The 56,541-nt window shown below is 66.1% G+C and carries 53 protein-coding genes (1 of these 53 cut by a window edge); 35 read left to right on the forward strand and 18 right to left on the reverse strand.

The window, feature by feature from the left end:
• Window positions 1-59 precede the first annotated feature (59 nt).
• Window positions 60-1,127, forward strand: a complete 1,068-nt coding sequence (locus tag Q0330_RS08785) for a DUF2235 domain-containing protein (RefSeq protein ID WP_299477446.1) — start codon at window positions 60-62, stop codon at window positions 1,125-1,127.
• Window positions 1,128-1,142: 15 nt separating this feature from the next.
• Here the strand turns inward: Q0330_RS08785 and metF are convergent, their stop codons facing one another.
• Window positions 1,143-1,997: a methylenetetrahydrofolate reductase [NAD(P)H] gene (gene metF / locus Q0330_RS08790; protein ID WP_299477448.1), complete on the reverse strand. Its 855-nt coding sequence runs from the start codon at window positions 1,995-1,997 to the stop codon at window positions 1,143-1,145.
• A gap of 84 nt (window positions 1,998-2,081) precedes the next feature.
• Here metF and Q0330_RS08795 point away from each other — a divergent pair, with 84 nt between their 5' ends.
• From Q0330_RS08795 to folD, 13 genes are all read left to right on the forward strand, one after another.
• Window positions 2,082-2,993, forward strand: a complete 912-nt coding sequence (locus Q0330_RS08795) for a LysR family transcriptional regulator (RefSeq protein ID WP_299477450.1) — start codon at window positions 2,082-2,084, stop codon at window positions 2,991-2,993.
• A 107-nt stretch (window positions 2,994-3,100) separates the two neighbouring features.
• Complete coding sequence (locus Q0330_RS08800; protein ID WP_299477452.1) at window positions 3,101-3,889, forward strand: inositol monophosphatase family protein; 789 nt, start codon at window positions 3,101-3,103, stop codon at window positions 3,887-3,889.
• Window positions 3,886-4,278 (forward strand): tol-pal system-associated acyl-CoA thioesterase, encoded by a 393-nt coding sequence (gene ybgC / locus Q0330_RS08805; RefSeq protein ID WP_299477629.1) that lies wholly within the window; start codon window positions 3,886-3,888, stop codon window positions 4,276-4,278. Before Q0330_RS08800 ends, ybgC begins: the two co-directional genes overlap by 4 nt.
• An 85-nt stretch (window positions 4,279-4,363) precedes the next feature.
• A complete protein-coding gene (tolQ, locus tag Q0330_RS08810) occupies window positions 4,364-5,035 on the forward strand; it encodes a protein TolQ (protein WP_299477454.1) in 672 nt (223 codons plus the stop codon).
• 3 nt (window positions 5,036-5,038) lie between these two features.
• Entirely contained in the window at window positions 5,039-5,488 is a 450-nt protein-coding gene (locus Q0330_RS08815; RefSeq protein ID WP_299477456.1) for an ExbD/TolR family protein, read from the forward strand.
• Between the two features lie 4 nt (window positions 5,489-5,492).
• Entirely contained in the window at window positions 5,493-7,214 is a 1,722-nt protein-coding gene (locus Q0330_RS08820; protein ID WP_299477459.1) for a hypothetical protein, read from the forward strand.
• A complete protein-coding gene (gene tolB, locus Q0330_RS08825; protein WP_299477462.1) occupies window positions 7,211-8,524 on the forward strand; it encodes a Tol-Pal system beta propeller repeat protein TolB in 1,314 nt (437 codons plus the stop codon). Before Q0330_RS08820 ends, tolB begins: the two co-directional genes overlap by 4 nt.
• A 21-nt stretch (window positions 8,525-8,545) precedes the next feature.
• On the forward strand, window positions 8,546-9,106 hold the full coding sequence (locus Q0330_RS08830; RefSeq protein ID WP_299477465.1) for an OmpA family protein: 561 nt from the start codon (window positions 8,546-8,548) through the stop codon (window positions 9,104-9,106).
• Complete coding sequence (locus tag Q0330_RS08835) at window positions 9,106-10,128, forward strand: tol-pal system protein (RefSeq protein ID WP_299477468.1); 1,023 nt, start codon at window positions 9,106-9,108, stop codon at window positions 10,126-10,128. The genes Q0330_RS08830 and Q0330_RS08835 overlap by 1 nt, the downstream gene beginning before the upstream one ends.
• A complete protein-coding gene (gene tilS, locus Q0330_RS08840; protein ID WP_299477471.1) occupies window positions 10,118-11,356 on the forward strand; it encodes a tRNA lysidine(34) synthetase TilS in 1,239 nt (412 codons plus the stop codon). The genes Q0330_RS08835 and tilS overlap by 11 nt, the downstream gene beginning before the upstream one ends.
• Window positions 11,357-11,399: 43 nt before the next feature.
• The gene (ftsH, locus tag Q0330_RS08845) at window positions 11,400-13,295 is read left to right on the forward strand and encodes an ATP-dependent zinc metalloprotease FtsH (RefSeq protein WP_299477474.1); all 1,896 of its coding nucleotides are present in this window, start codon (window positions 11,400-11,402) and stop codon (window positions 13,293-13,295) included.
• 301 nt (window positions 13,296-13,596) lie between these two features.
• Window positions 13,597-13,926, forward strand: a complete 330-nt coding sequence (locus Q0330_RS08850) for a chorismate mutase (protein ID WP_299477477.1) — start codon at window positions 13,597-13,599, stop codon at window positions 13,924-13,926.
• Entirely contained in the window at window positions 13,901-14,779 is an 879-nt protein-coding gene (gene folD / locus Q0330_RS08855; RefSeq protein WP_299477480.1) for a bifunctional methylenetetrahydrofolate dehydrogenase/methenyltetrahydrofolate cyclohydrolase FolD, read from the forward strand. Before Q0330_RS08850 ends, folD begins: the two co-directional genes overlap by 26 nt.
• Window positions 14,780-14,882: 103 nt before the next feature.
• Here folD and Q0330_RS08860 read toward each other — a convergent pair whose 3' ends face one another.
• From Q0330_RS08860 to Q0330_RS08875, 4 genes are all read right to left on the reverse strand, one after another.
• Complete coding sequence (locus Q0330_RS08860) at window positions 14,883-16,007, reverse strand: alkane 1-monooxygenase (protein ID WP_299477483.1); 1,125 nt, start codon at window positions 16,005-16,007, stop codon at window positions 14,883-14,885.
• Window positions 16,008-16,159: 152 nt separating this feature from the next.
• The gene (argF, locus tag Q0330_RS08865) at window positions 16,160-17,086 is read right to left on the reverse strand and encodes an ornithine carbamoyltransferase (RefSeq protein WP_299477486.1); all 927 of its coding nucleotides are present in this window, start codon (window positions 17,084-17,086) and stop codon (window positions 16,160-16,162) included.
• Window positions 17,087-17,173: 87 nt separating this feature from the next.
• The gene (locus Q0330_RS08870) at window positions 17,174-18,352 is read right to left on the reverse strand and encodes an aspartate aminotransferase family protein (protein WP_299477489.1); all 1,179 of its coding nucleotides are present in this window, start codon (window positions 18,350-18,352) and stop codon (window positions 17,174-17,176) included.
• 200 nt (window positions 18,353-18,552) lie between these two features.
• Window positions 18,553-19,371: an ABC transporter permease gene (locus tag Q0330_RS08875; protein WP_299477492.1), complete on the reverse strand. Its 819-nt coding sequence runs from the start codon at window positions 19,369-19,371 to the stop codon at window positions 18,553-18,555.
• A 120-nt stretch (window positions 19,372-19,491) separates the two neighbouring features.
• Between Q0330_RS08875 and Q0330_RS08880 the strand changes: the two genes are divergently transcribed.
• The 3 genes from Q0330_RS08880 to Q0330_RS08890 are packed head-to-tail and all read left to right on the forward strand — an operon-like array spanning window position 19,492 to window position 20,860.
• On the forward strand, window positions 19,492-20,106 hold the full coding sequence (locus Q0330_RS08880; protein WP_299477495.1) for a GcrA family cell cycle regulator: 615 nt from the start codon (window positions 19,492-19,494) through the stop codon (window positions 20,104-20,106).
• Window positions 20,106-20,618: a DUF2478 domain-containing protein gene (locus tag Q0330_RS08885; protein WP_299477498.1), complete on the forward strand. Its 513-nt coding sequence runs from the start codon at window positions 20,106-20,108 to the stop codon at window positions 20,616-20,618. The genes Q0330_RS08880 and Q0330_RS08885 overlap by 1 nt, the downstream gene beginning before the upstream one ends.
• Window positions 20,615-20,860: a sulfurtransferase TusA family protein gene (locus Q0330_RS08890; protein ID WP_299477501.1), complete on the forward strand. Its 246-nt coding sequence runs from the start codon at window positions 20,615-20,617 to the stop codon at window positions 20,858-20,860. The genes Q0330_RS08885 and Q0330_RS08890 overlap by 4 nt, the downstream gene beginning before the upstream one ends.
• Here the strand turns inward: Q0330_RS08890 and Q0330_RS08895 are convergent.
• From Q0330_RS08895 to Q0330_RS08910, 4 genes are read right to left on the reverse strand one after another with little or no spacing between them, the layout of a single operon-like run.
• Window positions 20,857-23,136: an NADP-dependent malic enzyme gene (locus Q0330_RS08895; protein WP_299477504.1), complete on the reverse strand. Its 2,280-nt coding sequence runs from the start codon at window positions 23,134-23,136 to the stop codon at window positions 20,857-20,859. The genes Q0330_RS08890 and Q0330_RS08895 overlap by 4 nt on opposite strands.
• A gap of 52 nt (window positions 23,137-23,188) precedes the next feature.
• Entirely contained in the window at window positions 23,189-26,251 is a 3,063-nt protein-coding gene (locus tag Q0330_RS08900) for an efflux RND transporter permease subunit (protein WP_299477507.1), read from the reverse strand.
• Window positions 26,248-27,321, reverse strand: a complete 1,074-nt coding sequence (locus Q0330_RS08905) for an efflux RND transporter periplasmic adaptor subunit (RefSeq protein ID WP_299477511.1) — start codon at window positions 27,319-27,321, stop codon at window positions 26,248-26,250. Before Q0330_RS08905 ends, Q0330_RS08900 begins: the two co-directional genes overlap by 4 nt.
• A gap of 20 nt (window positions 27,322-27,341) precedes the next feature.
• Window positions 27,342-28,373 carry an efflux RND transporter periplasmic adaptor subunit gene (locus Q0330_RS08910; RefSeq protein WP_299477514.1) on the reverse strand — a complete coding sequence of 344 codons (1,032 nt, stop codon included), beginning with the start codon at window positions 28,371-28,373 and terminating at the stop codon, window positions 27,342-27,344.
• A gap of 227 nt (window positions 28,374-28,600) precedes the next feature.
• Between Q0330_RS08910 and arfB the strand changes: the two genes are divergently transcribed.
• The 11 genes from arfB to Q0330_RS08965 all read left to right on the forward strand — a co-directional run bounded on the left by arfB (window position 28,601) and on the right by Q0330_RS08965 (window position 40,039).
• Window positions 28,601-29,026, forward strand: a complete 426-nt coding sequence (gene arfB / locus Q0330_RS08915; RefSeq protein ID WP_299477517.1) for an alternative ribosome rescue aminoacyl-tRNA hydrolase ArfB — start codon at window positions 28,601-28,603, stop codon at window positions 29,024-29,026.
• Between the two features lie 4 nt (window positions 29,027-29,030).
• On the forward strand, window positions 29,031-29,465 hold the full coding sequence (locus Q0330_RS08920; RefSeq protein WP_299477520.1) for an NUDIX hydrolase: 435 nt from the start codon (window positions 29,031-29,033) through the stop codon (window positions 29,463-29,465).
• A 50-nt stretch (window positions 29,466-29,515) separates the two neighbouring features.
• Window positions 29,516-30,937 (forward strand): inorganic phosphate transporter, encoded by a 1,422-nt coding sequence (locus Q0330_RS08925; RefSeq protein ID WP_299477523.1) that lies wholly within the window; start codon window positions 29,516-29,518, stop codon window positions 30,935-30,937.
• Between the two features lie 82 nt (window positions 30,938-31,019).
• Window positions 31,020-31,559, forward strand: a complete 540-nt coding sequence (locus Q0330_RS08930; protein WP_299477526.1) for a L,D-transpeptidase family protein — start codon at window positions 31,020-31,022, stop codon at window positions 31,557-31,559.
• A gap of 131 nt (window positions 31,560-31,690) precedes the next feature.
• Window positions 31,691-33,073 (forward strand): bifunctional enoyl-CoA hydratase/phosphate acetyltransferase, encoded by a 1,383-nt coding sequence (locus tag Q0330_RS08935; RefSeq protein ID WP_299477529.1) that lies wholly within the window; start codon window positions 31,691-31,693, stop codon window positions 33,071-33,073.
• Between the two features lie 168 nt (window positions 33,074-33,241).
• Complete coding sequence (gene ilvA, locus Q0330_RS08940; protein WP_299477532.1) at window positions 33,242-34,492, forward strand: threonine ammonia-lyase IlvA; 1,251 nt, start codon at window positions 33,242-33,244, stop codon at window positions 34,490-34,492.
• A gap of 92 nt (window positions 34,493-34,584) precedes the next feature.
• Window positions 34,585-35,808, forward strand: coding sequence for an argininosuccinate synthase (locus Q0330_RS08945; RefSeq protein WP_299477535.1), 1,224 nt, complete (start codon window positions 34,585-34,587; stop codon window positions 35,806-35,808).
• Between the two features lie 146 nt (window positions 35,809-35,954).
• Window positions 35,955-36,812, forward strand: a complete 858-nt coding sequence (locus Q0330_RS08950; RefSeq protein ID WP_299477538.1) for a putative selenate ABC transporter substrate-binding protein — start codon at window positions 35,955-35,957, stop codon at window positions 36,810-36,812.
• Window positions 36,809-37,468, forward strand: a complete 660-nt coding sequence (locus Q0330_RS08955) for an ATP-binding cassette domain-containing protein (RefSeq protein WP_299477541.1) — start codon at window positions 36,809-36,811, stop codon at window positions 37,466-37,468. The genes Q0330_RS08950 and Q0330_RS08955 overlap by 4 nt, the downstream gene beginning before the upstream one ends.
• Window positions 37,461-38,993 carry an ABC transporter permease gene (locus Q0330_RS08960; protein ID WP_299477544.1) on the forward strand — a complete coding sequence of 511 codons (1,533 nt, stop codon included), beginning with the start codon at window positions 37,461-37,463 and terminating at the stop codon, window positions 38,991-38,993. Before Q0330_RS08955 ends, Q0330_RS08960 begins: the two co-directional genes overlap by 8 nt.
• Window positions 38,994-39,106: 113 nt before the next feature.
• Window positions 39,107-40,039 (forward strand): DMT family transporter, encoded by a 933-nt coding sequence (locus tag Q0330_RS08965; protein ID WP_299477547.1) that lies wholly within the window; start codon window positions 39,107-39,109, stop codon window positions 40,037-40,039.
• 4 nt (window positions 40,040-40,043) lie between these two features.
• Here the strand turns inward: Q0330_RS08965 and Q0330_RS08970 are convergent, their stop codons facing one another.
• The 9 genes from Q0330_RS08970 to Q0330_RS09010 form a co-directional block, all read right to left on the reverse strand.
• Complete coding sequence (locus tag Q0330_RS08970) at window positions 40,044-40,649, reverse strand: 2-dehydro-3-deoxy-6-phosphogalactonate aldolase (protein ID WP_299477550.1); 606 nt, start codon at window positions 40,647-40,649, stop codon at window positions 40,044-40,046.
• On the reverse strand, window positions 40,646-41,548 hold the full coding sequence (locus Q0330_RS08975; RefSeq protein WP_299477553.1) for a 2-dehydro-3-deoxygalactonokinase: 903 nt from the start codon (window positions 41,546-41,548) through the stop codon (window positions 40,646-40,648). The genes Q0330_RS08970 and Q0330_RS08975 overlap by 4 nt, the downstream gene beginning before the upstream one ends.
• 88 nt (window positions 41,549-41,636) lie before the next feature.
• Window positions 41,637-42,281: a CDP-alcohol phosphatidyltransferase family protein gene (locus tag Q0330_RS08980; protein WP_299477556.1), complete on the reverse strand. Its 645-nt coding sequence runs from the start codon at window positions 42,279-42,281 to the stop codon at window positions 41,637-41,639.
• On the reverse strand, window positions 42,274-42,645 hold the full coding sequence (locus tag Q0330_RS08985; RefSeq protein ID WP_299477559.1) for a hypothetical protein: 372 nt from the start codon (window positions 42,643-42,645) through the stop codon (window positions 42,274-42,276). The genes Q0330_RS08980 and Q0330_RS08985 overlap by 8 nt, the downstream gene beginning before the upstream one ends.
• Window positions 42,645-43,595 carry a phosphatidate cytidylyltransferase gene (locus Q0330_RS08990; protein WP_366518325.1) on the reverse strand — a complete coding sequence of 317 codons (951 nt, stop codon included), beginning with the start codon at window positions 43,593-43,595 and terminating at the stop codon, window positions 42,645-42,647. The genes Q0330_RS08985 and Q0330_RS08990 overlap by 1 nt, the downstream gene beginning before the upstream one ends.
• Entirely contained in the window at window positions 43,592-44,245 is a 654-nt protein-coding gene (locus tag Q0330_RS08995; RefSeq protein ID WP_299477562.1) for a lysophospholipid acyltransferase family protein, read from the reverse strand. Before Q0330_RS08995 ends, Q0330_RS08990 begins: the two co-directional genes overlap by 4 nt.
• Window positions 44,246-44,388: 143 nt before the next feature.
• A complete protein-coding gene (locus Q0330_RS09000) occupies window positions 44,389-47,508 on the reverse strand; it encodes an efflux RND transporter permease subunit (protein WP_299477565.1) in 3,120 nt (1,039 codons plus the stop codon).
• A 33-nt stretch (window positions 47,509-47,541) separates the two neighbouring features.
• Entirely contained in the window at window positions 47,542-48,729 is a 1,188-nt protein-coding gene (locus Q0330_RS09005) for an efflux RND transporter periplasmic adaptor subunit (RefSeq protein ID WP_299477568.1), read from the reverse strand.
• A 140-nt stretch (window positions 48,730-48,869) separates the two neighbouring features.
• Complete coding sequence (locus Q0330_RS09010) at window positions 48,870-49,892, reverse strand: Ldh family oxidoreductase (RefSeq protein ID WP_299477571.1); 1,023 nt, start codon at window positions 49,890-49,892, stop codon at window positions 48,870-48,872.
• Window positions 49,893-50,154: 262 nt separating this feature from the next.
• Here Q0330_RS09010 and Q0330_RS09015 point away from each other — a divergent pair, with 262 nt between their 5' ends.
• From Q0330_RS09015 to Q0330_RS09045, 7 genes are all read left to right on the forward strand, one after another.
• On the forward strand, window positions 50,155-50,964 hold the full coding sequence (locus tag Q0330_RS09015; protein ID WP_299477574.1) for a transporter substrate-binding domain-containing protein: 810 nt from the start codon (window positions 50,155-50,157) through the stop codon (window positions 50,962-50,964).
• A 65-nt stretch (window positions 50,965-51,029) separates the two neighbouring features.
• Entirely contained in the window at window positions 51,030-51,695 is a 666-nt protein-coding gene (locus Q0330_RS09020) for an amino acid ABC transporter permease (protein ID WP_299477577.1), read from the forward strand.
• Between the two features lie 12 nt (window positions 51,696-51,707).
• A complete protein-coding gene (locus tag Q0330_RS09025; RefSeq protein ID WP_299477580.1) occupies window positions 51,708-52,361 on the forward strand; it encodes an amino acid ABC transporter permease in 654 nt (217 codons plus the stop codon).
• Entirely contained in the window at window positions 52,354-53,076 is a 723-nt protein-coding gene (locus Q0330_RS09030; RefSeq protein WP_299477583.1) for an amino acid ABC transporter ATP-binding protein, read from the forward strand. The genes Q0330_RS09025 and Q0330_RS09030 overlap by 8 nt, the downstream gene beginning before the upstream one ends.
• A gap of 1 nt (window position 53,077) precedes the next feature.
• A complete protein-coding gene (locus tag Q0330_RS09035; protein ID WP_299477586.1) occupies window positions 53,078-54,304 on the forward strand; it encodes an FAD-binding oxidoreductase in 1,227 nt (408 codons plus the stop codon).
• 4 nt (window positions 54,305-54,308) lie between these two features.
• Entirely contained in the window at window positions 54,309-55,310 is a 1,002-nt protein-coding gene (locus tag Q0330_RS09040) for a 4-hydroxyproline epimerase (protein ID WP_299477589.1), read from the forward strand.
• Window positions 55,307-56,541: the 5' portion of an aconitase X gene (locus Q0330_RS09045; RefSeq protein ID WP_299477592.1), read on the forward strand. The gene runs 463 nt beyond the window's last position; only the first 1,235 of its 1,698 coding nucleotides appear in the window; the start codon lies at window positions 55,307-55,309; its stop codon lies beyond the right edge, outside the window. Before Q0330_RS09040 ends, Q0330_RS09045 begins: the two co-directional genes overlap by 4 nt.

Below are 56,541 nucleotides of genomic sequence, written 5' to 3' on the forward strand. Positions count from 1 at the left end.
ACGAAAACGTCAGACCGGCGATTCATTCTCAAGCAGGAAATTGATGATAGGCTGAGCGGATGAATCGCCCGTCCGTTACCCATGTCGTGCTGGTTGATGGCACCTTCGCCTCGCTGATGGAGGGGCGCTCTTCCAATATCGGCCAGATCTACCGCCTGCTGCGCCCCCTTCGCGGGCGCTCTCTGCGTGTCCGCTATGCCGCCGGCCAACAGTGGGAGGCATGGAACAGCCTGCCCGATGTGGTCATGGGAAATGGCCTTGGCGGGCGCATCCGCGACGCCTATGGCTGGCTCGCCTCGGGCTATCGGCCCGGCGACCGGATCTACCTTCTGGGCTATTCCCGCGGTGCCTTCGCCATCCGCTCATTGGCAGCAATGATTGGCCGGATCGGCCTTCTGCGCCCGGAAGAAGCCACCGAACGCAATATCCGCCTGATCTGGCGCGCCTATCGCGATCAGGACGGCGCCGAGCAACTGGCCGAGATCCGCAGCCGCCTGTGTCACGCGCGCGCGCCGATCGAATTTCTGGGCGTTTTCGATACCGTCATGGCCCTTGGCATCCGCCTGCCGGTGCTGTGGATGCTGACCGAGCCGCGCTTCCGCTTCCATGACCAGCATCTCGGCCTCGACGTGCGGCGCGGCGTGCAGGCGCTGGCACTCAGCGAGACGCGGGCGGCCTTCCAGCCGATCCTCTGGGACAGCGCCGGCCACGATCCGGCGGCGATCACGCAGATGTGGTTCAGGGGCGCACATGCCGATATCGGCGGGCAATTGCTGGGCATGGACGCGGCGCGACCGCTGGCCAATATCCCGCTGGTCTGGATGCTCGACCAGGCCGAGGAGATGGGCCTGCCGCTGCCACGCGGCTGGCGCGCGCGCTTCCCGCGCGATGTCGAGGCACCCTCGGTCGGGAACTGGCGCGGCTGGGGCAAGGCCTTCCTGGCACGCTCGCCCCGCGTGGCCGGGATCGACATCAGCGAGGCGCTTCACCCCAGCGTGCCGCGCCCCTATGACGGCCCGGCGATCCTCGCCGGTCATCTGGCGTCAGACTCGGCCGAAGCGCAGCAATTTGGCACCGAAATGCTGCGCAAGCGCCGTCTGCGCCGCGCCGATCAGAGCTATCGTTAAAGCGAGCGGCCAGCCTCAGGCGGCCAGCCCGCTTTCCCGCAGACCCAGTTCGCGACAAACGGCCAGCGTCAGCTCGGGCTTGTTCAGCGTATAGAAATGCAGGTGCCCGACACCCCCCGCCTGCAATTCGCGGCAGAGCTTCACGCAAAGGTCCTGCGCCAGTTCGGCCTCGCCGTCCTTGCCGGCGGCCTCGAAGGCTTCGATGGCCCAGCCGGGAACCGAAGTGCCGCAGCGCGCGGCGAATTTGCGGGTGCCGGCCCAGCTTTGCACCGGCAGGATACCGGGCAGGATCGGCACGTCGATCCCCGCCGCCACGCAGGCATCGCGGAAGCGGAAGAAGGTGTCGGCGTCGAAGAAGAACTGCGTGATCGCCGAAGTCGCGCCGGCATCGACCTTGCGCTTCAGGAAGGCCACATCGGCGGGCGTGCCAGTCGAATCGGGGTGCGGCTCGGGATAGGCCCCGACGCGAATGGCGATGCCGCCACGCTTCGCAATCGCCCCGATCAGCTCAACTGACGAAGCAAACCCCTCGGGATGCGCGGTCCATTCGGCCTGTCCCTGCGGGGCATCGCCGCGCAGCGCCACGATCTCGCGCACGCCGGCGGCGGCATATTCCTCGACGATCTGCATGGTTTCCTCGCGGCTGGCATCGACGCAGGTCAGATGCGCGGCCACGTTCAGCCCATAGTGATTCGACAGCGCCGTGACCGCCTCATGGGTCAACTGCCGGGTGGTGCCGCCCGCGCCATAGGTGACCGAGACGAAATCCGGCCCCAGCGGCGCCAGCGCCCGCGCTGTTTCCCACAGCCGGAAGGACGCATCCAGATTGCGCGGCGGGAAGAATTCAAAGCTGACGGCAGGCGTGGACATGACGGGGTTCCTTTCGATCGCGCCCTTGTGCCAGATCGTGCGGCGTGAGACAAATTCATATTCCGCATGATTTTCATGAGAGCCATGCATCTAGAACTGCGCCATCTTCGCACCGTAAGGGCGATTCACCAACAGGGCGGGCTGGCCCGCGCCGCCGAGGTGCTCAACATCACCCAGTCGGCGCTGTCCCATCAGGTCAAGGCGCTGGAAGACCAGGTCGGGGTCGAGCTTTTCGTCCGCCGCTCGCGCCCGATGCGGCTCTCGGCGGCAGGAATGCGGCTGCTGCGTCTGGCCGAACAGGTGCTGCCGCTGATCGAGGCCGCCGAATCGGAGCTGAAGGGGGTCGAGGCAGGCCGCGTCGGCCAGCTTCACATCGCGCTCGAATGCCATGCCTGTTTCGACTGGCTGCTGCCGGTGCTGGACCAGTTCCGCCGGTCTTTCCCCGAGGTCGATCTGGACATCCGCCAACGCCTCGCCTTCACCGCCCTGCCGGCATTGCAGCGCGAAGAGGTCGATCTGGTCATCTCGATGGACCCCGACCCGCTGCCCGGCATCCATTTCGAACCGCTTTTCGACTACGCCCCGACGCTGGTCGTCCCCGCCGCTCATCCGCTGGCGGCGCGCGGCTTCGCCCGGCCCGAGGATCTGGCAGCGGAAAACCTGATCGTCTATCCGATGGATCGCGAAAGGCTGGATGTCTTTTCCGAATTCCTGATCCCGGCAGGGGTGGAACCCGCCCATGTCCGTCAGGTCGAACTGACCGATGTGACCCTGATGCTGGTCGCCGCCGGGCGCGGGGTCGCGGTCATGCCCGACTGGGTGCTGCGCCGCCATGCCGCGAACCCGGAACTGGCGCTTGTCCGGCTGACCGAAAAGGGCCTGCGCCGCCGCGCCTATGCCGCCATGCGCGAGGCCGACCGGCAATTGCCCTATATGGAGCTTTTCCTGCGCCTCGCCCGGACCGAGGGCGTGCGCGCCGGCCGGCCACTGTCGTAACGCAGCGGATTCGCCGGCGCGAATGCCTGCTATGGCTTCCCTTCGCGCGCCATTGGCCCTAAACGGCAGGCAAAGCCCAAAGCCAGACAGAATTGCAGGAGCGCCGGATGCAAAGCGCCAATATGAACGTGATGATCAAGGCCGCCCGCAAGGCCGGGCGCAGCCTCGTCAAGGATTTCCGCGAGGTCGAGAACCTGCAGGTCTCGGTCAAGGGGGCCGGCGATTTCGTCAGCCGCGCCGACAAGGAAGCCGAACGGATCATCAAGGAAGAACTGCGCACCGCCCGCCCCACCTATGGCTGGCTGGGCGAGGAAACCGGGACCGAGGCGGGCGAGGACCCGACCCGGCGCTGGATCGTCGATCCGCTGGACGGGACCACGAACTTCCTGCACGGGCTGCCGCATTGGGCGGTCTCGATCGCGCTGGAACACAAGGGCGAAGTCGTGGCCGGCGTCATCTTCGACGCTGCCAAGGACGAACTTTACCATGCCGAGAAGGGCAATGGCGCCTGGATGAACGGTCAGCGGCTGCGCGTCTCGGGCAGGCGGCAGATGATCGAATCGATCTTCGCCACCGGCATTCCCTTCGGCGCGCGCAAGACCCTGCCGGCGACGCTGAAGGATTTCGCCCGCATCTCGCCGCTGACCGCCGGCATTCGCAGCTATGGCTCGGCGGCGCTCGATCTGGCCTATGTCGCGGCGGGCCGCTTCGACGGTTACTGGGAGCGTTACGTGAACGCCTGGGACGTGGCCGCGGGCATCGTTCTGGTCAAGGAGGCCGGCGGCTTCATCGAGGCGATCCGCGGCGAAGGCCCCATCGCCGATGCCGGCAACCTCGTCTGCGCCAACCCGCAGCTTTTCCCCGAACTCGCCTCCATCGTGCGGACCTGGGACTGATGCATCGCTGGCCGGTCCGCGTCTATTATGAAGACACCGATCTCGCGGGGATCGTCTATTACGCCAATTACCTGAAATTCATCGAGCGCGCGCGCACCGAATGGACCCGCGCCATCGGCATCGACCAGACCCGCCTGAAGGTCGAGGAAGGCGCCGTCTTCGCCGTCCGCCGGGTCGAGGCCGATTACCTGCAATCCGCCGTCTTCGACGATGAACTCATCGTGACCACCGAACTGGCCCGCCTGACCCCGGCCCGGATCGAGCTTGACCAGAAGGTTCTGCGCGGCGACGCGGTGCTGTTTGCCGCTCGCGTGACGCTGGCCTGCCTTGGCCCGGACATGCGCCCGCGCCGGCTGCCCGCCGCTCTCGCCGCACTCATGCGAAGTTGAACGCCATTTCGTTGGTCGCCGGTCGCAACTTCTGCTAGAACGGCCGGCAAAGGCCGGAAATGGCCGCATCGTTACGGGCAGATTCATGGAACTCGACTTTTCGCTGATCGCGCTTTTCATGCGCGCCTCGCTGATCGTGAAGATCGTGATGGTGGTGCTGATCCTCGCCTCCTTCTGGTCCTGGGCGATCATCATCCAGAAGCTGCTGAAATTCGGCACCGCCCGGGCCGAAGCGTCGAAATTCGACCGCGCCTTCTGGTCGGGCGAACCGCTGGACGACCTTTACGACCGGATCGGGGAAAACCCGCGCGGCTCGGCAGAACGCATCTTCGCCGCCGGCATGGGCGAATGGCGCAAGTCGCAGGACGACCGGGGCGGGATGATCCCCGGCACCCAGCAACGCATCGACCGGGCCATGAACGTCGCCATCGGACGTGAAGAAGCGCGGCTGACGCGCGGGCTGTCCTTCCTGGCCACCATCGGCTCGACCGCGCCCTTCATCGGGCTTTTCGGCACCGTCTGGGGCATCAAGACCGCGTTCGAGCAGATCGCGATTGCACAGGATACCTCGCTGGCCGTGGTGGCACCCGGTATTGCCGAGGCGCTTCTGGCCACCGCGCTCGGCCTTCTGGCGGCGATCCCGGCGGTCATCTTCTACAACAAGTTCATCGCCGATGCCGACCGTCTGGGCGCGAATTACGAGAATTTCGCCGATGAATTCTCGACCATCCTGTCGCGCCAGCTGAACGAGGGCTGAGCCATGCAGGTCCAGTCCCGCAACCGGCCCGGACGACGCGGCCGCAGCCGCCGTCAGCCGATGGCGGAAATCAACGTCACCCCCTTTGTCGACGTGATGCTGGTGCTGCTGGTGATCTTCATGGTGGCCGCACCCCTGCTGACCGTGGGCGTGCCGCTGCAACTGCCGGAAACCGCCGCCAATGCCGTCGCCGCCGAGCCGCAGGAGCCGCTGACCATCTCGGTCCCGGCCACCGGTCCGCTCATGCTCATGGACGACAGCGTGGAGGAGGAAGAACTGGTCACCCGCCTGCGCGATCTGGCCGAAATTCGGCAATCGACGAAGATCTTCCTGCGCGCCGATGGCGGCATTCCCTACGGTCGCGTGGTGCAGGTGATGGGCGCGCTCAACGCCGCCGGCTTCAACGACATCGTGCTGGTGACCGACACCGGCGGGCCGCGGATGGACGGCTGATCCGATGCTGGATCCGCTTGAGGTTCAACATCAGGGGCAGGGCCGGGACCGCGCCGAACGGATCGGCATCTGGATCTCGGGGATGGCCCATACCGGACTGGTACTCTGGGCCATTGTCGGCGGGGCGCTGTTTGCGGCGCGCGAGAACCCGCCCCAGCAGATCGCCGATGTGACCACGATCTCGGCACAGGAATTCGACGAGTTGGCGGCGCGCTCTCGCGGGGCCGGGCCGGTCGGTCAGGCCGACGGTCAGGCACCGGAGCAGCCGCAGATGCCGGGCGATACCACCGCGCCCGAGGGGCCGGATCTGGCGCTGGAGGCCCCCCAGCCCGACAGCAATGCCGTGGCCCTGCCGCCGCCCGACCCGCAATCCGAGAACCGCCCCGATCTGAGCGATGTCGAAGCGCCGAACCCGCCGGTCGATGTCGCGACCATCGCCCCCGATCCCACCACCCCGCCCCGGGCCGAGCCTGTCCCCGACATGCCCGCCGCAGACAGCACCCCGGTGACCGAGACGCCAAGCCGCCCCGATGCGCCGCCGACGCCGGAACCGCCGCGTTCGGCACTGGCACTCGACGCCTCGCCACCACCGCCGGACCGGCCCGAAGGGCTGCGCGAAGCCGTGCTCGCCGCCCGTCGCGAGGCCGATGCCCAGACCGCCGCCGCCGCCGCGCAGGCCGAGGAGGAACGCCTTGCCGCACTGGCCCGCGAAGAAGCCGACCGCCAGATCGAGGCCGAAGCCGCCGCCGCCGCAGAACGCGACCGCATCGCCCGAGAGGCTGCGGCAGCCGAACAGGACCGCATCGCCCGCGAACAGGCCGAGGCGGAACGGCAGGAGCAGGAACGTCTGGCCGAAGCCGCCCGCCGCGCCGAAGAGGAACGACTGGCGGAGGAAGCCCGGCAGGAGCAGGAGCGTCTGGAACGCGAGCGCCTCGAACAGGAGCGGCTCGAACAGGAGCGGCTCGAACAGGAGCGTCTGGCCGAAGAAGCCCGACAGCGCGAAGCCGAGCGGCTGGCGGACGAAGCCCGCCGGGCCGAAGCAGCCCGCCGCGCCGAACAGCAGCGGCTGGAGCGCGAGGCAGCCGAGCGTGCCGAACAGGAACGTCAGGCCGCCGCCGAGGCCGAGCTCGCCCTTCGGGACGCTCTGGCCGAGCAACTGGCCGAGGAAGCGCGCCTGCAACGCGAGGCCGCACTGGCCGAGGAAGCCACCCCCAGCCCCGTCGATGGCAATGCGCCCGAGGGGACGGGCGAAGGCGGCGGCTCGGACATTCTGACCGATGCGCTGAACGAGGCCGGCGCCTCCGCCATCGACCCCGACCAGTTGGACGACGCGCTTGCCGATGCCATGGGCGTGACCCGCCCGTCCGAAATCGTGCGCGACCTGTCGGTCGAAATCGCCTCGGTCCCGATGACCGAGGCCGAGAAGGACGGGTTCCGCAGCGCCGTTCAGGAATGCTGGAGCGCCTCGACCCTGTCTCTGGTCGCGATGGACACCCGCGTCGTCGTCGGCTTCGCCATGGATCGCGCCGGCCTGCCCGACCCGGACAGTTTCCGCATCGTCGGCGCCCCCGATGCCGACCCGGCCCGCCAGCAGCTCTATGAGGTCGCGCGCCGCAACCTGATCCGCTGCGCCAAGGGCGGCTATCTGCTGCCGCCCGAGAAATACAACGAATGGGACGATATCGAGATGACCTTCTCCCCCTCCGGTGTGGAGCGGATCGAATGAGGGCGCATCTGGCCCTGATCCTGGCGGCGCTGCTGCTGGCACCCGCAGGCGCGGCGCTGGCGCAGGACGAACCGCTGCGCATCGAGATCACCGAAGGTACGATGGCACCCATGCCCATCGCCCTGCGGATCGAGGCCGAGGGCGAGGCCGTGGCACTGGCCGCCGAAATCACCGGCGTGATCGAGGCGGACCTGACCGGCACCGGCCTGTTCACCCTGGCCGAGATCCGGGACCTGCCCGACACCCGCTTCGACCGGGCGGTCGATTATGTCGGCTGGAAGGCGACCGATACCGAGGCTCTGGTGACCGGCTCGGTCAGTGCCGAGGGCGACAAGATCGTGGTCCGCTTCCGGCTTTTCGACATCTTCGCCGGCCAGCCGCTTGGCGACGGGATGCAACTCGACGCCCCGCGCGCCGGCTGGCGGCGGGCGGCACACAAGATCGCCGATCAGATCTATGCCCGAATCACCGGCGAAGCGCCCTATTTCGACAGCCGCATCGCCTTTATCGGCGAAAGCGGTCCGGCAACGGCGCGCATCAAGCGCGTCGGCGTGATGGACGCGGACGGGGCCGATGTGAAATGGCTGACCGCCGGCGGCGAGCTGGCGCTGTCGCCGCGCTTTTCGCCGGACGGGCGGACGGTGCTCTATACCAGCTTCGCCAGCGGGATGCCGCAGATCATGGCGATGGACGTGGAATCGGTGCGGGCGCTGCCGCTCACTTCGGACCCGCGCGCCATGAGCTTCGCGCCGCGCTATTCGCCCGATGGCCAATGGATCGCCTTTTCGCGCGAAACCGCCGGCAATACCGATATCTGGATCATGCAGGTCGGAAATCCGCGCTTTTCCAAGCCGTTGACGCAAGGCCCCTCGATCGACACGGCACCGTCATGGTCGCCCGATGGCCGCCAGATCGTCTTCGAAAGCGACCGTTCCGGCAATTCGCAGCTTTACATCATGCGCGCCGATGGCAGCGATCCGGTGCGGATCTCGTTCGGCGAGGGCGGCGGCTATGGCGAACCGGCATGGTCGCCGCGCGGCGACCGCATCGCCTTCACCCGGCATGGCCGGCAGGGCTCTGCCATCGGGATCATGCGCCCCGACGGCTCGGACGAGCGGCTCCTGACCGAGGGGCCGGGCGATGCCGGGCCAAGCTGGGCGCCGAATGGCCGTGTGCTCATCTTCACACGCCAGCCGGATGAAGAAGGGTCGGCACAATTGCATTCAGTGGACATCACCGGGCGAAACATGCGACCTGTAGCGCTGAATGATGCGGCATCCGACCCCGCCTGGGGGCCGTTGCTGCCGTGAGACTGGTCGAGGGAAAGAGTGATGCGCCTCAAACTTGCACTCGTTGCCGCCGTTCTGGCGCTGGCGGCCTGTAACATGCCGGCGGATCCGCCAGTGGTTTCCGCCCCGGTGACCGATCCCTATGTCACCGATGCCGGCGGCAATGCCGTCTATCTGGGCGATGTGAACAAGCCCGGATCGCGCCTGCCGGGCGATCCCGCCGCCGATACCGCGCCCGACGCGCAATTCGCCGCTGTCGGCAACACCGTCTATTTCGCCGAGAACGAGGCGACGCTGTCCGACGATGCCCGCCAGACCCTGACCCGTCAGGCCGCCTGGCTGGTCCAGAATGCCGGCGCCACCGCCATGGTCGAAGGCCATGCGGATGAACCCGGAACGCGCGAATTCAACCTCGCCCTCGGCGCGCGCCGGGCGACCTCGGTCCGCGAATATCTGGTCGCCAAGGGGGTCGAGGCCGGACGCATCCAGACCGTCTCCTTCGGCAAGGAACGCCCCGCCTCGATCTGCGCCTCGGAAGCGTCCTGTCTGGCGCGCAACCGCCGCGCCGTGACCGCCGTCAGCCAGAGCCAGGCAGGCGTCTGATGCGTCCGCTTCTGCTTGCGGCACTGATGGCCGGGCTTGCCGGGCCGCTGGCCGCGCAGGAGGCGGTTCCATCGGGCGATCTCGTCATCGACGACCCGACGCTGGCCGAGGGGCTGGAGGCATTGCCGCCCGACGATCTCGCCGCCACCGTCGAGGCCGAGAATGCCGCCGCCCAGCCACAGGTCGATGCGGCGACGCTGGCGGACATGCAGGCGGCGCTGCGCGCGGTTTCGGCCGATCTTCAGGCGCTGCGGGCCGAGCTTCTGGCCTCGGGTGCCAGCGGTTTCGCGGCGGCGGGTGGCGACAGCGCCATCGACCGCATGAACGCGATGGAAGCCCAGATCGCGGAACTGACCGACCGCACGGAACAACTGTCCAACCGCATCAAGCGCATCGTGGCCGATGGCAGCAACCGCATCGGCGATGTCGAATTCCGCCTGTGCGAGATGGACCCAAGCTGCGACCTCGGCGCGCTGATGACCGCCGAGCTTGGCCGGCAGGGCGGGCTGATCGCCCCCGGTGGCGGCGAGGCGATGCCCCGGCCCAGGAATTCCTATGTCAACGCGATGCCCCTTCCACCGATGGCCGAACCCGCCCCCGGCATGCCGCCGCCGACCGAGGAGGAGGAGCGCGAACTCGCTGCAGCCAATGATCTGGTCATTGCCGGGAAATGGGCCGAGGCCATTGCCGTATTGGATCACCTTGTCAGCAGCCATGCCGGCGGCCCGTTGACGGTCGACGCACTCTATCTGCGCGGCATTGCCCAGACCTCCAACCTCCAGCCGGAAGCGGCGGCGCAATCCTGGCTGATGGCCTTTTCCGCCGCCCCTGACGGGCCGCACGCCGCCGCCAGCCTGATGGCGCTGTCGCGCGTCATGGGGGCGCTCGACACGCCCGCCGATGCCTGCCCCTATCTGGCCGAACTGATCCGCCGCTTCCCCGATGCACCCGAAGCCGCCGAAGCCGCTCTGGCCGCCGAGGCCGCGGCCTGCCCCTCGGCGGAGGGGGAGGGTGCAGACTGATCCCGACGCGCTGGAAGCCGCCGCCTTCGCGGCGCTCGACCGGCTGGCGGACGGGCTTCCGGGTCTCGGCATTGCGCTGTCCGGCGGGGGCGATTCGGTCGCGCTCATGCATCTTGCCGCCCGTTGGGCCAGGGGTCGTAATATCCGGCTGGCAGCGGCCACGGTCGATCACGGCCTGCGCCCGGAATCGGCGGCGGAGGCGGCTACGGCAGGACAGGCGGCAGCGGCGCTCGGCCTCGATCATGCGGTTCTGCGATGGGATGGCAGCGGCAGCGGCAACCTGATGGACCGGGCGCGGCGGGCGCGGCTGCGGCTGCTGGCGGACTGGGCGCGGGCGCAGGGGCTGGCGGCACTGGCGCTTGGCCATACGCGCGACGATCAGGCCGAAACCCTGCTGATGCGGCTGATGCGCGGCGCCGGGATCGACGGGCTCTCGGCAATGGCCCCGCGCCGCGAGGCCGAAGGGATGCTCTGGCTGCGGCCGCTGCTCGATCTCGGGCGCGAGGATCTGCGGCACTGGCTGCGACATATCGGCGCAAGCTGGGTCGAAGACCCCACCAATGACGATCCCCGCTTCGACCGGGTGCGCATCCGGCAGGCCATGACCGGGCTGGGGCTGGAGGCGCAGGCACTGGCGCTCTCGGCACGCCATCTGGCGCAGGCGCGGGTGGCGCTGAATGACGGGCTGGCGCCCTTGCTGTCCACCGCCGGGGTCCGGCTGGGGTCGCTCAGCCTCGATGGCAGGGGATTCGCGGCCCTGCCGGCGGAACAGCGCCGGCGGCTGATTCTTGCCGGCATCGCCTTCGTGACCGGCGCCGATTATCCGCCGCGCCGCACCGGAACCGAACACGCCCTTGCCGAACTGGCCGCAGGCCGGCGGGTCACGCTGGATGGCGCGCTGCTCGACCCCGGCCCCCGGATGCTGATCCATCGCGAGGCCGGTGCCGCGACAGGTGCCCGGCTGGATGGCGACATCTGGGATAACCGTTGGAAAATCAGCGGATTGCGCGCCACCGACCGCGTCGGGGCCCTGGCGGATCGGGTCAGCGCCTTCGACTGGCGCGCGGCCGGTCTGACCCATCTCGAAGCGCAGGCCCTGCCGGCGGTGCAGCGGGGCGATGATCTTCATTGCCCGGCAATTGCACCGCAGGATGGGCTGGTCGCCTTGCCCATTCGTGATAGTATTGGGCTGATCGAATACCGCTTGGGCATTGAACCCCGCCCCTGAATCCCTATTTTCACGGCAAACATTCCCGCCGGAGGAGAGCCCTTTGGGTAATACACGCAATATCGCCTTCTGGGTTGTCCTGTTCCTGATGATCCTGATGCTGTTCAACCTGTTCAGCGATGGCGCAACGCAGATGGGCAACGGACAGCTCAGCTATTCCGAGTTCGTTCAGCGGGTGGAGAAGGACGAGGTCTCCTCGGCCGTGATCGACGGCGAGGAAATCCAGTTCCGCACCAATGACGGCAAGCAATACACCACCGTCCGCCCCCAGGGCGAGGAAATCGCCGACATGCTGATCGCCAATGACGTCGAGGTGAACGTCAAGAAGCAGCAGCAATCGGTGTTCATGTCCTTCCTCGGCGTCTGGCTGCCCTTCATCCTGCTGATCGGGGTCTGGATCTTCTTCATGAACCGGATGCAGGGCGGCGGCAAAGGCGGGGCGATGGGCTTCGGCAAGTCCCGCGCCAAGCTGCTGACCGAGAAACATGGCCGCGTGACCTTCGACGACGTGGCCGGCATCGACGAGGCCAAGGAAGAACTGGAAGAAATCGTCGAATTCCTGCGCAACCCGCAGAAGTTCAGCCGCCTCGGCGGCAAGATCCCGAAAGGCGCGCTGCTGGTCGGCCCTCCGGGCACCGGCAAGACCCTGCTCGCCCGCGCCATCGCCGGCGAGGCGGGCGTGCCCTTCTTCACCATCTCGGGCTCTGATTTCGTGGAAATGTTCGTGGGTGTCGGCGCATCCCGCGTCCGCGACATGTTCGAACAGGCGAAGAAATCCGCCCCCTGCATCGTCTTCATCGACGAGATCGACGCCGTCGGCCGCGCCCGTGGCGTCGGCATCGGCGGCGGCAATGACGAACGCGAACAGACCCTGAACCAGCTTCTCGTCGAGATGGACGGCTTCGACGCCAATGAAGGCGTCATCATCATCGCCGCCACCAACCGCAAGGACGTGCTCGACCCCGCGCTGCTGCGCCCGGGCCGCTTCGACCGCCAGATCCATGTCCCGAACCCCGACATCAAGGGCCGCGAGAAGATCCTCGGCGTTCATGCCAAGAAGGTGCCGCAAGGCCCCGATGTCGACCTGCGCATCATCGCCCGCGGCACGCCCGGTTTCTCGGGCGCCGACCTGATGAACCTGGTGAACGAGGCCGCGCTGATGGCGGCCCGCATCGGTCGGCGCTTCGTGACCATGGAAGATTTCGAGAATGCGAAGGACAAGGTCATGCTGGGCGTCGAACGCCGCTCCATGGTGCTGACGCCCGAGCAGAAGGAAAAGACCGCCTATCACGAGGCTGGCCATGCCATTGTCGGCCTGTCGTTGCCGAAATGCGACCCGGTCTACAAGGCCACGATCATCCCGCGCGGCGGCGCGCTTGGCATGGTCGTCAGCCTGCCCGAGATGGACCGGCTGAACTTCCACAAGGACGAGGCCAAGGAAAAACTGGCCATGACCATGGCCGGCAAGGCAGCCGAGATCATCAAGTATGGCGAAGAAGGCGTGTCGAACGGCCCCGCCGGCGACATCCAGCAGGCCTCGGCCTTGGCGCGGGCGATGGTCATGCGTTGGGGCATGTCCGACAAGGTCGGCAATATCGACTATGCCGAAGCGCATGAGGGCTATTCCGGCAATACCGGCGGCTTCTCGGTCTCGGCGGCGACGAAAGAGCTGATCGAACAGGAAGTCCATGACCTGATCGAGGAAGGCTATCACACCGCCCACCGCATCCTGACCGAGAAGAACGAGGAATTCGAGCGTCTGGCCCAGGGCCTGCTGGAATACGAAACCCTGACCGGCGAGGAAATCGGCAAGGTCGTGCGCGGCGAACAACTCGGCGGCGACGACGACACACCGTCTTCGGGGATCCCGCAGGTGACCTCGATCCCGAAGGCGGGGCGTGGCGCAGCGGATGGCGGCGCGCCGGTGCCGCAGCCCTGATCAGCTTGGAAAGAAACTGAAAAAGCCCCGGTTCGACAACCGGGGCTTTTTCATTCTTGCCCGTATTTTTATCAGATCACCATCAGGACCGATGCCCCCACGACAAGCGCGATGGCAAATCCCAGATTGATAAACACGCCAAGCTTGTCCATGGCGTTTCCTTTCGATGCGGCAGCTGGCCGCGTTCAGACGATGAAGGCGAACGCGGGCACATGACCAAGGTTCCGTAACGGAAACGTCATCCGTCGCATCGCGGCATTTTCGCCACGCTTCGCGCTTGCGTCACCGCCGCCAAGCGGGCATGAACACGCCCATGACCCATGACGATATTCCGGATATGGCGGCGCTGCGGCTGCGTATCGATGCCCTCGACGCGCGACTGATCGCGCTTCTCGCGGAACGCTCGGCCCTGATCGACCGCGCCGCCGAGATCAAGGCCCGCGACGGCCTGCCGGCCCGGATCGATTCGCGGGTCGAGGAAGTCGCCGCCCTGGCCCGCAGCCGCGCGGCTGAGGCGGGGTTCAGCCCCGATCTTGCCGAAAGGTTGTGGCGGCTGATGATGGAACATTTCATCGCGCAGGAAGATGCGCAACTTGGGGGCAAGAATGGTGGCAACCAGGATCGACGGTAAGGCCTTTGCGGCTGACCTCCGGACGAAGATCGCCGCGCAGGTCGCGGTGCTGAAGGCGGAACATGGCATCACCCCCGGCCTGGCCGTGGTGCTGGTCGGCGAAGACCCGGCCAGTCAGGTCTATGTCGCCTCGAAGGGCAAGCAGACCAAGGCCGCCGGGATGAACTCCTACGAATACCGTCTGGACACCGATGCCAGCCAGGCCGAATTGCTGGCGTTGATAGGGCGGCTGAATGCCGACCGCGATGTGCATGGCATTCTGGTGCAACTGCCCCTGCCCGCCCATATCGACGAAGCCGAGGTCATCAACGCCATCGCCGTCAAGAAGGATGTGGACGGCTTCACCGTGGCCAATGCCGGGCGGCTGGCGACCGGGCAGAAGGCCATGGTGCCCTGCACGCCGCTGGGCTGCCTGATGCTGCTGCGCGACCGGCTGGGCGATCTCTCGGGCAAGGAGGCCGTGGTGATCGGGCGCTCCAACATCGTCGGCAAGCCGATGGCCGCGCTGCTTCTGGGCGACAATGCCACCGTGACCATGGCGCATTCCCGCACCAGGGACCTGCCCGATGTGGTGCGCCGAGCCGATATCGTCATCGCCGCCGTGGGCCGTCCGCAGATGGTCAAGGGCGACTGGATCAAGCCCGGCGCCACCGTAATCGACGTAGGCATCAACCGCACCGAGGCCGGGCTGGTCGGCGACGTGGATTACGACAGCGTGGCGCAGGTGGCGGGTGCCGTGACCCCGGTTCCCGGCGGCGTCGGCCCGATGACCATCGCCTGCCTTCTGGCCAATACCCTGACCGCCTGCTGCCGGGCGAATGAGTTGCCGGACCCGGAAGGGCTGGTGCTCTGACCCCGAAGCCGGCACCGCGTCAGGCGACGGTCGCCGCGTATCGACGGCATATGCACAGGGTATGCACGGGATATGGACGGGTTATGACCGCCGCTTTTGCCGCTCAAAGCGCATTTCTCGGCATCGGCAATTCGCCCCGGTTATAGGGGCCCCAATCCTCGATATCGGGATAGAACTGCCGCCGCCACGCCCTGACACGCGGGTTCATCCGCCGCCGCCAGAGTGGCGGAATCATCGCCACAAAGGTCATCCCCGGATAGCCGTAAGGCAGTTGCGGGGCCTCGTCCTCGTCATAAGTCTGCAACAGAGGGAAGCGGCGATCCGGCTTGTAGTGATGGTCCGAATGGCGTTGCAGATTGATGAGCAACCAGTTCGAGACCCGATGCGATGCGTTCCAGCTGTGACGCGGCAGGACATGCTCGTATCTGCCCTCGCCCAGATGGCGGCGGGTCAGGCCGTAATGCTCGACGTAATTGGTCAGCTCAAGCTGCCAGATCGCGGCGAAAGCCTGCCAGATGAACAGCAAAAGCCCTTGCCAGCCGCCCAGCCAAAGCGCCAGCCCCAGCATCGCGAGTTGCAGAAAACCATAGCGCCAGAACGGGTTGCGCCGATCCGTCACCCCTCGCCCGGCCCGCGCCAGCCTGTTCCGCTCGGCCCGCCAGGCGCTCTGCGGCCCTTCGGTCAGGACCCGCCAGAAGAAGCGGTGAAAGCCCTCGTTATAACGCGCCGAGACCGCATCGCGCGGCGTGCCGACCCAGGAATGATGGACCAGAAGATGCTCGGTCCGGAAATGCGAATAGAGGGTCGAGGCCAGCAGAAGATCGCCCAGGCCCCGCTCCCATGCGGGGCGCTGATGCAGCAATTCATGGGCATAGACCATGCCGATCGTGCCGCTGGCGACACCGAGCCCGAAGAACAGGCCCAGCTTCTCCCAGCCCGACAGGTCCGAATGCACCGCATACCAGATCAACCCGAAGATCAGGCAAAGCTGGACCGGCGCCCAGATCACGGTGATGGCCCGATACCAGAACAACTGTTCCAGCGGGGTTTCGGTATCGGGGTTATCCTCGTTCAACCCCAGCACCAGATCCAGCCCGGTGACCAGATACCACGCATAGCCCGGCATCAGCACCCACCACCAGCCGCCAAGCCCGGCAGCCAGCACCGCCAGCGGCACCAGCCCGAGCGACATCCAGAACGGCAAAGCGGTGCGAAACCCGTGATCCATACCCGCTTATAGACCCCCACCCGACGCCGCGAAACTGCGACAAAACGCAGCCACGCATCCCTGGCACCGAATTATCTCTCGGTCCGGCGCCGAACCCCGGCACAAAACTGCACCCGATTTCATAAGCCTAAGCTATCCAGCCCAACCCGCTTTCAGGCCCCGAGGCACCACCGCATGACCGCCTTCTGCGCATGAAGGCGATTCTCGGCCTCATCGAAGACCACCGAATGCGGCCCGTCCATGACCGCGCTCGTCGCCTCGTCATTGCGATGCGCGGGCAGGCAATGCATGAACAGCGCGTCGGGCTTGGCATGGGACATCAGCTCCTCGTTCACCTGATACCCCCGCAACTGGTTATGCCGCCGCTCCTTGGCCGATTCGGGATCGTGCATCGACACCCAGGTATCGGTGACAACCAGATCGGCGCCCGCAACCGCCTTGTGGGGATCGCGTTCGATCAGCGCCTGCACCCCTTGGGCGCGGGCGAAATCGATCCATTCCGGCTCGGGGTCGAGGGTCTTCGGGCCGGTGAAAGTGAAGTCGAAGCCGAATTGCCCGGCGGCATGCAGGAAGCTGGCGCAGACATTGTTGCCGTCGCCCGACCAGACCACCTTCTTGCCGGCGATGGGGCCGCGATGTTCCTCATAGGTCAGGATATCGGCCATGATCTGGCAGGGATGGGTGCGATTGGTCAGCCCGTTGATGACCGGCACAGAGGCATATTCGGCCATCTCATGCAGCGTCGCTTCCTCAAACGTGCGGATCATGATCAGGTCGACATAGCGCGACAGCACGCGGGCGGTATCGGCGATGGTCTCGCCGTGACCGAGCTGCATTTCCTTGCCGGAAAGCACCATGGTCTGCCCGCCCATCTGGCGCACACCGACATCGAAACTGACCCGGGTGCGGGTCGAGGGCTTCTCGAAGATCAGCGCCACCATCCGCCCGGCAAGCGGCAACTCGTCATCGGGCATGCCCTTGGGACGACCCTGGCGGGCGATCTTCATGGCATGGGCATTGTCGATGATCTGCCGGAGATCGGCCTTGTCGGTGGTATGAATGTCGAGAAAATGCTTCATCTGTCTGTCTTTCGGCTGGATCGGGCCAGCAAGCCCATATGTGACGGCGGGGTCAAGAGGGCGAGGCATTGGGGGCGGAAAGCGTTATCAGCCATCCAGCACCCCCGCCGCCTTGTCCAGCCGTGCGACGGCTTCGGATATTTCCGCGTCGGTGATGTTTAGGGGTGGCAGCAGGCGCAGCACGTTATCGGCAGCCGCCACGGTCAGGATCTGCTGGCCATAGCCCGCCCTGACCATGTCCGCCGGCGCGACCTTGCATTTGAGGCCCAGCATCAGCCCCTGCCCGCGCACGCTTTCGAAGACATTCGGGTGGGCGGCCACGAGCCCCTCCAGCTTCTGGCGCATCAGCGCGCCCTTGCGCGAGACCTCGGCCAGAAAGGCGGGCTCGGCCACGATCTGCATCACCCGCGCGCCCACCGCGCAGGCCAGCGGGTTGCCGCCATAGGTCGAGCCATGGGTGCCCGTGACCATGCCCGCCGCCGCCTTTTGCGTGGCCAGCACCGCGCCGAGCGGGAAGCCGCCGCCGATACCCTTGGCAACCATCATGATATCAGGCGTAATCCCGGCGAATTCATGGGCGAAAAGCCGGCCCGTCCGGCCCATGCCGCATTGCACCTCGTCGAAGATCAGAAGCGCACCGGTCTTGTCGCAAAGCGCCCTGATCTCGCGCAGGTCTTCATCGGGCAGCGGACGGATGCCGCCCTCGCCCTGAATGGGTTCGATCATCACCCCGCAGGTGCTGTCGGTGATGGCGGCGCGCAGCGCCTCCATGTCGCCGAAGGGCAATTGCCGGAAGCCGGGCATCAGCGGCCCGAAACCCTTGACCATCTTTTCCGAGCCTGCCGCCGCGATGGCACCGGTCGAGCGGCCATGGAAAGCCCCCTCGAAGGTCAGGATCTCGACCCGTTCGGGCTGGCCCTCGTGATCCCAGAACTTGCGGGCCATCTTGATCGCGAGCTCCGCCGCCTCGGTCCCGGAATTGGTGAAGAAGACGGTATCGGCAAAGGTGTTATCGACCAGCAGCGTCGCCAGCCGCTCCTGCTCGGGGATGCTGTAGAGGTTCGAGACATGCCAGATCCGCCCGGCCTGCTCGGTCAGGGCCGCGATCAGATCGGGGTTCGCATGACCAAGCGCGTTGACCGCGATGCCCGCGCCCATGTCGAGATATCGCGTCCCGTCCTGGGCGATCGCCCAGACCCCTTCGCCACGCTCAAAGGAGATCGGCGCACGGTTATAGGTCGGCAGGACATGCGGGAAGTCGGACATGGGAAGGCTCCTCTCGATAGGCCCTTTGTCGGAATAGCAGATGGGATGCGCCCGTGTAACCGCCGGACATGCGGGATCGTTCGCCTCAGCGGCGTCGGGGACGGGCGATAGGGGCGGTCCATGCGATCATGCGGATTGAATGGGGTAAAATTGCCGCTTCGGCAAGCGTTATTTTCGCTGCAGCTTGATGTCGGAGGGCCTCATGGCTTCAACCGGTATCCGCTGCGCAGAAGCCACCATGCCAGCGAGCAGACGCCGATCACCACGGCCAGACAGAAGCAGAAGCCAAGGACCGGACTTGCGTCGCTCACCCCGGTGAAGCCGTAACGCGCCCCGTCGATCAGATAGAAGATCGGGTTCGCATGGCTGATGGCGCGGAAGACGGGTGGCAGGGCCTCGATGGAGTAGAAGGTGCCCGACAGGAAGCTGAGCGGCGTCACGATGAAATTCGAGATCGCCGCCATCTGGTCGAATTTCTGCGCCAGAATCCCGCCGACCAGCCCGAGGCCGCCCATCAGCAGCGCACCCAGCACCACGAAAACCGCCGCCACCAGCGGATGCGTGGGCAGTTGATGCAGCACAAGCGCCATGCCGGTGCCGATCACCAGGGCGACCAGCCCGGCGCGGGCCACGGCGCCGATCAGATAGCCGGCAAGGATTTCACCGCCCGACAAGGGCGGCATCAGCGTATCGACGATATTGCCCTGCATCTTCGAGGCGATGATGCTGGAGGAGGTATTGGCAAAACTGTTCTGGATCACCGACATCATCAGGATGCCGGGGCCGAGGAATGCCAGATAGGGCAGGCCCATCACCTCGCGGTCGCCACGGCCAAGCGCCACGGCGAAGACGATCACGAACAACCCCGCCGTCATCAGCGGCGCGAAGACGGTCTGCTGCCAGACGGCCATGAAGCGCATGATCTCGCGCCGGGAGAGGGTGTAAAGGCCCAGCCAGTTGACGCGGCCAAAACGGCGGGCGCCCATGGGGCGGCGGGTGATCGGGTCGGATTCAGTCATCATCGGTCGTGGCGGCTTCTTGAATTGCTGGGCCGGGCAGGATATTTCTTGGCATTCCCCGGTGTGACCGGGCTAGTCTGGAATTGCAAGATGGGCGGGCGATCCGCCGGAAAGGTCGAAATGTCCTGGACCGACGAACGTGTGGAAACGCTCAAGCGGATGTGGTCCGAGGGCCAGTCCGCCAGCCAGATCGCGAAGGAACTGGGCGGCGTGACGCGCAATGCGGTGATCGGTAAGGTGCATCGCCTCGGCCTCTCGAATCGCGACGAGGGCGAGGCCGCGCCCCCAGTCGCCCCCGAACCCGTGAAGGCCGAGGCAAAGCCGAAGCCCGCGCCAAAGGCCAAGCCCGCACCCAAGGCAGAGCCGGCCAAAGTCGAGGCAAAGCCCGCGCCGGCCGAGCCCGAGCCCGCGACCCAATCGGCCGAGCCGCCGGCACCGGTGGCGTTTTCCAACCGTCGCCCCATCGTGCCGGCAGGCCAGCCGCTGCCGCCGCAGCCTTCGGCCAATGAGATCAGCCCCGAAGCGCTGGCAAACGTCCGCGAGGTCGAGAAGAAGGCCCGCAAGCTGACCCTGATGGAGTTGACCGAGCGCACCTGCAAATGGCCGATCGGCGATCCGGCCACCGACAAGTTCTGGTTCTGCGGCCTGCCCAGCCAGGCCGGCAAACCCTATTGCGAGGCCCATGTCGGCGTGGCCTTCCAGCCGATGAGTTCGCGCCGGGATCGCCGGCGTTGATGCTGGGCTGGCTGGATCAGGCCGAAACCGGCGGCGGCGACGGGGCGCATCGGCTTATGCGCGAGATTGCCGCGACCCTCGGCACCGAGGGCGTGCCGGTGCGCGGCGCGATCCAGACCAACCAGCCCGCCGCGAACTGCCATTGCGACATGAGCCTTGAGATTCTGGGCGATGGCGGACCGGAGGTGGTGATCTCTCAGGATCTCGGGCCGTCCGCGACCGGCTGCCGGCTGGATGCCGGCGCGCTGGAACTGGCGGCGCAAAGGGTGCTGAACACCCTGCCCGAAGCGCGGCTGGTGGTGCTGAACAAATACGGCAAGCAGGAGATCATGGGCCGGGGCATGGTCGCGGTGATCGCCGATGCGATGGATCGCGACCTGCCGGTGCTGATCTCGGTCGCGCCCGAACAGCAGGCGGAATTCCTGTCCTTTGCCGGCGATCTGGCGGTCAAGCTTGCCCCCGGCGACGCGGCCCGATGGTGCCGCGACGCCCTGCAGGCCCCCGCCGCATGACCGAAATCGACGCGCGCGGGCTGCTTTGCCCCCTGCCCGTCCTGCGCCTGCGCAAGGTGCTGATGGCGCTGCCCGTGGGCAGCCGCGTCGCCCTGATCGCCACCGACCGCATGGCTGCCGTGGACGTACCGCATTTCTGCGCCGAGGGCGGGCATGAACTGGTCTCGGTCACCGAACTGGACGGCGCCACCCGCTACGAGGTGATGCGCGGCGAGGCCTTCGCCTGCCGCGCGGAAGCCTAACGCACCTGACCCAGCCGCCCCGCCGCGATGGCGGCCATGTTCAGGATGTCGCTGACCGTCGAGGAGGTCGAACAGATCTGGATCGGCTTCGCCACCCCGGTCAGGATCGGCCCGATCACCGTCGCGCCGGCCATTTCCTGCATCAGCTTCACCGAGATCGAGGCCGAATGCCGCGCCGGCACGACCAGCACATTGGCCGGGCCGGTCAGCCGCGAGAAGGGATATTTCGCCGCCTGCTCCATGTTCAGCGCGACATCCACGGTCATCTCGCCCTCATATTCGAAATCGACCCGGCGGGCGTCGAGGACATGGGTGCCCTCGGCCATCTTCTCGGCCCGCTCGCTGACCGGATAGCCGAAATTCGAGAATGACAGGAAGGCCACGCGCGGGTCGAGACCCAGATGCCGCGCCACATGGGCACCGCGCACGGCGATATCGGCGAGATCCTCGGCCTCGGGCCATTCATGGACCAGCGTATCGCCGATCAGCACGATCCGGCCCTTGTGCAGCACCGCCGTGATGCCGACCGCTCCGTCCTGCGGCCGCACGTCGAAGACCTGCCCGATCTGGGCCAGCACATGCGCGTTCTTGCGGGTCGCACCGGTCACCAGCCCGTCGCCATGGCCATGGGCCAGCATCAGCGCGGCGAAGATATGGCGGTCGCGATTGACCTCCTTATGGGCGTCCTCGCGGTCGACGCCCTTGCGCTGAAGGCGGGCGTAAAGGAAATCGTGATAGGCATCGAGATGGCGGGTGGTGGCGGCGCTGACGATGGAAAGCTCGCGCACCGCATCGCCCAGACCCGCCGCTTCCAGCTTCTCGCGCACATCGGCCTCGCGCCCGACGACGATGGAAGACCCCATGCCGCCCCGCTGCCAGGCCACGGCGGCGCGCAGGACGCGCGGGTCGTCGCCCTCGGCGAAGATCATCCGGGCCTGGGTCGAGCGCGCGCGGGCATGGATACCCTGCAGGATCGCCGCCGTCGGGTCCATCCGGGCCTGAAGCGCGTGGCGGTAAGCCTCCATGTCGATGATCGGGCGGCGGGCAACGCCGGTATCCATGCCGGCCTTCGCCACGGCGGGCGGGATGACGTGGATCAGGCGCGGATCGAAGGGCGTCGGGATGATGTAATCGCGGCCGAATTGCAGCTTGCGGCCGTAAGCGATGGCGACCTCGTCCGGCACATCCTCGCGCGCCAGTTCCGCCAGAGCACGGGCGCAGGCGATCTTCATCTCGTCATTGATGGCGCGGGCATGGATATCGAGCGCGCCCCGGAACAGGTAGGGGAAGCCCAGCACGTTGTTGACCTGATTCGGATAGTCGCTGCGCCCGGTCGCCACGATGGCATCGGGGCGGACGGCATGGGCGTCTTCCGGCGTGATCTCGGGGTCGGGATTGGCCATGGCGAAGATCACCGGGTTTTCGGCCATGGTCTCGACCATCTCGGGCGTCACCGCGCCCTTGGCCGAGACGCCGAGGAAGACATCGGCACCCTTCATCGCCTCGTCCAGCGTGCGGGCCTCGGTGACCACGGCATGGGCCGATTTCCACTGGTTCATGCCCTCGGTCCGGCCCTGCCAGATGACGCCCTTGGTGTCGCACATGATGCAGTTCTCATGCCGTGCGCCCATCGCCTTCAGCAGTTCCAGACAGGCGATACCGGCGGCCCCGGCGCCGTTCAGCACGATCTTCACATCGCCGATCTTCTTGCCCGACAGTTCCAGCGCATTGATCAGCCCGGCCGCGCAGATCACCGCCGTGCCGTGCTGGTCGTCGTGGAAAACTGGGATATCCATCATCTCCTTCAGCCGGCTTTCGATGATGAAGCATTCCGGGGCCTTGATGTCTTCGAGGTTGATGCCGCCGAAGCTCGGCCCCATCAGGCGCACGGCATTGACGATCTCGTCCGGGTCTTCGGTGTCGAGTTCGATATCGATGGCATTCACATCGGCGAAGCGCTTGAAGAGCACCGCCTTGCCCTCCATCACCGGCTTCGAAGCCAGCGCACCGAGGTTTCCCATCCCGAGGATCGCGGTCCCGTTCGAGATCACCGCGACGAGATTGCCCTTGGTCGTATAGTCGTAAGCAGTCTCGGGCCGGTCGGCGATGGCCTGCACCGGCACCGCGACGCCGGGGCTGTAGGCCAGCGACAGGTCACGCTGCGTCGCCATCGGCGTCGAGGGCACCACGTCGAATTTCCCCGGCCGGGGCTCCATGTGATAGGACAGCGCCTCTTCGGGCGTGATGCGGGCGGTGCGGGGTTTGTGGTCGCTCATCGGTCCTCCGGCCTTGGTCACGCCTCTTTAGGCGGTGGGCCGGGGGCGTCAATCAGTTTGCGCCATCATCCTGCGGCGGCCTGACCCGGAAGACGGCACAGTAAAGCGCCGGCACGAACAGCAGCGTGATCAGCGTGCCGGCGATGATGCCGCCCATCATCGCATAGGCCATCGGACCCCAGAACACCTGCCGGGCAATCGGAATGAGCGCGAGGCTGGCCGCCGCCGCCGTCAGCAGGATCGGGCGTGCGCGGCTGTCCGAGGCCTCGAACACCGCACGCCAGCGGTCATGGCCATGGGCGATCAGGTTCTGCACCTCATGGACGAGGATGATGGAGTTGCGGATCAGGATCCCGGCCAGTGCGAGGATGCCGAGAATGGCGACAAAGCCCATCGGCACATTGAAGCCCACCAGCACGATGACCACCCCGATCAACCCAAGGGGGGCGGCGGCGAAGACGATGGCGGCAAGGCGGAAGCTCTGCATCTGGGCCATGATCAGCACCGCCATGGTCAGCAGCATCATCGGCACCACGGCGGCGATGGGTTCCTGACTTTCGGCAGAATTCTCGACCGTGCCGCCGACGACGATCTTCACCGTGGGCGGCAGGCCGGCCTCGAAAGTGGCGATGCTGTCGGCAAGCCCCGCCACCAGCGTCGCCGGCTGGTCGCCGCTGGCGATATCGGCCTTGACGGTCACCGTCGGCAGACCGTCGCGCTGCTGGATCAGCGGTTGTTCGGTGCCATATTCCAGCGTCGCCAGACTGGCCAGCGGGATCGGCGCGCCCGAGGCCGTGGCCAGTTGCAGGTTGCGCAGCGTATCGACCGAGCTGCGTTCGTCCGCATTGCCGCGCGCCACCACGTCGATCAGGAATTCCCCGTCGCGCAGCTGCGTCATCGTATAGCCCGAGAACAGCATCGACAGCGCCCCGGCAATATCGGACGAGGTGACGCCCAGCCGGCGGGCCTGATCCTGACGCACCTTCAGCCGGATGGTCCGCGCCGGCTCGTTCCAGTCGAGCGCCACATCGCTCAGCCGCGGATTGGCGGCCAGGAGCGCGGCCAGCCCGCGCGCCGCGTCCAGCGTCTCCTCGATCCTGGGGCCGGTCACGCGATACTGGATCGGCTTGCCGACCGGCGGGCCGATTTCCAGGTTCTTCACATAAAGGTTCTCGCCCACGAACTCGGTCGCGGCCAGTTGGTTCAGCCGTGCCTTGACCCGGTCGCGCGCTTCAAGGTCCGGGGTCTGAATGACCAGCTGGCCCATATGCGGGCCGGCGGTCGGCACATCCATGGCCAGCACGAAGCGCGGTGCGCCATCGCCGATATAGGAGGTCCAGAAGGACACGTCCTCGTCCTCCTCCAGATGCGCCTCCAGCCGGTCGAAGACATCCTGCGTGGCGGCGATCGAGGCATTGTGCCGCAATTCCACATCGACCAGCACCTCGGTCCGGTCCGAGGTCGGGAAGAATTGCTGCTGGACGAATTGCATCCCCCAGATCGAGACCGCGAAGGCCGCGACCGTCACCGCGATGGTGATCCACTTGAACCGCATGGCGGCATGAAGCGCGCGGTGAAAGCCGCGCCGCAGCCAGCCCGGTCGCCCGGTCTTGTGCTTCATCGTTCTGGGCAGGAAGGTCACGCCCAGAATCGGCGCGAACAGCACCGCCACCACCCAGCTGATCACCAGCGAGACGGCGATGACCACGAAAAGCGAGAAGGTGAATTCGCCGGCATCGGAATTGTTCAGCCCGATGGGAATGAAGCCCGCCACCGTCACCAGCGTGCCGGTCAGCATCGGGAAGGCGATGGAGGTCCAGGCATAGGAGGCCGCATCGCGCCGCGTCTCGCCGATCTCCAGCCGCGAGATCATCGTCTCGATGGCGATCATGGCATCGTCGACCAGAAGGCCGAGCGCGATGATCAGCGCCCCGAGCGAGACCCGTTGCAGGGTGATGCCGTAGTAATCGAGGAAGACGAAGGTGATCGCCAGCACCAGCGGAATGGTCATGGTCACGACCATCCCGGCCCTGAGCCCGAGGCTGATGAAGCTGACCAGCAGCACGATGCCCACCGCCTCGACAAGCGCCTGAACGAAATGGCTGACCGCCTCGTCGACGACATGGGGCTGATCGGCGAATTTCGCCATCTCGATCCCGATCGGCAGGTCGGCGGCGACATCGGTCATCAGCCCATCGACCTGCTGGCCGAATTCCAGGATATTGCCGCCCTGCTTCATGCCGATCTGCAAGCCGATGGCAGCCTTGCCATTATAGCGAAACAGCGATTCGGGCGGGTCCTGATAGCCGCGCCGGATGGTGGCCACATCAGCGGCGTTGAAGTAACGGTCGCCGATCCGCAGGTTGACGTTGGAAATCGAAGTCGTGGTGCTGAACTGCCCGTCGACGCGCACCAATATCCGTTCCGGCCCCGACTGGATCACCCCCGAAGGCGCGATGGCATTCTGGTTGGTCAGCGTGGCGATCACCACATCGAGGTTCAGCCCGAGTGCGGCCAGCCGCGAGGGCGAGAATTCCAGATAGATCTCCTCCTCCTGCTCGCCCAGAAGCTCGACCTTGCCGGCCAGCGGCAGCGCCTGCACCTGATCGCGGATATCGTCGACCCGGTCGCGCAATTCGCGCATCGAGAAGCCGTCAGGGGTGAAGGCATAGACATTGCCGAAGACATCGCCGAAATTGTCGTTGAACTGGAAGCCTGTGAATTCCTGCGGAAAATCGGGCCGGATATCGGACATCATCAGCCGCACCCGCTTCCAGACCTCGGGCACCTCGGGGCCTTTCACGGTCGGCAACAGCTCGACATAGACCACGCTTTGTCCCGGCATGGTGACCGAGCGGGTCAGTTTCAGCTCGTCCAGCTCTTCCAGCTTGTTCTCGATCCGCTTGGTGATCTGGTCCAGCGTCTCGTCGATGGTCGCACCGGGCAGCGCCGCGGCGATCACCATGGTCTTGATGGTGAAATTCGGGTCTTCCTCGCGCCCGAGATTGAGATAGGAAATCGTCCCAGCCAGCATCGAGACGATGAGCAGGAACCAGACGAAGCTGCGATGCTTCAGCGCCCAGTCGGACAGGTTGAAACCGCGCGGTCGCCTCATGGCTCGACCCTTCTGCCGACGGGCTGGCCCTCGCTCAGGGAATGGACGCCGCGAATGACCACCTCGTCGCCGGCGCTGATGCCGGAAATGATCTGCGCCTGCCCATCGACAAAGGCGGCGATGGTGACGCGGTGTTCGCTGACATGCGCGACCTCGCCCTCGCGGGTCACGACCCAGACCGTCGGCGCGACATCGCTGCCGGCAATGGCCACGGCGGGCAGGGTCAGCACCGCGCCCGGCGCATCGGCGCGCTGTGCGCGGATCAGCGCGTTCAGGCGGAACTCGGCCGCATTATCCATGGTCAGGTGCAGCCGGCGGGTGCGCGTAGCGGCATCGGCCAAGGGGTCGATGCGGTTGACCCGGCCGGTGGTGGCGGTCTCGGGGTCGGATTCCAGCCAGATCGAGACCTCGGTGCCAACGGGCTGTCCGACCACCGCCGATTCCGGCAGGTCGATCACCGCTTCCAGGCTGTCCACGTCCGACAGCGTCAGCACCGGCGTGCCGGCACTGATCACGGCCCCGGCATTCTCGAACACCGCCGAAACAACCCCGTCGAAAGGTGCCGCCAGCCGGGCGAAGCCCTCGGCATCCTCGGCCCGCAGCAGTTCCGAGCGGGCCTGATCCAGCCCGGCCTCGGCAAGTTTCAACGAACGCTCGGCCTGTTCCAGCTGCGCCTTGCTCGCGACGCGGCGGTTGAACAGGTCGTCGGCGCGCTTGGCCGCCACCTGCGCGGTTTCCAGCGTCACCTCGGCATTCTCGACGGCGGCACGGGCGGCGCGCACATTATCCTGCAGATCGTCGGGCTTCAACTCGGCCAGAACATCGCCGGTCGCGACCCGGTCGCCGACATCCACCGGCCGCGCCGAAAGCGTGCCGAGCGTCTGGAAGCCCAGCCGAACCTCGGTCCCGGCCACGACCACACCGGGAAAGCTGCGCCGCTCTGAGGGGATGTCGCGCAGGATCGTCGAGACGACCGGACGCGGGGGGCCATTGTCGGGGGTCTCGGCATGACCGGCCCAGGGCAGTTGGAAGGCCGCCAGGGGCAGCGGGGTCGCAAGCGCAACCAGCACAAGGGAACACCGCAAAACCATCAGCGGTCGGCCCCCGCATCGGCAATTTCCCGACCCGGAAACAGCAATTGAGAGCCGGCGCCGACGACGATCTCGCCATCCTCGACCCCTCCTGAAAGCAGGACCGTGCTATCATCGAAACGCGCGATCTCAACCTCGCGCAGCTCGCTGGTACCGGCATCGCTTACCACCCAGACGGCGGGCTTGCCGCCGGTCGAGGTCAGCGCCGTCCACGGCACCTCGACCGCACGCCCGATGCCAAGCGTCATTTCACCCCGGACCGAAGCGCCAAGCAGCGCCACATCGTCCGGCGCATCCTCGACCCGTGCCCGCAACCTGACCGAGCCGGTGGTGGCGTCGATCAGCGGCGAAATCTCGGTGATCCGCGCCGTCATCGGCGGCGCGCTGACATCGAACATGGTCAGCGCCACCGGGTTGCCCATCGCATCGCCCAGATTAGGCAGGTCCGGGGTCATGAAGACCGCCTCGATCCCGCCCAGGCCCGCCAGAGACAGCACCGCCTGCGCCTCGCCCACGACCTGCCCCGGCTCGCCATTGCGGGCGGTCACCACACCGTCGAAGGGCGCAAAAAGCGAAGTATCCTCAACCGAGCGGCGGGTCTGATCGAGTGCACTGGCAGCCCGCTTGCTGGCCGCCTCGGCCTCGCTCAGCGCCCGGCGGGCCTCATCGCGGGCGGCGCGGGTGCCGACGCCGCGATCCAGAAGCGCCTGCGCACGATCCGCCGCCTGCCGCGCCTGGTTCTCGGCGGCGCGGGTCGAATCCACAGTCGCAAGCGCCGCCTTCTGCGCCTGCTCGGCCTGCAACGAATCGACCTGCGCCAGAACCTGCCCGGCCAGGAAACGGTCGCCTTCGCTGACCAGAACCTCGATGATCTTGCCGCCCTCACGAAAGCCGATATCGAGGCTGACCAAAGGTTCCAGCGTGCCGGTCAGGCGCACTTCGGTGCCCATTTCGCGCAGCGCCGCCTTGACGAACTCGACGTTCAGAACCTCTTGGGAAAGCGCGTTACCCGCCATAAGCAGGGAAGCCATGGCACAAATAGCAAATGGCGCTCGTCCCGGTCGCAGATCGGAAAACATCATCGTCGCAAAAGCTCCTTGGGCATGATTGCCCCAATTCGCCGGCAGGGAAAAGTGGCGTGCGGCAAAGGTTTCGTTACGTCAACGCCACAGAAGCCCTTTAGGTTTACCGGCGGTTTGAACTTTCGTAAGGCTTCGCGCGTAATATTCCGTAGTGATAAGAGGCAGGCATAAGGCAGATGTTGCGGATCACAGATCAGATCGCCATCGAGGAATGGGAGCTTGTGGAAAGCTTCACCCGGGCGCAGGGTCCGGGCGGGCAGCATGTGAACAAGGTCGCCTCGGCGGTGGAACTGCGTTTCGAGGCCGCGCGCTCGCCCAACCTGCCCGATCCGGTGAAGAACCGCCTGAGACGGCTGGCCGGGCGTCGCTGGACGCAGGACGGTGCCATCGTCATCCTCGCGCAGGAAACGCGCAGCCAGTTGCGCAACCGGGAACTGGCGCGCGAGCGGCTGGCCGATCTGATCCGCCGCGCCACGGTGGCGCCGAAGCGCCGCATCGCCACCAAGCCCACCGCCGGCAGTCAGCGGCGCAGGCTGGCCGGCAAGACGCAGCGCGGTCAGGTCAAGGCCTTGCGCGGGCGCGTCGATCAGGGCGAAGAATGACCTGATGCGCGACGTTCTGGGAAAGATACTCGGCAAACGTCCGCCGGTGATGCAGGTGGCGGCGCTCTGCCTCGATCCGAAGACCGGCAAGGTGCTGTTGATCACCAGCCGCGGCACCAAGCGCTGGATCATCCCGAAGGGCTGGCCGATGAGCGGGCGCAGCGCCGCCGGTGCCGCCCTGCGCGAAGCCTGGGAAGAGGCCGGCGTGCGCGGCAAGGCGCAGGAGAAGCCGGTCGGCCAGTTCGCCTATAACAAGCGTCAGGGCCGCGGCTTCAGCATCCCGATCAATGTGCAGGTCTATCTGATCCCGGTCACTGCACTGGATAACGAGTTCCCCGAGGCCAGCGAACGCAAGCGGAAGTGGTTCACCCCCGCCGAAGCGGCCGACCTGGTCGACGAAGACGGGCTGAAAGACCTGCTGCGGAATTTCACCCCCTGAGCCGAATTGGACAGCTTGTCGCAGCCCGCCAAAGCCCTATGTTCGCGGAAATGCAGAGGCCGAGCGATTACCGCATTCTCGACAAGGACCTGACCCGGATCGGCCATGCCGAAGGTGCCGGGCGCATTGCCGCGCGCCCGCTGCGGCGGATGGGCCTGCTGCTGGTCCTGATCCTGCTGGTCATCCTGGCGGCAGTGGTGACCGGGGCCGGGTTGCCGGTTTCTGCCCCCGTCGTGCTCGGCTTCAGCGTGGCGATCTATCTCGGGCTGAATATCGGCGCCAACGATGTCGCGAACTCGGCCGGGCCGGCGATCGGCGCCAAGGCGATGCCGGTCACGCGCGGCCTGGCCGGGGTGGCACTGGCGCAGCTGGCCGGCGCACTGATCGCCGGGCAGCGCGTGACCGAGACCATTGCCCGCGACATTCTGGAAGTCGGCGCCATCGGCAGCGGCGCGGCACCGGCACGGATCATGGCGGCGGCGCTGATCGGTGCTGCGGTCTGGATCACGCTTGCCAACTGGGCGCGGGCGCCGGTCTCGACCACGCATAGCGTGATAGGCGCGGTCGCCGGCGCCGGCATGGCCGGGCTGGGCCTGTCGGCGATCAACTGGCCGGTGGTGGCCGGCATCGCCATCAGCTGGGTCGCGGCCCCGGTGATGGCCGCGCTGTTTGCGGCGGCCCTTCTGGGCTTCCTGCGCTGGAGGGTGCATTTCGCCGCCGACCGCGCCGCCGCCGCGCGCATCTGGTTGCCATTGCTGATCGGCACCACGGGCGCGGTCTTTGCAATCTATATCGCCCGGCTGATCAAGGATGCGCCGCTCGATCCGCCGCAGCTTATGATCGCGGCAGGGCTCGGTGTCGCCGCCGGCTTGGCCGCGCGGCTGCAGCTGGAACAGGAATTGCGCAGCGACCGCGATCACAAGGTCACGCTGAAACGCCTGCTGAGCGGACCGCTGGTCCTGACCGCGCTGCTTTCCGGCTTTGCCCATGGTGCCAACGATGTCGCCAATATCGCCGGCCCGCTGTCGGTGCTGCTGGACCGGACCGGGGGAACCGGCCTGTCGCTTGGCACCATAGCGCTTGCCGCGCTCAGCATCGCGGCGGGGTCCTTCGTCTTCGGACGCCGGCTGGTGCGCATGGTCGGCATGTCGATCACCCGGCTGAACCCCTCGCGCGCCTTCTGCGCGGCACTGGCGGCGGCGGCGACGGTGCTGACCTGCTCGGCGCTCGGGCTGCCAGTCTCGACCACGCATTGCGCAGTCGGCGGCATCTTCGGCGTCGGCTTCTATCGCGAATGGGAGGATCGTTTCCGCCGCAAAGCCCGAAAATCGCTGCCCATGGAAGAACTGAAGCGCCGGCAGTTGGTCCGGCGCAGCCATGTCTGGACGACGCTCGCTGCCTGGGCGGTCACCCTGCCCGGCGCGGGAAGCGTGGCCGCCACGACATATGGGCTGATTTCACTTGCGTCCTGATATCTTTGAGACTGGCGAAAATCCGCCGAAGATGGTAACGCGGGGGCATGAAACGCTAACATAAGCGTGGGATGAGGCAGTGATGATTCGTGCGATACGTGCCGGGCTTGCCCTGGCTTTTCTTGCTATTCTGGCGGCTTGCGGCGGCGACAGCGCACCGCTCAACTCGGGTCCGCCCCGTTTTCTCAGCTATACCGGCCCGCAGGTCACGCAGGTCGTGGTCAACAAGTCCGACCGGAAGATGTATCTTCTGTCCGGCAAGACGATCCTGAAATCCTACGATGTCGACTTGGGCAACCAACCCAAGGGCCGCAAACAGTTCGAAGGTGATGGCAAGACACCGGAAGGCATCTATTTCATAGACCGCTTCAACCCGCGCAGCGCCTATCACCTCTCGGTCGGCATCAACTATCCCCGCCCCGATGATTCCGCCCGCGCCATGTCGCTTGGCCGCAGGCCCGGTGGCGACATCTTCTTCCACGGTCGCGGCCGCGACGGAGAGGCCGCGCGGCGCGCGGGCAAGGCCGACTGGACCGCCGGCTGTATCGCCGTCGAGGATGCCGAGATCGAGGAAATCTATGCCATGCTGACAACCGGCGTGCCGGTGGTGATCAACCCCTGAGACCCGCGCTCACGAACAGATGAACCGCCGCGCCTGCTCATGACGCGGCGGTTTGTCTTTGCGCAGCTTGACCTTGCCCGCCCTTGCGCCGACAACCCTGCCGCAGCCACCATCCCGGACAGGAGCGCCCCATGCGGCTTGAGAACAGGACCTTCGACGAATTGCAGGTGGGCGATACGGCCGAGTTGCGCCGTCTCATCACCCAGGACGACCTGATCGTCTTTGCGGCGGCCTCGGGGAATTACAACACGCTGCACCTGCCCGGCTTCGATACCGATGGCGACGGCACGCCCGAGGAAATGGCGCCGGGCATGTTCACCGCCAGCCTGATCGCCGGGGTTCTCGGCTCGATCCTGCCGGGGCCGGGGACGCTTTATCGCAACCAGACGCTCTCCTTCCTCGAGCGCGCCCATGCCGGCGAGGAGTTGCTGGCCCGGGTGACGGTGGTCGACAAGGAAACCAACGGCCTGATCACGCTGAGGACCGAGGTTATCCGCTGTAATGACGATGCCATGATCGTCAATGGCGAGGCGCAGGTGATGGCACCGATGCGTAAATACACCGCCGAGGACGTGCATATCCCGGGCCTGCTGGTGCAGCGTCACCGCCATTTCGAGGCGCTGATCGCCCAGGCCACCCCCCTGCCCGCGCTGATCACCGCCGTGGTCTGCCCGGTGACGGCGGAAACGCTGAACGGCGCGCTTCTGGCCGCCGATGACAGCATCATCACCCCGATCCTGATCGGGGATGCCGCCCGAATCCGCGCCGCCGCCGAAACCATCGGCCGCGACCTGACCGGGATCGAGATCATCGACGAGCCGACCGATACCGGCGCCGCCCGCATCGCCTGCCAACTGGCCCGCGAGGGCCGCGCCAATGCGGTGATGAAGGGCCATCTGCATACCGACGACCTGCTGCGCGCCATGGTCGACAGGGATACCGGCCTGCGCAGCGGGCGGCGCTTTACCCATGTCTTCGTCATGGACGTGCCGGGCGAACCCGAACCGCTTCTGGTCACCGATGCCGCGATCAATATTGCCCCGGACCTGAAGACCAAGATGGACATCACCCAGAATGCCATCGAACTCGCCGCCTCGCTGGGGCTGGAGCCGCGAGCCGGCATCCTTTCGGCGGTCGAGACGGTCAATCCCGATATCCAGTCCTCGGTCGATGCCGCGCTGCTGTCGAAAATGGCCGAACGCGGGCAGATCAAGGGTGGTGCGGTCGATGGGCCGCTGGCCATGGACAATGCCGTCGACATGGGCGCGGCGCGCACCAAGGGGCTGAAGGGCGACGTGGCCGGGCGCGCCAACATCCTGGTGGTGCCGGGGATCGACGCCGGCAATATGTTGGCAAAGCAGCTATCCTATATCAGCCATGCCGAGGCGGCGGGTCTGGTCGTCGGTGCACAGGTGCCGGTGATCCTGAACTCCCGCTCGGACGGGGCGATGTCGCGCCTGGCCTCGGCTGCGGTGGCGGCGATCCATCATTTCAGACAGCAGAAAAAGGGATGAACGGCTCGGGGCGGCTGCAATCTGCTTCCGCCAAACCGGCCCTTCGATCATCGGCGTAGTTTTTCCTGCTCAAGATCGTCTCTGATTGTCGGCCCCGCAGGACTGCGCCCCGCATTGACCCCACCCTTCCATCATGCAAACGCTGACAGCGCATTCATGGGGGTCCGCATGGCCGATTTCATCACCGACGTTGCCGCAGCCGAAGCCGCCCTGCGCGACCTCTTTCCGGCTACGCCCTTGCAGTTGAACGACCACCTCTCGGCCCGTTACGGTGCCGAGATCTGGCTGAAGCGCGAGGACCTGACCCCGGTGCGCAGCTATAAGCTGCGCGGGGCTTTCAACGCCATGCGCAAGGCCATCACCGCTGGCAGCACGCGCCATTTCGTCTGCGCCAGTGCCGGCAATCACGCGCAGGGCGTGGCCTTTGCCTGCCGGCATTTCGGCGCGCGTGGCACCATCTTCATGCCGGTGACCACGCCCAAGCAGAAGATCGACAAGACCCGCATCTTCGGCGGCGACAGTATCGAAATCGTGCTGACCGGCGATTATTTCGACCAGACACTTGCCGCCGCACAGACCTTCTCGGGCCGGGAAGGCGCGACGTTTCTGTCGCCCTTCGATTCGCTCGACGTGATCGAGGGGCAGGCAACGGTGGCCCGCGAAATGCTGGAACAGCTACCCGGCGCGCCCGATCTGGTGGTGCTGCCGGTCGGCGGTGGCGGCTTGTCGGCGGGGGTGACCCGCTATCTTGAGGCAGCCGCGCCGGGCGCGCAGTTCGTCTTTGCCGAGCCACGCGGCGGCGCCAGCCTGAAAGGCGCGCTGGAAGCCGGCGGCCAGATCACCCTGCCCGCGGTGGACAGTTTCGTCGATGGCGCCGCCGTCGCCCGCATCGGCGACCTGCCCTTCGCGCAGCTTAAGCATTTCTCGCCCGAACAGGTCCTGACCGCGCCCGAAGATAGGCTGAGCATCACCATACTGGAGATGCTGAATGTCGAGGGCATCGTGCTGGAACCGGCGGGCGCGCTTGCCGTCGATGTGCTGCAGGACCTGGCCGAGCGCGGGCAACTGACCGGTCGCCGCGTCGTCTGCATCTGTTCCGGCGGCAATTTCGATTTCGAGCGCCTGCCCGAAGTCAAGGAACGCGCCCAACGCTTCGCCGGGCTCAAGAAGTATTTCATCCTGCGCCTGCCGCAGCGCCCCGGCGCCCTGCGCGATTTCCTCATGCTGCTTGGCCCCGATGACGATATCGCCCGCTTCGAATATCTGAAGAAATCGGCACGGAATTTCGGCTCGGTCCTGATCGGGATCGAAACCTCGGAGCCGGCCAACCTGACCGCACTTATGGCCCGGCTGACCGAAGGCGGCTTCGCCTATCAGGATATCACCCGCGACGAATTGCTGGCCCAGTTCCTGATCTGAACCCGCATCCCGACAGCGGTTTATGCGCGCTCCGGCCCTTGTGAGAAGGCCCGAATCCGCATAATCCAAGGCCAAATCAGAAAGGACACGCCATGACCGCGCCGAAAAAAGTCGTGCTCGCCTATTCCGGGGGCCTCGACACCTCGATCATCCTGAAATGGCTGCAGACCGAATATGGCTGCGAGGTGATCACCTTCACCGCCGATCTCGGTCAGGGCGAAGAGCTGGAACCGGCGCGCCAGAAGGCCGAACTGCTGGGCATCAAGCCGGAAAACATCCATATCGACGACCTGCGCGAGGAATTCGTGCGCGATTTCGTCTTCCCGATGTTCCGCGCCAATGCCGTCTATGAAGGGCTCTATCTGCTTGGCACCTCGATTGCCCGGCCGCTGATCTCGAAGCGGCTGGTGGAAATCGCCCATGAACACGGCGCCGACGCGGTCGCCCATGGCGCCACCGGCAAGGGCAACGATCAGGTCCGGTTCGAACTGTCGGCCTATGCGCTCGATCCTTCGATCCGGGTGATCGCGCCCTGGCGGGAATGGAACCTGTCAAGCCGCACCAAGCTGATCGAATTCGCCGAACAGAACCAGATCCCGATCGCCAAGGACAAGCGCGGCGAAGCGCCGTTCAGCGTCGATGCGAACCTGCTGCACACCTCATCCGAAGGCAAGGCGCTGGAAAACCCGGCGGATGAGGCGCCCGATTACGTCTATCAGCGCACGGTGAACCCCGAAGACGCGCCCGACTCGCCGGAATATATCGAGATCACGTTTGAGAAGGGCGATGCCGTCGCCATCAACGGCAAAACCCTGTCGCCGGCCACGATCCTGACCGATCTGAACGAATACGGTCGCAAGCATGGCATCGGCCGGCTGGATTTCGTCGAGAACCGCTTCGTCGGGATGAAGTCGCGCGGCATCTACGAGACCCCGGGCGGCACCATCCTGCTGGAAGCCCATCGCGGGATCGAGCAGATCACACTGGATGCCGGCGCGGGCCATCTGAAAGACAGCCTGATGCCGCGCTATGCCGAGCTGATCTATAACGGTTTCTGGTTCTCGCCCGAGCGCGAAATGCTGCAGGCCCTGATCGACAAAAGCCAGGAACATGTCACCGGCACGGTGCGGCTGAAGCTCTACAAGGGCAGCGTCAACACCGTCGGTCGCTGGTCGGATCACTCGCTTTACTCCGAAGCGCATGTGACCTTCGAGGACGATGCCGGCGCTTACGACCAGAAGGACGCAGCCGGCTTCATCAAGCTGAATGCGCTGCGCCTGAAGCTGATCGGCAACCGGAACGCGAAGTTCCGGTAAGACGTACCGCATGACAACATGGCATGGCTTGGGCCCGGATGTTTCGGCTATATCGCTGAACCATTCGGGCCCTGCTGCCTTCCCGGGTCAGCGGCGCTTCGCGCCAGCAACGCTGGCTACAACGACAATCAGGAGAACGAAGCCGCATGTCCCTTCGCACCCTTCTCTCCGCCGCCATATTGCTGGCCGGCCTTTCCGCCGCAGAGGCAGAGACGCTCTATTTCTCGGCCATCCCGGACGAGGATGACACCGCCTTAAAGGCGCGTTTCGACAAGGTCGCAGATTACCTTGCAGGCGAGCTCGGCGTCGATGTCGAGTTCGTGCCGGTCAAAAGCTACGCCGCCTCGGTCACCGCATTCCGCAACGACCAGATCCAGCTGGCCTGGTTCGGCGGGCTGACCGGGGTGCAGGCGCGCATGGTCTCGCCCGGGGCGCGCGCCATCGCGCAAGGGGCCGAGGACCGCGAATTCGTCACCTATTTCATCGCCAATGCCGAAACCGGCCTGACCGCTTCCGACGCCTTCCCGATGGAGATGGAGGGCCACAGCTTCACCTTCGGCGCCAAGACCTCGACCTCGGGGCGGTTGATGCCGGATTTCTACATCCGCGAGGAAACCGGCAAGGCGCCCGAAGAATTCTTCAGCCGCGTCGGATTTTCCGGCGATCACAGCCAGACGCTGCGGCTGGTCTCGACCGGGGCATACGAGATCGGGGCGCTGAATTTCTCGGTCTATGACAAGGCGGTCACCGACGGCCTGCCCGAGATCGAGACCGCGAAGATAATCTGGAAGACCCCGCCCTATCCCGACTACAGTTGGACCATACGCGGCGATGTCGATGCCCGCTTCGGCGAGGGCTTCACCGACCGCGTGCAGGCGGCGCTGATCGGCATGACCGATCCCGACCTTCTGGCCAGCTTCCCGCGTTCCGGCTTCATCCCGGCCAGCAACGCGGATTACGCCCCGATCGAGACGGTCGGCAAGGAGCTGGGCCTCTTGGAATGAAGGCACGGCTCGACGGGGCGACACTCGGTTACGGCACGACGCCGGTGCTGCGGGGCGTGAACCTGACCCTGCAGGCGGGCGAGCGTGTCGTGCTGCTCGGCCCGTCGGGCGCGGGCAAGTCGACCTTGCTGGCGGCGATCCATGCGCAACTGGTGGCGGGCGGCGAACGGGTTGCCCTGGTGCCGCAGGATCACGGGCTGGTGCCGCAGCTTTCGGTGCGGCGCAATACCTATATGGGCCGGCTGGACGATCACGGCGCGCTGACCAATCTGGGCCGGCTGGTGCATCTGCCGCAGGCGCTGCGCGCGGATATCGACGCGGTGCTGGCCCCGCTCGGGCTGCTGGATTCCGCCAGCCGCCCGGTCGAGGCGCTGTCCGGCGGGCAGCGCCAGCGGACCGCCCTTGCCCGCGCGCTCTATCGCGGCGGCGCGGTGATCGTCGCCGATGAACCGGTCTCGGCTGTCGATGCCATGCAGGCGCGCGAGATCATGGCGATGATCGCCGCCCGCTTCGAGACCGCGATGATCGCCCTGCACGACGTGGACCTGGCCCGCAGTTTCGCCACCCGCATCGTCGGGTTGCAGGGCGGGCGCATCCGCTTCGATGCGCCGGCGGCCGAGATCGCGCAAGACCGGATCGACCGCCTCTATGGCTGAGCGTCTGTCCCCCGGCTTCGTCACCGCGCTGTTTCTGGGCGTGGCGCTGATCCTGCTGCCCTTCGCGGATCTCTCGGTTGCCGGGCATGACCCATGGCCGCTGCTGGGGCGGATGCTGGCCGGTTTTGCCCGGCCCGATTTCGGCGCGGTCGAGACGCTGGCCCATTCGCTGGCCTTGACCGTCGCCTTCGCCGTGGCGGGCGTGGCGCTTGGTGCGGCGGCGGGCTTCGTCATGGCGCCCTTCTATGATCGCCGCGCCATCCGCGCCTTCTGCATCGCGCTGCGCTCGGTCCATGAGATCTTCTGGGCGCTGCTGCTGATCCAGGCCATCGGCATCGGCGCGCCGGCGGGCGTGCTGGCGCTCGCCCTGCCCTATGCCGGCATCTTCGCCAAGATCTTCGCCGAGCAGATCGAGGAAGCCGACCCCCGCCCCCGCAATGCCCTGCCGCCGAGGACCGACGCGGTGTCGCGCTTTCTTTATGCCTGCCTGCCGCTGATCCGCGCGCCGATGACGGCCTATACGCTCTACCGGCTGGAATGCGGGATGCGCGCCAGTGCCGTGATCGGCTTCATCGGGCTGCCGACGCTCGGCTTTCAGCTGGACAGCTTCTTCCGCAAGGGCGATTACGGCGCCGCCTCGGCGATCCTGATCTGCTATATCCTGCTCATCGCCTCGATCCGGCTGTGGATGCGGCCGCGTCTGGCGCCGTTCTGGATCGTCGCCGCCTTCGCCCTTCTGGCAACGGTAAAGGCGCCCCCGATGGGCGACGGCGCGCTGTGGCGCTTCCTGAGCGAGGACATCGTGCCCGCCCCCCTGCGCAACGGCGAGGGGCTGGCCGGGCTGCTGGACTGGCTGCGCGCGCTGACCATGGCCGAGATCCTGCCCGGCCTGTGGAACACGCTGATCGCCACCCAGATCGCGCTTGTCCTGACCGGGGCGGTGGCCTTCCTGTCCTTCGGGCTGACCGTGCCCGCCGTCACCGGCCGCATCGGGCGGCTGACCGGGCATCTGTTCCTTGTCGTGCTGCGCAGCCTGCCGGAATACATGCTGGCCTATCTGTTCCTGCAGATCTTCGGCCCCTCGCTTCTGCCCGCGATCCTCGCCCTCGGCCTGCATAATGGCGCCATCATCGGCCATCTGGTCGGGCGAGAGGCCGATGCCGTCGCCCCCGGATTGCGTCCCGATGCCCCGCGCGGCTGGGTGCTCTGGGGCTGGGAACTGGTGCCGAGGCTGTTCGGCAGCTTCCTCGCCCTCTGCCTTTACCGGTGGGAGATCATCCTGCGCGAAAGCGCGGTGATGGGCATTCTCGGCATCGCCACGCTGGGTTTCTTCATCGACAGCGCGCTGTCGGAACTGCGCGTCGATCGTGCCGTGGCGATCCTGATCGTCATCGCCCTGCTCAGCGCCGGGATCGACAGCATTTCGCGCCACCTGCGTCAGCGCATGAAGCTGCAACCCGTCACCGAAAGCGACTGCGCCCGCATCACGCCGCTGGCCGCAACCCCGGTTCATCGCGAAACCTGAGGCCCGCCCAACCCTTTGGCCCCGGCCGTCACAAAGAGTTACCCATTGACCCCCGGAGTGATGGGGCATAGGCAGGCAGGACAGCATTCCTGACCAATGGACCCGGCCTCGCCATGGACAGCCCCATTCGCGGCATCCTGTTGAAATGCTTCAGCGTGCTCGTCTTCACGGTGATGGCGGCCATCGTCAAGGCAACGTCGGACGGCGGGCTTGGCGTGCCACCGGGCCAACAGGTCTTTTTCCGCTCCTTCTTTGCCATCCCGGTGATCCTGCTCTGGCTGGCATGGCGCAAGGAACTGCACACCGGATTGCGCACCTCCCGCCCGATGGAGCATTTTTATCGCGGGATTGCCGGCACCTCGGCCATGGCGCTGAACTTCTGGGCGCTGTCGCTGCTGCCTTTCCCGGAAGCCATCGCCATCGGCTATGCCGCACCCCTGCTGGTCGTGGTCTTCGCGGCGATGTTTCTGGGCGAGAACGTCCGGCTGTTCCGGCTGTCCATGGTGGCGCTCGGTCTTTCCGGGGTGCTGATCGTACTGTCGCCACAACTTGGCCTGCTTGGGGAAGAGGCCGATTTCCGCCATACGCTCGGCGCCGTGGTGGCGCTTGCCGGCGCGGCCTGTGCGGCACTGGCGCAGGTTTTCGTGCGCAAGATGGTGCAGCAGGAACAGACCGCCGCCATCGTTTTCTGGTTTTCGGCCACCTCCTCGGTGCTTGGTCTGCTGACGTTGCCTTTCGGCTGGGTCCTGCCCGATGCGATGACATTGGCGCTGCTGATCGCGACCGGGCTGCTGGGCGGGATCGGGCAGATCCTGCTGACATCGGCCTATCGCTTCGGCGAGGCCTCGCTGATCGCACCTTTCGAATATGTTTCGATGCTGCTTTCCGTCGCCATCGGCTGGTTCCTGTTTGACGAGGCGGCGACACCGGTCATGCTGGCCGGCGCTTCGCTGGTGATCCTTGCCGGGATCCTGATCATCTGGCGCGAGCGTCAGTTGGGGCTGGAACGCAACCGTCAGCGCAAGGCCATGACCCCGCAGGGATAGACCCCTATCCCTTGGCGGCGTCCCAGAGCCGGACCAGATCGGCAGCGCGGGCGCCCACCGTCTCCGGGCTGTCGCCGGGACGGAAGATACCGGTGCCGACGCCGATCCCGGTCGCGCCTGCCGCGATCCAGTCCCGCATCGTGTCGGCATTGACCCCGCCCACGGCATAGCAATCCGTCCCGGCTGGCAGGACGGCGCGCATTGCCTTCAACCCGGTCGGGCCGATCAACTCTCCGGGGAACAGTTTCAGCGCGGTGGCGCCGGCGTCGAGCGCGGCAAAGGCCTCGCTCGGGGTCATGACACCGGGATAGCTGGCCAGTCCTGCCTGCCGGGTGGCGCGGATGACATCGGGGTTGCAGTTTGGCGACACAACCAGCTTGCCGCCGATTGCCGCCAGTTGCGTGACCTCGGCTGGACGCAGGACGGTGCCGGCGCCGATCTCGGCCTGAGTGCCGAAGGCGTCGATCATCCGTGCGATGCTGTCGAACGCATCGGGAGAGTTCAGCGGCACTTCGATCAAGGTAATGCCGTTGGCGATCAGGCTTTGCGCTGTGGCAACAGCCTCGGGCGGGGTGATCCCGCGCAGGATGGCGACGATGGGACGGGTCATGACTGGCCTTGATAATTGCGCCATGCGGCGTGAAGCCCGGCGCGGGTTGCGGTGTCGGCATCGCCGATGACAGGGGTGGCCCCCTGCTGTTCGAGCGCCGAGGCGTAAAGCGCCGAAAGACGTGGGGCGCCGATGATCAGCACCTGCTCGCCCAGCCAATAGGATCGCGCCGCACCCAGATCCAGCCCGATCAGCAATCCAGACAAGGCACCTTCCGCCGCGCCGGGTGCCTGCGTGCCGATCAGGCCCGCAGCGCGCAGCCGGAACAGCTGCGCCCAGGCCTGATGCGGGCGCGACAACGCGGTGTCGACGGCATCGGCAAAGGCTGCGATCCGCGCGTCCGAGCTTCTCTCGGTCATGCTGTGGCGCAAAACCGATTGACGGCTGAGCAGGGCAAAGATTTCCCCGGTCATGACGGTCTGGAAATGGCAGATCTCACCGGCCGAAACGCGCACCCATTTGGTATGGGTGCCGGGCAGGCAGATGACGCCATCGAAATCGGGCCGGGCGGCGAGGACACCGGCGATCTGGGTCTCCTCGCCACGCATGACATCGGCGGGTTTGGTCTGCATGACCCCGCCCGCGATCAGAACCGGCCGACCGCCGGGGTCGCCGGGCACCGGGGTCAGCGAAGGGATAGCGGCACAGGGTGCAGCACGATAGGGGACCTCGACCCAACCCTGACGCGCGCCGACCATGCCACATGCAACGACCGGCAGCGCCGGCCAGCCCTCGGTCAAGCGGGTCAGTTCCTTGGCAAAGTCGCCTGGGTCGGACATGGCGCCCATGCCCTGATCCGAGCTTCGCATCTCCAGCACATCATCCCGTCGCATCGCCCAGAGGCGCAGGTTCGACGTCCCCCAATCGGCGGCGATCCAGTCGGCAGCAGCTACATTCATGTTCCCCCCGGCAGCGAGGCCGTCACCCTTGTTCCTGGCATCTTTGCAGTGCTGCTGCCTTGAGGGCAAGGCTCACGCATGGCGCGATTCAAGAACCCGAACGCAGCTTCAGCACCAGCCGGGTCGCGCGGCGCAGCACCGTCAGCGCCCCGCCGAGGGCGACGACCCAAAGCGCCACGCGCAGCACCCCGCCATGTCCGCCCCAAAGCGGCTCCAGCACCGAAAGGACGGCGCCGGCGGTCACCACGGCCATGCGGTGCTGCTTGGCCATCGGCCCCGAGAAATCGGCGCCCTGACCCAGATTGACACCCAATTCGCGCACATAAGCGGTCAGGAAGGCAAAACCGGCGGCAGCCCAGCCGAGTGTCGGCTCTCCCAGTCCGAGACCGAGGCCGACCAGGATCAGCGCGTCCGACACGCGGTCGGGAAACTCGTTCCAGAAGCCGCCATCGGGGCTGCCGCGCCCGGCCTCGACCGCGACCATACCGTCGAAAAGGTTGCAAAGCAGCCGGATCTGGCAGAAGCCCGCGCCGGCCAGCAGCGCAAGCACCCGTCCGATGCCGCTGGCAGAGCCTGCCGCCCAGAAGCACAGCCCGGCCAGCAGCGCCGCCAGCATCGCCAGTTGCGAAATCTGGTTCGGTGTGATCCGCGTCCCGGCCAGCCAGGTGGCGGTTCCTTGCGCCCAGCCGGTCTGGCGGCTGGCAAGCGGGCGGCGGTTTTCGGGTTCAGGCATGACGCGCCCTCCAGAGGGTGAAGGAATAGGCCGAGGAATAAAGCGCCGTGACCGAGACCGGCACGGCGATGGTGGCAGCGATCTCGGGCGTGCCGGCAAGGCTGTGAATGAGGCTGAGAAGCAGGACCGACCCGGCCACCGCCAGCAGCGGCGGCAGGATCAGCGCGGCCGCACCGGGCAGGCGGGCCGACAGGGCCTCGATCATGCGTTTCAGGCCAAGCGTGATCAGGGCCGAGATCGTGCCCTGCACAAGGCCTGCCAGCAACGCCTCGGGCAGGGGGTGGCCGCGATTGGCGAAGACCGCCCAGCCCCCCATGCCGGCGAAAGCCACCGCCATATGCAGCGCGCTGCTTTTCAGGTTCATCAGACCGACCAGTAATAGCGCAGCAGGTGGAAATAGATCGGGGCCGCGAACAGCACCGAATCCAGCCGGTCGATGAAGCCGCCATGTCCGGCAATGGCATGACCCCAGTCCTTCACGCCCCGGTCGCGCTTGATCGCCGACATGACCAGCCCGCCAAGGAAGCCCATCATGGTCACGCAAAGCCCCATCAAACCGGCCTGCCACAGGGTGAACGGGGTCATGAAGTTCAGTGCCATGCCGATGGCCGTGGCCGACAGCGCACCGCCCAGAAAGCCCTCGACCGTTTTCGAGGGCGAAAGCCGAGGCGCGATCTTGTGACGCCCGGCCAGCTTGCCCCAGACATATTGCAGCACGTCCGAAAGCTGCACCGTGATCACCAGCCAGGCGATCAGCAGCACGCCGCGACCCTCGTGGCCGGGAATCGTCAGGTTCATCAGCGCCGGCACATGCGAGACGCAGAAGACGCAGATCATCAGCGCCCATTGCATTTCCGAGATGCGGATCAGGAAATTCCTGGTCTCGCCCGACAGGGCCGAAACGAAGGGCAGAAGCAGGAAGACATAGACCGGGATGAAGATCGAATACATCCCGTACCAGCCGATCCACACAAGATAGAACTGCACCGGCAGCACGACGAAGAAGGCGGCCACCAGCGTATTGTGATCGGCGCGGCTGGCATTGGTCAGGGTCATGAACTCGCGCAGCGCCGCGAAAGAGCAGATGAAGAACAGGATCAGCACCCCGGTCCGACCGCCCAGAAGCGCCACCGAGATGGTGATCGCCATCACCCACCAGGCGCGGGTGCGGTCGTTCAGGTTCTCGACCACCGCGTTTTCGCCATTCGGCGAATAGCGCCGCTGCAGAACCCAGCCGATTAACGAGGCGAAGATCAGGACGCCGCCGATCCCGGCAATGGTGGCCAACAGGTCGGAATGAACATTCGCCATCATGCGCCCTCGGTCTTGGGTTTCAGGGCCAGAAGCGCGCTGCGGGCGCGGGTCAGGAACGCCCCCTTCTCCTCGTCCTCGCCGACATGGAGGGGGGCGCCGAAGACGACCTTGCACATCAGCGGCACCGGGACGAAGCTGCCCTTCGGCAGCACCCGGTTGAGATTGTCGATCCAGACCGGCACCACGTCGACCTCTGGCCGCGCGCGCGCCAGCCGGTAGATGCCGGACCGGAACTCCAGCAATTCGGCATCGGTCAGGTTGCGCGTGCCCTCCGGGAAGATGATGAGCGAGGCGCCCTCATCCAGCGCCGAGGCCATTTGTGCGATCGGGTCGTCCTCGACACCGTCGCGGTTGCGCTCGATCAGCAGGCTGTTGAAGACATCGCTGCCAACGAACTGGCGGATGCCGGGCTTGCGCCAGTAATCGGCGCCGGCGACCGGCCTTGTCCGGCGGCGCTGGCTTTTCGGCAGCACCGTCCAGATCAGCACGAAATCGCCGTGGCTGACATGGTTGGCGAAATAGATGCGCTGCTGCGGCACGGCCGGGTCGAAGCCCTGCCAGACCGGCTGCACCGCCGTCAGCAGCCGCGCGAAGGCGGTGATCCCCCAACCGGCCAGATCGGCCGCGACGGCCCTTACTCGTGAACCCATGCCCTGTCCCTGTCAAACCGCGCCGATCATTGTCTATCGGTCGCGTCGCTGCAAGCCAATTGCCGGCCTGGCGCATAGGCTCGGTTGCCAAATGAAAAGGGGCGCCGGTCTGGCGCCCCGTTGTATTCGTATGATTGTGCCGGTCAGCGCTGGCTCGGCGCTGGATCGTCGAAGACATCGCCACGACCCAGAAGGCGGCGCATCAGCACATAGAACAGCGGTGCGAAGACGATGCCCAGCACGGTTGCCATCAGCGTCCCGCCGAGCACCGTCGCCCCGATGGCATTGCGGCCCGCAGCGCCGGCGCCGGTCGACAGAACCAGCGGCGTGACGCCAAGCGAGAAGGCGATGGAGGTCATGATGATCGGCCGGAAACGCTGACGCGCGGCCTCGACCACGGCGCGGAACAGCGGGGTGCCGGCCTGCGATTGTTCACGGGCGAATTCGACGATCAGGATGGCGTTCTTGCCGGTCAGGCCGATCACGGTCAGCAGCCCGACCTGGAAGAACACGCCATTGTCGAAGCGCCCGACATAGGCCCCGAGCAACGCACCCAACACGCCGATCGGCATCACCAGGATGACGGCGAGCGGGATCGACCAGCTTTCGTAAAGTGCCGCGAGGCAGAGGAACACGGCGGCAAGTGACAAAGCGTAAAGCAACGTCGTCTGGTCGCCGGAATCGCGTTCCTCAAGCGAAAGGCCGGTCCAGGCGACGTTGAAGCCGGGCGGAAGCTGGGTCGACAGTCGCTCGATCTCGGCCATGGCATCGCCGGAACTGACGCCAGGCACCGGCATCCCCTGCAATTGCATCGCCGGCACGCCATTATAGCGCGTCAGGCCCTGCGGCCCGAAGGTCCATTCACCCTCGGCGAAATTGGCGAAGGGCACCAATCCGCCCGAGGAATTGCGCACGCGCCACCGGTCGAGATCGGTCGGCACCGAGCGGCTGTTGGCCGCACCCTGGACATAGACCTTCTTGATCCGGCCACGGTCGATGAAGTCGTTCACATAAGCGCCGGTCCAGGCGACCTGCAAAAGCCCCGCCACATCGCTGGCCGACACGCCCATTGCACCGGCCTTCTGCCAGTCGATGTTCAGCCGGTATTGCGAGGCATCCTCCAGCCCCGAAGGTCGGGTCTGGGTCAGCAGCGGGCTTTGCGCGGCCATGCCGAGCATCTGGTTGCGGGCGTTCAGCAACTGCTCATGCGTCTGGCCGCCGCGTGCCTGCAGGTAGAAATCGAAGCCCGAGACGTTGCCAAGCTCGATCACCGCAGGCGGCACGATGGGGAAGACCATGGCGTCGCGGATCTGGCTGAGCGGGCCATAGGCGCGCCCGGCGATGGCCTGAACGGATTGCGCGGGATTGGTGCGTTCCTCCCAGTCCTTGAGGCGCACGAAGGCCATGCCGACATTCTGCCCCATGCCGGCGAAGCTGAAGCCGACGACGCCGAAGAATGAATCGACCGATTCGGCTTCCTGGGTGGTGAAATACTCTCCGACCTGGTCGACGACAGCCTGTGTCCGCTCGGCCGTGGCGCCGGTCGGGCCCTGGATCAGCACGAACATGATGCCCTGGTCTTCCTCGGGCAGGAAGCCCTGCGGCGTGCGCAGGAACAGGAAGACCATGGCGGCCCCAAGCGCCGTATAGATCAGCAGGACCCGCAGCGGGCGCCGCACGGCCCAGCCAACAGTGCCGGTATAGCCGCGCGTCGTCGCATCGAAACCGCGATTGAACAGGCCGAAGAGACCTTTGCGCGGCCCATGCGCCGGCTTCAACATCGAGGCACAAAGTGCCGGTGTCAGTGTCAGCGCCACGACCACCGACAGGCCCATGGCCGAGACGATGGTGATCGCGAATTGCTGATAGATGACCCCGGTCGAGCCGCCGAAGAAGGCCATCGGCACGAACACCGCCGACAGCACGAGCGCGATGCCGATCAGCGCGCCGGTGATCTGGCCCATGGATTTGCGCGTCGCCTCGCGCGGGTCAAGCCCCTCTTCCTCCATGATCCGCTCGACGTTTTCGACCACGACGATGGCGTCGTCGACCAGAAGGCCGATGGCCAGCACCATGGCCAGCATGGTCAGCGTGTTGATGGTGAAACCGAAGGCCGCCATGATCCCGAACGTGCCCAGAAGCACGATGGGAACCGCCAGCGTCGGGATCAGCGTCGCCCGCCAGCTTTGCAGGAAGATATACATCACCACGAAGACCAGCACGATGGCTTCGATCAGCGTCTTGATCACCTCTTCGATGGAGATCTGCACGAATGGCGAGGTATCGAAGGGGATCACATATTCGACGCCTTCGGGGAAGAACTGGGCGAATTCCTCCATCCGCGCCTTTACCCGTTCGGCGGTATCCAGCGCGTTGGCGCCGGGCGCAAGGCTGAGCGCCATCCCCGAAGCTGGTCGGCCATTATAGGTGGCATCGGCGATATAGGATTCGGCGCCGATCTCGACCTGGGCCACGTCTTGCAGCAACACCAGGCCGCCATTCTTGTCGGCGCGCAAGACAATTTTGCGGAACTCATCGGGCGTCGACAGCAGCGATTGCGCCGTGACGGTGGCGTTCAACTGCTGGCCCGGCACTGTCGGGCGGTCGCCGAAGGCGCCGGCAGAAATCTGCGTGTTCTGCGCCGAGACCGCCGCGACCACATCGGAGGGGGTGATTTCATAGGCGGCCAGGCGCGAAGGCTCCAGCCATATCCGCATCGCATATTGCGCGCCGAAGACCTGCACGCTGCCGATACCCTCGACCCGGCTCAGGTCGTCGACGAGGTTGGTGACCATGTAGTCGGACAGATCGACCTGATCATATTCCTCGCTGCCGATCAGGCCCACCACCATCAGAAAGCCCGATGTCGCCTTCTCGACCGAGATCCCCTGCCGCTGCACGGGTTCCGGCAGCAGCGATGTCGCCTGGCTCAGCTTGTTCTGCACCTGAACCTGGGCGATATCCTCGTCAGTGCCGGTCTCGAAGGTCAGCGTCGTGGTCGAGGAACCGGCCGAGGTGGAACTGGACGACATATAGCGCAGCCCATCGAGGCCAGTCATCTGCTGCTCAATGATCTGGGTGACGGTATTCGACACGGTTTCGGCCGAGGCACCGGGATAGGTGGCGCGGATACTGACCGAGGGCGGCGCGATCTGCGGATATTGTGCAATCGGCAGCGACAGGATCGAGAGCACCCCGATCCCCATGATGATGATCGAGATGACCCATGCGAAAACCGGGCGATCAATAAAGAAACGGGCCATGACTCTGCCTTCGATAATTCGGGCGGTGTAGGTTCAGTTGCCGGCGGGTGCGTCGCCACCGGCTGCGTCGGGCTGAGCTTCAGCTGCGGGCGGCGTATCCTGCCGCTCCTCGGGGGTAACAGGTGCGCCGGGGGCGATGCGCTGCAGACCTTCGACGATCAGCCGGTCGCCCGGTGCCAGTCCGCCGCGCACGACCCAATTGCTGCCGTGGTCCTGGACAATGTCCAGCATCCGCTCTTCGACGATGTTCTGGTCGTTGACGACATAGGCGATGGGCCGGCCGCGGCGGTCGCGTGAAACGCCTTCCTGCGGCGCCAGGACGATGTCGGTCAGCATTGCCTGCGGGATTTCCGCCAGCACATACATGCCGGGCAGCAACAGCTTGTCGGGATTGGCGAATTCCATCCGCAGGGTGACGACGCCAGTCGTCTCGTCCACATGAGGTTCTGCCCCCATCAACGAGCCTGCATGATCGTAATCCGTGCCATCGGCGAGTTTCAGCGTCACCGAGGGGTCGGTATTGGACGACAGCGCGGCATCTGCGCCCTGCCGCTGCCAGCGAATGATCGAGGCCGCCGACTGGGTGACATCGACCTGAACCGGGTCGATGCGCCGAACCACGGCCAGGGGCGTCGCCTGCCCCGAGGTAACAAGCGTCCCTTCCGAGACGAGCGCGAGACCGATCACCCCATCGAGCGGTGCCCGAATGGTGGTCCGGTCAAGATCGATGCGCGCCGTTTCAACGGCGGCTTCGGCGGCTTTCACGGCGGCGTCGGCGGCGTCGCGGGCGGCGATGGCGCTGTCCTCATTCTGCTGGCTGGCAACGCTGCGGTTGCGCAGGGCGGCGATGCGGTCGGCCTCGCGCCGGGCGTCGTCGGCCTGCACCTGGGCCTGCGCCAGCGAGGCCTCGGCCTGGGCGACGGCTGCTTCATAGCTGCGGGCGTCGATGCGGAACAGCGCATCGCCCTCGGCGACCTCGCTGCCATCCTCGAAGCTGCGCTCGACAATGATGCCATTGACCTGCGGGCGCAGCTCGGCCTCGGCCGAGGCGATGATCCGGCCGGGCAGGGCCGAGGTCAGGGTCACGTTCTCGGCCTTCATCGTGACCACGGTCACGGCGGGGGGCGGTGCCTCGCCGCCGGGGGCCTGGGCGGATGCGGAACTGGCCAGGGTGATCGCGCCAAGGACGGATGCGCGCAAGACAGCCTGTAGAAATGTCATTCTTTAACTACCATTGCCAAGGACGAAAAATTGATCGGCCGGCAAAGGGTTTTGCAGGCTTTCCCGATCACGCGTTGCAACATCTTAGGCGGGCCGGTCAGGGGCTGCAACCGCTCGACGTCTAAAAAGGTTGCGGTTTCCTAGCCTTTGCTGGCGCCTTGGCGCAGGCGTTCCAGCATCGCGACCTCCTCGGTCGTCAGGGTAATCCCGTCGCGTGCGGTCTTTTCGCGGGCAGCAAAGCGGCGTTGCGAGGGCAGGCGGGCGCCCTGGCCGGCGATGGCATCCAGAAGTGCCTCGGCCCGGGCGAAGGGATCGCCGGGCCGTCCGGCGGCGAAGCGACGCGGGGAAAATGCCAGGATGAGCTCGCCGTGATGCGGCAGGATCGCGGTCGAGCCGAGATATTCCAGCGCCTCGTCACTGGTCAGATCGCCGATCATGGCGCCGGCCAGCAGCTCGATCATGGTCGAGATCGCTGAACCCTTGTGCCCACCAAAAGGCAGCATCGCCCCGTCGAGCGCCGCCTGCGGATCGGTCGTGGGCTTGCCGTCGCGGTCCACCGCCCAGCCTTCGGGCAGCGGCTTGCCGGCCTGACGATGCAATTCGATCTCGCCCCGGGCGACGACCGAGGTGGCGAAATCGAAGACATAAGGCGCGGCCCCTGGGCGCGGCCAGCCGAAGGCGAAGGGGTTGGTGCCCAGAAGCGGCGCCGTTCCGCCCGCAGGCGCGACCGAGGAATAGCTGGGGCACATCGCCATCGCCGCAAGGCCCATGCCGGTCAGTGTCTCGATTTCGGGCCAGAGCGCGGAAAAATGCGTGCAATTGTTGATGACAAGCGCGGCCACGCCCAGTTTTTCGGCGCGTTCCGCCAGCACCGGCGCGCCAAGCGCGAAGGCGGCGGGCGAAAAGCCGGCATCGGCATCGACGCGGACAACGCCGCTGCCATCGTCGATCAGCTTCGGTTGCGCATCGGGGCTGACCTTGCCAGCGGCCAGTGTGCGCAGGCAACCTTCGATCCGATAGACGCCGTGGGATTTGCAATTGTCGCGCTCTCCGGCAACGATGACTTCGGCGACGGGGTCGGCTTGCTGGGCCGTCAGCCCGGCGCGCATGAAGATCTCGCGGGTGATGGCGGCAAGCGCGTCGGTCGTGAAGGTCTGGGTCATCGCGGTCTCCTGCGGGACGGGGATCAGCTGCATTTCTTGTATACGTTATGTATGCAAAGTGGGCAACCGGCTATGACTGACGCCAGCACCGGAGATCCCGCATGACCTTCGAACTGCATGGCAACCGTTCGACTGCCACGCGTGCGCGCATGACTTGCATACAAAAAGTATTTTGTATTTGCTTTTCGAACTGGCACATCGGATAAAAATCATGTGGAATCGGTCTCATCCAGATCCGGATACCAGACAGGGAGAATATAAAATGAAAACCAAGGCTCTGACCATCGCCGCCGTCGCGGCCGTCGCCATCACCGGCCCGGCCTTCGCCGACAAGCTGGACGACATCATCGGCTCGGGCAAGCTGCGCTGCGCGGTGGTGCTGGACTTCCCGCCGATGGGCTCTCGCGATGCAAGCAACAACCCGCAGGGCTTCGACGTGGATTACTGCAACGATCTTGCCAAGGCGCTTGGCGTCGAGGCCGAAATCGTCGAGACCACCTTCCCCGAACGGATCCCGGCGCTTGTCTCGGGTCAGGTCGATGTCGGCGTCGCCTCGACCTCGGACACGCTGGAACGCGCGAAGACCGTCGGCTTCACCATCCCCTATTACGCCTTCGAGAACGCCGTGACCGCGAATGACAAGGTCGAGATGGCGACCTGGGAAGACCTGAAGGGCAAGACCGTCGGCGCCACCGCCGGCACCTACGAGGCGATCTGGCTGGAAGGCAAGGTCAAGGAATGGGGCGAGGGCGAATTCCGTCCCTATCAGAACCAGGCCGATGTCTTCCTGGCGCTGTCGCAGGGCCAGCTTGACGCCACCGTGTCCACCGTGGAAGTGGCCGAGGCCAATGTCGCCTCGGGCAACTTCCCGGGCATCAAGGTCGTCGACAAGGCGCCGATGGTGCCCGATTACGTCGCGCTGATCGCGCTGCGCGAGGAGCAGGGGCTGATCAACTACATGAACCTGTTCATCAACCAGCAGGTCCGCACCGGCCGCTATGCCGAGCTTTACAAGAAATGGGTCGGCGAGGGCGAGCCGGCCGACCTGACCATCAAGGGCGTCTATCGCTGAGGTTTCCGCCTGACGGGCGGCGCGGGTTCCCCCGCGCCGTCTTTCCGTAAACAGGGAGGGCGGAGATGTTCAATTACAGATTCCAGTGGAAGCAGGCCTATGCCAAGCTGCCCGAGATGCTGGACGGCGCGATTACCACCATGCAGGTGGCGATCCTGTCGATGGTCATCGGTATCCTGCTGGCGATTCTGCTGACGCTGTTCCGGCGATCCGGTAACCGGATCCTCGGCGGCTTCGCCACGACCTGGGTCGAGATCGCCCGCAACACCCCGGCGCTGTTCCAGATCTACATGGCGCATTTCGGGCTGGCGGGTCTGGGGCTGCACCTCTCGCCCTACCAGTCGCTGCTGCTGGGGATCACCTTCAACAATGCCGGCTACCTGGCCGAGAATTTCCGTGGCGCACTGAAGGCGATCCCGGATACGCAGCCGCGCGCCGGCCGCTCGCTCGGCATGTCGGACCTGCAGGCCTTCCGCTTCATCGTGCTGCCGCAGATGATCCGGATTTCCTTCCCGACCATCACCAACCAGATGGTCTGGGCGGTGCTGATGACATCGCTCGGCGTCACCGTCGGCATGAATTCGGACCTTTACGGGGTGACGCAGGACCTGAACGCGCTGACCTTCCGCACCTTCGAACTGTTCGCCATGGCCGCCGTCATCTTCTATGTCATCGTCAAGATCATCCAGGCCGGCGCCTGGCTGATCTCGCGGCGGCTGTTCAGGTACTAAGGGGGGTAGGCCATGTTCGATACCGCATTGACGCTGAACGACTTCATCTTCCTTGCCAAGGGCGCGGGGATGACCATCTTCGTCACCGTGATCTCGGTCGCTCTGGGCACCGTGCTGGGGATCGTCTTCGGGGTGATCCGCTACCAGCTTGGCCCGGTCTGGTCGGCGCCCCTGATGTTCGTTCTGGACATCTTCCGCTCCATCCCGCTGCTGATCCAGCTGGTGCTGGCCTATGCCTTCCTGGGCACGGTGCTGCGGCTTGGCCTGTCGGGGCTTAGCGTCGCCTGCATGGTGCTGACGCTCTATACTTCCGCCTATTGCGCGGAAATCGTGCGCGGCGGGATCGAGGCGGTGCCCCTGACCCTGCGCCGCGCCGCGCGCTCGCTCGGCATGAGCTGGGGGCAGGACATGCGCCATATCGTGATGCCGCTGGCGACGCGGGTGGCGCTGCCAAGCTGGATCGGCCTTGCGCTTGGCGTGATGAAGGACTCTGCCCTCGTCTATGTCGTGCAGGTGACGGAACTGCTGAAATCCACGCAGATCCTGATTACCCGCCTGCAGGAGCCGCTGCTGCTGCTGACGATCTGCGGCGCCTTCTACTTCCTCATCAGCTTCCCCGTCGCGCGTTTCGGCGGTTACCTTGAAAGACGGTGGTCCAATGATTGAGATCGAGAACGTCCGCAAATCCTTCGGCCCGCTGGAGGTGCTGAAAGGCATCGACCTGACGGTCGCGAATGGCGAGGTGCTGACCGTGATCGGGGGATCCGGGTCGGGCAAGTCCACGCTTCTGACCTGCATCAACGGGCTGGAGCCGATCCAGGCCGGCAAGATCACCGTCGACGGGACCGAGGTTCACGCCAGGTCCACCGACCTCAACAAGCTGCGCCAGAAGATCGGCATCGTCTTCCAGCAATGGAACGCCTTCCCGCATCTGACCGTGCAGGAAAACGTCATGCTGGCGCCGCGCAAGGTCAAGGGCATCCCCAAGGCCGAAGCCGCCGAGATCGCCGTGAAACAGCTGAGCCATGTCGGTCTGGGCGACAAGCTGGATGTCTATCCCTCGCGCCTGTCGGGCGGGCAGCAGCAGCGCATGGCGATTGCCCGGGCGCTGGCGATGTCGCCCGACTACATGCTGTTCGACGAGGTGACATCGGCGCTTGACCCGCAGCTTGTGGGCGAGGTGCTGGACACGCTGCGCCTGCTGGCGAGCGAGGGCATGACCATGATCTGCGTCACCCATGAGATGAAATTCGCCCGCGAGGTGTCCGACCGGGTGGCCTTCTTCCATCAGGGCGTGATGGCGGAAATCGCCCCCCCGGACGAGCTTTTCGGGGCGCCGAAGGATCCGAACCTGCAGCAGTTCCTGGCCGCGACACACTGACATGACGCAGCCGGATGTGATCGTGATCGGGGCCGGCGTCGTCGGCCTCTCCTCGGCGCTGGCTTTGCAGGGGCGCGGGCTGTCGGTTGTGGTGCTGGACCGCGAAGGCCCGGCGGCGGGGGCTTCGGCCGGGAATGCGGGCGCCTTTGCCTTCAGCGATATCCTGCCCCTGGCCTCGCCCGGGATCCTGAAGAAGGCGCCGAAATGGCTGCTGGACCCGCTGGGGCCGCTGTCGGTGCCGCCCGCCTATGCGCTGAAGATCGCGCCCTGGATGTATCGCTTCTGGCGCGCCTGCTCGCCCGCGCGGGTGGCGCAGTCGACCGCTGCGCAGACCGCGCTGATGGACCTGTCGCGCGACGCGCTGGAGCCGTTTCTGGCGGCGACCGGCACCGCCGACATGCTGCGCAAGCGGGGCAACCTGCAGCTTTACGAAAGCGAGGCCGAGTTCCGTGCAGCACTACCGGGCTGGCAGGCGCGCGACGATCACGGCATCGAATACCGTCACATGACGCCCGAGGAGATGGCCGATCTGCAACCCGGCCTGTCGCCCCGCTTTACCCACGGCACCTTCACGCCGGGCTGGTATTCGATTGCCGACCCGAAGGATTACGTTCTGGCCCTGGCCGCGCGCTTTCAACAGAATGGCGGCAGCATCGAGCAGGCCGAAATCGCCGGCCTGCAACCCGACAGCGACGGCGTGACCCTGAACGGGCGGCGCGCGGCGCATGTCGTGGTGGCCGCCGGCGCCTTCTCGCATCGCATCGCGAAGACCATCGGCGACCGCATCCCGCTGGAGACCGAGCGCGGCTATAACACCACCCTGCCGCCCGGCGCCTTCGATCTGCGCACGCAACTGACCTTCGGCGGGCATGGCTTCGTCGTCTCGGCGCTGGATACCGGCATTCGGGTCGGCGGCGCGGTGGAACTCGGCGGGCTGGAGGCGCCGCCGAATTACAGGCGCTCGGACGCGATGCTGCAGAAGGCGAAGGCCTTTCTGCCCGGCCTGAAAACCGAAGGCGGGACGCAATGGATGGGTTTCCGCCCCTCGCTGCCCGACAGCCTGCCGGTGATCGGGCGCGCGCCGCGCGCGCCGCGCGTCACCTATGCCTTCGGGCATGGCCATCTGGGCCTGACCCAATCCGCCGGCACCGCCCGGCTGGTGGCCGATCTGGTCACCGGCCAGACGCCCGCCATCGACCTTGCCCCCTTCGCCCCGACACGGTTCTGATCCCATGGCAGTTCACACCTTCTCCTGCATCGACGGCCACACCTGCGGCAACCCGGTCCGCCTCGTCTCGGGCGGCGGCCCGCGCCTGAAGGGCGCGGACATGCTGGAAAAGCGCGCCCATTTCCTGCGCGAATTCGACTGGATCCGTACCGGGCTGATGTTCGAACCGCGCGGCCATGACATGATGTCGGGCACCATCCTCTATCCGCCGACGCGGCAGGATTGCGAGGTCGCGGTGCTGTTCATCGAAACCTCGGGCTGTCTTGCCATGTGCGGCCACGGCACCATCGGCACCATCACCATGGGCATCGAAAACGGCCTGATCCAGCCGCGCGAACCGGGCCGGCTGTCCATCGAGACCCCGGCCGGCAAGGTCGATATCTCCTATGTGCAGGAGGGCCGCTTCGTCGAGGAGGTGCGCCTGACCAATGTCCCCGGCTTCCTTTACGCCGAGGGGCTGACGGCCGAGGTCGAGGGGCTGGGCGAGATCGCCGTGGACGTGGCCTATGGCGGCAATTTCTACGCCATCGTCGAGCCGCAGCCGCATTTTCGCGACATGGCCGATTTCAGCGCGGGCGAGCTGATCGGGTTTTCGCCGAAGCTGCGCGCGGCGCTGAACGCGAAATACGACTTCATCCATCCCGAGCATCCGCAGATCAACGGCTTGTCGCATATCCTCTGGACCGGCGCGCCGACAGTGGAAGGCGCCCATGCCCGCAATGCGGTCTTCTACGGCGACAAGGCCATCGACCGCTCGCCCTGCGGCACCGGCACCTCGGCGCGGATGGCGCAACTGGCCGCCAAGGGCAGGCTGAATGTCGGCGACGAATTCTGGCACGAGAGCATCATCGGCTCGATCTTCAAGGGAAGGGTGGAAGCGGAAACAGAGGTCGCGGGACGCAAGGCAATCATCCCCTCCATCGCCGGATGGGCGCGAATGACCGGCTATAACACCATCTTCATCGACGACCGCGACCCCTTCGCGCATGGTTTCGTGGTGAAATGACCGCGACCCGCATCCTGCCCGGCACCGGCGCCGGCCCGGTTCTGGCCATGGATCAGGGCCTCAGCTTCTGGGGCGGGGTCGATCCGGACAGCGCCTTTGTCATCGACGAACACCACCCGGCCTATCGGGCCGATCTGAACGGGCGCGTGGTCTTGATGCCGACGACGCGGGGGTCCTGCTCCGGCTCTGGCGTCATGCTGGAACTGATGCTGAACGGGAACGCCCCCGCCGCGCTGATCTTTTCCGAGGCCGAGGATGTGGCGACGCTGGGTGCGCTGATCGGGGCCGAGATGTTCGGCCAGACCCTGCCCGTCCTGCGCGTCACGCGCGCGGATCTTGCCGCGCTGGCGCGGGCCGAGCGCCTGAGCATCACCGAGGGCGCGATCATCGGCGATGGCATCGCGCTGCCCATCGCCGAGATGCCCGACAGCGCCCTGACGTTGAGCGCCGAGGATGAGGCCATCCTTGCCGGCCACGACGGCGAGGCGGCGGCGCTGGCGATGCGGATCATCTGCACCATGGCGCGGCTGCAGGGGGCCGCGGCAATGACCGACGTGACGCGCGGCCATATCGACGGCTGCATCCTTGCCAATCAGGCCAACCTGATCTTCGCCGAGAAGATGCAGGCGCTTGGCGCGAAGGTCCGCGTCCCGACGACGATCAACGCGATCTCGGTCGACCGCCGGAACTGGCAGGCGCAGGGCGTGCCGCTGCTGTTCGGCAATCAGGCCTCGCGGCTGGCGGATGCCTATACGCGCATGGGCTGCCGGCCCAGCTTCACCTGCGCCCCCTATCTGCTAAAGGACCGGCCCGCGCGTTCCGAGGATATCGCCTGGGCCGAATCCAACGCCGTCATCTATGCCAATACGGTGCTGGGTGCGCGGACGCCGAAGCATCCCGACTATCTGGACCTGTGCATCGCCATGACGGGCCGCGCGCCGCTTGCGGGCGTCTATCTGGAGCCGGAGCGCCGCCCCGCCCGGGTGTTGGAGATCGACCCGCCGATGGGCGCGGATGACAGTTTCTGGCCGCTGGTGGGCTATGTGGCCGGGCTGAAATCGCCGGATCGGATACCGCTTTTGCGGGGAATCGCGGTGCTCAGCCCGACGAAGGACGACCTCAAGGCGCTGTGCGCGGCGTTCGGGACGACCTCGGCGGCGCCGATGCTGCATGTCAAGGGCGCGACGCCGGAATGCCGGCTGCCGCTGCGCGAGGGTGCCGATACGCTGCG

The organism is uncultured Paracoccus sp. (assembly GCF_937873615.1).
Taxonomy (GTDB): domain Bacteria; phylum Pseudomonadota; class Alphaproteobacteria; order Rhodobacterales; family Rhodobacteraceae; genus Paracoccus.

Bases quoted from the DNA above. Each gene is read 5' to 3' on its own strand.
- Q0330_RS08955 (WP_299477541.1), top strand. From the start codon at position 36,809: ATGAAGGCACGGCTCGACGGGGCGACACTCGGTTACGGCACGACGCCG.
- argF (WP_299477486.1), bottom strand. From the start codon at position 17,086: ATGAAGCATTTTCTCGACATTCATACCACCGACAAGGCCGATCTCCGG.
- Q0330_RS09020 (WP_299477577.1), top strand. From the start codon at position 51,030: ATGTTCAATTACAGATTCCAGTGGAAGCAGGCCTATGCCAAGCTGCCC.
- Q0330_RS08835 (WP_299477468.1), top strand. From the start codon at position 9,106: ATGCGTCCGCTTCTGCTTGCGGCACTGATGGCCGGGCTTGCCGGGCCG.
- Q0330_RS08950 (WP_299477538.1), top strand. From the start codon at position 35,955: ATGTCCCTTCGCACCCTTCTCTCCGCCGCCATATTGCTGGCCGGCCTT.
- Q0330_RS09035 (WP_299477586.1), top strand. From the start codon at position 53,078: ATGACGCAGCCGGATGTGATCGTGATCGGGGCCGGCGTCGTCGGCCTC.
- Q0330_RS09000 (WP_299477565.1), bottom strand. From the start codon at position 47,508: ATGGCCCGTTTCTTTATTGATCGCCCGGTTTTCGCATGGGTCATCTCG.
- Q0330_RS08860 (WP_299477483.1), bottom strand. From the start codon at position 16,007: ATGGATCACGGGTTTCGCACCGCTTTGCCGTTCTGGATGTCGCTCGGG.
- Q0330_RS09015 (WP_299477574.1), top strand. From the start codon at position 50,155: ATGAAAACCAAGGCTCTGACCATCGCCGCCGTCGCGGCCGTCGCCATC.
- Q0330_RS08895 (WP_299477504.1), bottom strand. From the start codon at position 23,136: ATGAGCGACCACAAACCCCGCACCGCCCGCATCACGCCCGAAGAGGCG.
- metF (WP_299477448.1), bottom strand. From the start codon at position 1,997: ATGTCCACGCCTGCCGTCAGCTTTGAATTCTTCCCGCCGCGCAATCTG.
- Q0330_RS09005 (WP_299477568.1), bottom strand. From the start codon at position 48,729: ATGACATTTCTACAGGCTGTCTTGCGCGCATCCGTCCTTGGCGCGATC.
- arfB (WP_299477517.1), top strand. From the start codon at position 28,601: ATGTTGCGGATCACAGATCAGATCGCCATCGAGGAATGGGAGCTTGTG.
- Q0330_RS08990 (WP_366518325.1), bottom strand. From the start codon at position 43,595: ATGATGGCGAATGTTCATTCCGACCTGTTGGCCACCATTGCCGGGATC.
- Q0330_RS09010 (WP_299477571.1), bottom strand. From the start codon at position 49,892: ATGACCCAGACCTTCACGACCGACGCGCTTGCCGCCATCACCCGCGAG.
- Q0330_RS08890 (WP_299477501.1), top strand. From the start codon at position 20,615: ATGACCGAAATCGACGCGCGCGGGCTGCTTTGCCCCCTGCCCGTCCTG.
- Q0330_RS08945 (WP_299477535.1), top strand. From the start codon at position 34,585: ATGACCGCGCCGAAAAAAGTCGTGCTCGCCTATTCCGGGGGCCTCGAC.
- tolQ (WP_299477454.1), top strand. From the start codon at position 4,364: ATGGAACTCGACTTTTCGCTGATCGCGCTTTTCATGCGCGCCTCGCTG.
- Q0330_RS08800 (WP_299477452.1), top strand. From the start codon at position 3,101: ATGCAAAGCGCCAATATGAACGTGATGATCAAGGCCGCCCGCAAGGCC.
- Q0330_RS08785 (WP_299477446.1), top strand. From the start codon at position 60: ATGAATCGCCCGTCCGTTACCCATGTCGTGCTGGTTGATGGCACCTTC.
- Q0330_RS08935 (WP_299477529.1), top strand. From the start codon at position 31,691: ATGCGGCTTGAGAACAGGACCTTCGACGAATTGCAGGTGGGCGATACG.
- Q0330_RS08910 (WP_299477514.1), bottom strand. From the start codon at position 28,373: ATGGCTTCCCTGCTTATGGCGGGTAACGCGCTTTCCCAAGAGGTTCTG.
- Q0330_RS08925 (WP_299477523.1), top strand. From the start codon at position 29,516: ATGCAGAGGCCGAGCGATTACCGCATTCTCGACAAGGACCTGACCCGG.
- folD (WP_299477480.1), top strand. From the start codon at position 13,901: ATGGTGGCAACCAGGATCGACGGTAAGGCCTTTGCGGCTGACCTCCGG.
- Q0330_RS08970 (WP_299477550.1), bottom strand. From the start codon at position 40,649: ATGACCCGTCCCATCGTCGCCATCCTGCGCGGGATCACCCCGCCCGAG.
- tolB (WP_299477462.1), top strand. From the start codon at position 7,211: ATGAGGGCGCATCTGGCCCTGATCCTGGCGGCGCTGCTGCTGGCACCC.
- Q0330_RS08985 (WP_299477559.1), bottom strand. From the start codon at position 42,645: ATGAACCTGAAAAGCAGCGCGCTGCATATGGCGGTGGCTTTCGCCGGC.
- Q0330_RS09040 (WP_299477589.1), top strand. From the start codon at position 54,309: ATGGCAGTTCACACCTTCTCCTGCATCGACGGCCACACCTGCGGCAAC.
- Q0330_RS09030 (WP_299477583.1), top strand. From the start codon at position 52,354: ATGATTGAGATCGAGAACGTCCGCAAATCCTTCGGCCCGCTGGAGGTG.
- Q0330_RS08875 (WP_299477492.1), bottom strand. From the start codon at position 19,371: ATGACTGAATCCGACCCGATCACCCGCCGCCCCATGGGCGCCCGCCGT.
- Q0330_RS08885 (WP_299477498.1), top strand. From the start codon at position 20,106: ATGCTGGGCTGGCTGGATCAGGCCGAAACCGGCGGCGGCGACGGGGCG.
- Q0330_RS08995 (WP_299477562.1), bottom strand. From the start codon at position 44,245: ATGGGTTCACGAGTAAGGGCCGTCGCGGCCGATCTGGCCGGTTGGGGG.
- Q0330_RS08880 (WP_299477495.1), top strand. From the start codon at position 19,492: ATGTCCTGGACCGACGAACGTGTGGAAACGCTCAAGCGGATGTGGTCC.
- Q0330_RS08920 (WP_299477520.1), top strand. From the start codon at position 29,031: ATGCGCGACGTTCTGGGAAAGATACTCGGCAAACGTCCGCCGGTGATG.
- Q0330_RS08870 (WP_299477489.1), bottom strand. From the start codon at position 18,352: ATGTCCGACTTCCCGCATGTCCTGCCGACCTATAACCGTGCGCCGATC.
- ilvA (WP_299477532.1), top strand. From the start codon at position 33,242: ATGGCCGATTTCATCACCGACGTTGCCGCAGCCGAAGCCGCCCTGCGC.
- Q0330_RS08815 (WP_299477456.1), top strand. From the start codon at position 5,039: ATGCAGGTCCAGTCCCGCAACCGGCCCGGACGACGCGGCCGCAGCCGC.
- Q0330_RS08850 (WP_299477477.1), top strand. From the start codon at position 13,597: ATGAACACGCCCATGACCCATGACGATATTCCGGATATGGCGGCGCTG.
- Q0330_RS08795 (WP_299477450.1), top strand. From the start codon at position 2,082: ATGCATCTAGAACTGCGCCATCTTCGCACCGTAAGGGCGATTCACCAA.
- Q0330_RS09025 (WP_299477580.1), top strand. From the start codon at position 51,708: ATGTTCGATACCGCATTGACGCTGAACGACTTCATCTTCCTTGCCAAG.
- Q0330_RS08820 (WP_299477459.1), top strand. From the start codon at position 5,493: ATGCTGGATCCGCTTGAGGTTCAACATCAGGGGCAGGGCCGGGACCGC.
- Q0330_RS08975 (WP_299477553.1), bottom strand. From the start codon at position 41,548: ATGAATGTAGCTGCTGCCGACTGGATCGCCGCCGATTGGGGGACGTCG.
- Q0330_RS08900 (WP_299477507.1), bottom strand. From the start codon at position 26,251: ATGAGGCGACCGCGCGGTTTCAACCTGTCCGACTGGGCGCTGAAGCAT.
- Q0330_RS08960 (WP_299477544.1), top strand. From the start codon at position 37,461: ATGGCTGAGCGTCTGTCCCCCGGCTTCGTCACCGCGCTGTTTCTGGGC.
- Q0330_RS08930 (WP_299477526.1), top strand. From the start codon at position 31,020: ATGATTCGTGCGATACGTGCCGGGCTTGCCCTGGCTTTTCTTGCTATT.
- Q0330_RS08965 (WP_299477547.1), top strand. From the start codon at position 39,107: ATGGACAGCCCCATTCGCGGCATCCTGTTGAAATGCTTCAGCGTGCTC.
- Q0330_RS08980 (WP_299477556.1), bottom strand. From the start codon at position 42,281: ATGCCTGAACCCGAAAACCGCCGCCCGCTTGCCAGCCGCCAGACCGGC.
- Q0330_RS08830 (WP_299477465.1), top strand. From the start codon at position 8,546: ATGCGCCTCAAACTTGCACTCGTTGCCGCCGTTCTGGCGCTGGCGGCC.